General features: G+C 68.0%; 52 protein-coding genes (1 of these 52 running past the window's edge). 29 read left to right on the plus strand and 23 right to left on the minus strand.

What is annotated here, in order from left to right; genetic code table 11:
• Nucleotides 1–107: 107 nt before the first annotated feature.
• Nucleotides 108–1,574 carry a type VII secretion integral membrane protein EccD gene (gene eccD, locus ATM97_RS10120; protein WP_218717709.1) on the minus strand — a complete coding sequence of 489 codons (1,467 nt, stop codon included), beginning with the start codon at nt 1,572–1,574 and terminating at the stop codon, nt 108–110.
• Between the two features lie 185 nt (nt 1,575–1,759).
• Here eccD and eccCa point away from each other — a divergent pair, with 185 nt between their 5' ends.
• The 4 genes from eccCa (at nt 1,760) to ATM97_RS10140 (ending at nt 8,039) form a co-directional block, all read left to right on the plus strand.
• Nucleotides 1,760–5,794, plus strand: coding sequence for a type VII secretion protein EccCa (eccCa, locus tag ATM97_RS10125; protein WP_218717710.1), 4,035 nt, complete (start codon nt 1,760–1,762; stop codon nt 5,792–5,794).
• Complete coding sequence (locus ATM97_RS10130) at nt 5,776–7,248, plus strand: type VII secretion-associated protein (protein WP_218717711.1); 1,473 nt, start codon at nt 5,776–5,778, stop codon at nt 7,246–7,248. The genes eccCa and ATM97_RS10130 overlap by 19 nt, the downstream gene beginning before the upstream one ends.
• Nucleotides 7,249–7,372: 124 nt before the next feature.
• A complete protein-coding gene (locus tag ATM97_RS10135; protein ID WP_218717712.1) occupies nt 7,373–7,699 on the plus strand; it encodes a WXG100 family type VII secretion target in 327 nt (108 codons plus the stop codon).
• Nucleotides 7,700–7,733: 34 nt separating this feature from the next.
• Nucleotides 7,734–8,039 carry a WXG100 family type VII secretion target gene (locus tag ATM97_RS10140; RefSeq protein WP_218717713.1) on the plus strand — a complete coding sequence of 102 codons (306 nt, stop codon included), beginning with the start codon at nt 7,734–7,736 and terminating at the stop codon, nt 8,037–8,039.
• A gap of 64 nt (nt 8,040–8,103) precedes the next feature.
• Here ATM97_RS10140 and ATM97_RS10145 read toward each other — a convergent pair whose 3' ends face one another.
• From ATM97_RS10145 to ATM97_RS10190, 10 genes are all read right to left on the minus strand, one after another.
• Nucleotides 8,104–9,294: a hypothetical protein gene (locus ATM97_RS10145; RefSeq protein ID WP_218717714.1), complete on the minus strand. Its 1,191-nt coding sequence runs from the start codon at nt 9,292–9,294 to the stop codon at nt 8,104–8,106.
• Entirely contained in the window at nt 9,291–9,914 is a 624-nt protein-coding gene (locus tag ATM97_RS10150) for a hypothetical protein (protein WP_218717715.1), read from the minus strand. Before ATM97_RS10150 ends, ATM97_RS10145 begins: the two co-directional genes overlap by 4 nt.
• A gap of 609 nt (nt 9,915–10,523) precedes the next feature.
• Nucleotides 10,524–12,113 carry a serine/threonine-protein kinase gene (locus ATM97_RS10155; RefSeq protein WP_218717716.1) on the minus strand — a complete coding sequence of 530 codons (1,590 nt, stop codon included), beginning with the start codon at nt 12,111–12,113 and terminating at the stop codon, nt 10,524–10,526.
• A 92-nt stretch (nt 12,114–12,205) separates the two neighbouring features.
• Complete coding sequence (locus ATM97_RS10160) at nt 12,206–13,420, minus strand: hypothetical protein (RefSeq protein ID WP_218717717.1); 1,215 nt, start codon at nt 13,418–13,420, stop codon at nt 12,206–12,208.
• A gap of 3 nt (nt 13,421–13,423) precedes the next feature.
• Nucleotides 13,424–14,647: a hypothetical protein gene (locus ATM97_RS10165; RefSeq protein WP_218717718.1), complete on the minus strand. Its 1,224-nt coding sequence runs from the start codon at nt 14,645–14,647 to the stop codon at nt 13,424–13,426.
• 11 nt (nt 14,648–14,658) lie between these two features.
• Nucleotides 14,659–15,831 carry a hypothetical protein gene (locus ATM97_RS10170; RefSeq protein ID WP_308248436.1) on the minus strand — a complete coding sequence of 391 codons (1,173 nt, stop codon included), beginning with the start codon at nt 15,829–15,831 and terminating at the stop codon, nt 14,659–14,661.
• 226 nt (nt 15,832–16,057) lie between these two features.
• On the minus strand, nt 16,058–17,593 hold the full coding sequence (locus tag ATM97_RS10175; protein ID WP_218717720.1) for a serine/threonine-protein kinase: 1,536 nt from the start codon (nt 17,591–17,593) through the stop codon (nt 16,058–16,060).
• An 82-nt stretch (nt 17,594–17,675) separates the two neighbouring features.
• Nucleotides 17,676–18,917 (minus strand): hypothetical protein, encoded by a 1,242-nt coding sequence (locus ATM97_RS10180; RefSeq protein WP_218717721.1) that lies wholly within the window; start codon nt 18,915–18,917, stop codon nt 17,676–17,678.
• Entirely contained in the window at nt 18,914–20,128 is a 1,215-nt protein-coding gene (locus ATM97_RS10185; protein WP_218717722.1) for a hypothetical protein, read from the minus strand. Before ATM97_RS10185 ends, ATM97_RS10180 begins: the two co-directional genes overlap by 4 nt.
• A gap of 78 nt (nt 20,129–20,206) precedes the next feature.
• Nucleotides 20,207–21,412, minus strand: a complete 1,206-nt coding sequence (locus tag ATM97_RS10190) for a hypothetical protein (protein ID WP_218717723.1) — start codon at nt 21,410–21,412, stop codon at nt 20,207–20,209.
• 166 nt (nt 21,413–21,578) lie between these two features.
• Here ATM97_RS10190 and ATM97_RS10195 point away from each other — a divergent pair, with 166 nt between their 5' ends.
• Entirely contained in the window at nt 21,579–22,871 is a 1,293-nt protein-coding gene (locus tag ATM97_RS10195; RefSeq protein WP_255587503.1) for an FHA domain-containing protein, read from the plus strand.
• A 327-nt stretch (nt 22,872–23,198) separates the two neighbouring features.
• Here ATM97_RS10195 and ATM97_RS10200 read toward each other — a convergent pair whose 3' ends face one another.
• Nucleotides 23,199–24,644, minus strand: a complete 1,446-nt coding sequence (locus ATM97_RS10200) for a metallopeptidase (RefSeq protein WP_218717725.1) — start codon at nt 24,642–24,644, stop codon at nt 23,199–23,201.
• A 107-nt stretch (nt 24,645–24,751) separates the two neighbouring features.
• Here ATM97_RS10200 and ATM97_RS10205 point away from each other — a divergent pair, with 107 nt between their 5' ends.
• The 6 genes from ATM97_RS10205 (at nt 24,752) to ATM97_RS10230 (ending at nt 31,973) form a co-directional block, all read left to right on the plus strand.
• Entirely contained in the window at nt 24,752–27,274 is a 2,523-nt protein-coding gene (locus ATM97_RS10205) for an FHA domain-containing protein (protein ID WP_218717726.1), read from the plus strand.
• Between the two features lie 226 nt (nt 27,275–27,500).
• On the plus strand, nt 27,501–28,835 hold the full coding sequence (locus ATM97_RS10210; protein WP_308248437.1) for a hypothetical protein: 1,335 nt from the start codon (nt 27,501–27,503) through the stop codon (nt 28,833–28,835).
• A gap of 177 nt (nt 28,836–29,012) precedes the next feature.
• Complete coding sequence (rplM, locus tag ATM97_RS10215) at nt 29,013–29,456, plus strand: 50S ribosomal protein L13 (RefSeq protein ID WP_022567307.1); 444 nt, start codon at nt 29,013–29,015, stop codon at nt 29,454–29,456.
• Complete coding sequence (gene rpsI / locus ATM97_RS10220) at nt 29,453–29,968, plus strand: 30S ribosomal protein S9 (RefSeq protein ID WP_308248438.1); 516 nt, start codon at nt 29,453–29,455, stop codon at nt 29,966–29,968. Before rplM ends, rpsI begins: the two co-directional genes overlap by 4 nt.
• Before the next feature lie 164 nt (nt 29,969–30,132).
• A complete protein-coding gene (gene glmM / locus ATM97_RS10225) occupies nt 30,133–31,470 on the plus strand; it encodes a phosphoglucosamine mutase (protein ID WP_218717727.1) in 1,338 nt (445 codons plus the stop codon).
• A 131-nt stretch (nt 31,471–31,601) separates the two neighbouring features.
• On the plus strand, nt 31,602–31,973 hold the full coding sequence (locus ATM97_RS10230) for a hypothetical protein (RefSeq protein WP_218717728.1): 372 nt from the start codon (nt 31,602–31,604) through the stop codon (nt 31,971–31,973).
• Here the strand turns inward: ATM97_RS10230 and ATM97_RS10235 are convergent, their stop codons facing one another.
• The gene (locus tag ATM97_RS10235; protein WP_218717729.1) at nt 31,974–32,405 is read right to left on the minus strand and encodes a hypothetical protein; all 432 of its coding nucleotides are present in this window, start codon (nt 32,403–32,405) and stop codon (nt 31,974–31,976) included.
• 8 nt (nt 32,406–32,413) lie between these two features.
• On the minus strand, nt 32,414–34,054 hold the full coding sequence (locus ATM97_RS10240) for an ABC-F family ATP-binding cassette domain-containing protein (protein WP_218717730.1): 1,641 nt from the start codon (nt 34,052–34,054) through the stop codon (nt 32,414–32,416).
• Between the two features lie 146 nt (nt 34,055–34,200).
• On the opposite strand from ATM97_RS10240, the gene ATM97_RS10245 reads away from it, so the two are divergent.
• From ATM97_RS10245 to ATM97_RS10270, 6 genes are all read left to right on the plus strand, one after another.
• On the plus strand, nt 34,201–34,392 hold the full coding sequence (locus tag ATM97_RS10245; protein WP_218717731.1) for a PspC domain-containing protein: 192 nt from the start codon (nt 34,201–34,203) through the stop codon (nt 34,390–34,392).
• A gap of 94 nt (nt 34,393–34,486) precedes the next feature.
• Nucleotides 34,487–34,795, plus strand: coding sequence for a DUF6802 family protein (locus tag ATM97_RS10250; RefSeq protein ID WP_218717732.1), 309 nt, complete (start codon nt 34,487–34,489; stop codon nt 34,793–34,795).
• A gap of 98 nt (nt 34,796–34,893) precedes the next feature.
• The gene (locus tag ATM97_RS10255; RefSeq protein ID WP_218717733.1) at nt 34,894–35,226 is read left to right on the plus strand and encodes a hypothetical protein; all 333 of its coding nucleotides are present in this window, start codon (nt 34,894–34,896) and stop codon (nt 35,224–35,226) included.
• A 27-nt stretch (nt 35,227–35,253) separates the two neighbouring features.
• The gene (locus tag ATM97_RS10260) at nt 35,254–36,957 is read left to right on the plus strand and encodes a hypothetical protein (RefSeq protein WP_218717734.1); all 1,704 of its coding nucleotides are present in this window, start codon (nt 35,254–35,256) and stop codon (nt 36,955–36,957) included.
• A gap of 50 nt (nt 36,958–37,007) precedes the next feature.
• Nucleotides 37,008–37,436 carry a hypothetical protein gene (locus ATM97_RS10265; protein ID WP_218717735.1) on the plus strand — a complete coding sequence of 143 codons (429 nt, stop codon included), beginning with the start codon at nt 37,008–37,010 and terminating at the stop codon, nt 37,434–37,436.
• Nucleotides 37,437–37,624: 188 nt separating this feature from the next.
• Nucleotides 37,625–37,963, plus strand: a complete 339-nt coding sequence (locus ATM97_RS10270; protein WP_218717736.1) for a hypothetical protein — start codon at nt 37,625–37,627, stop codon at nt 37,961–37,963.
• A gap of 68 nt (nt 37,964–38,031) precedes the next feature.
• Here ATM97_RS10270 and ATM97_RS10275 read toward each other — a convergent pair whose 3' ends face one another.
• The 6 genes from ATM97_RS10275 to ATM97_RS10300 form a co-directional block, all read right to left on the minus strand.
• The gene (locus ATM97_RS10275) at nt 38,032–39,732 is read right to left on the minus strand and encodes a serine/threonine-protein kinase (protein ID WP_308248439.1); all 1,701 of its coding nucleotides are present in this window, start codon (nt 39,730–39,732) and stop codon (nt 38,032–38,034) included.
• Nucleotides 39,733–39,801: 69 nt separating this feature from the next.
• A complete protein-coding gene (locus ATM97_RS10280; protein WP_218717737.1) occupies nt 39,802–41,715 on the minus strand; it encodes a hypothetical protein in 1,914 nt (637 codons plus the stop codon).
• 3 nt (nt 41,716–41,718) lie between these two features.
• The gene (locus ATM97_RS10285; RefSeq protein ID WP_218717738.1) at nt 41,719–42,057 is read right to left on the minus strand and encodes a hypothetical protein; all 339 of its coding nucleotides are present in this window, start codon (nt 42,055–42,057) and stop codon (nt 41,719–41,721) included.
• Nucleotides 42,058–42,077: 20 nt separating this feature from the next.
• On the minus strand, nt 42,078–42,419 hold the full coding sequence (locus ATM97_RS10290; protein WP_218717739.1) for a hypothetical protein: 342 nt from the start codon (nt 42,417–42,419) through the stop codon (nt 42,078–42,080).
• Nucleotides 42,416–42,994: a DUF3558 domain-containing protein gene (locus ATM97_RS10295; protein ID WP_218717740.1), complete on the minus strand. Its 579-nt coding sequence runs from the start codon at nt 42,992–42,994 to the stop codon at nt 42,416–42,418. The genes ATM97_RS10290 and ATM97_RS10295 overlap by 4 nt, the downstream gene beginning before the upstream one ends.
• Nucleotides 42,995–43,178: 184 nt before the next feature.
• Complete coding sequence (locus ATM97_RS10300; RefSeq protein WP_218717741.1) at nt 43,179–43,628, minus strand: hypothetical protein; 450 nt, start codon at nt 43,626–43,628, stop codon at nt 43,179–43,181.
• 72 nt (nt 43,629–43,700) lie between these two features.
• Between ATM97_RS10300 and ATM97_RS10305 the strand changes: the two genes are divergently transcribed.
• The 3 genes from ATM97_RS10305 to ATM97_RS10315 are packed head-to-tail and all read left to right on the plus strand — an operon-like array spanning nt 43,701 to nt 45,504.
• A complete protein-coding gene (locus ATM97_RS10305) occupies nt 43,701–44,276 on the plus strand; it encodes a YbaB/EbfC family nucleoid-associated protein (RefSeq protein WP_218717742.1) in 576 nt (191 codons plus the stop codon).
• Entirely contained in the window at nt 44,264–44,623 is a 360-nt protein-coding gene (locus ATM97_RS10310) for a hypothetical protein (RefSeq protein ID WP_218717743.1), read from the plus strand. The genes ATM97_RS10305 and ATM97_RS10310 overlap by 13 nt, the downstream gene beginning before the upstream one ends.
• Before the next feature lie 2 nt (nt 44,624–44,625).
• A complete protein-coding gene (locus tag ATM97_RS10315) occupies nt 44,626–45,504 on the plus strand; it encodes a hypothetical protein (protein ID WP_218717744.1) in 879 nt (292 codons plus the stop codon).
• Between the two features lie 47 nt (nt 45,505–45,551).
• On the opposite strand, the gene ATM97_RS10320 is transcribed toward ATM97_RS10315, so the two are convergent.
• Nucleotides 45,552–46,409, minus strand: coding sequence for an alpha/beta hydrolase (locus tag ATM97_RS10320; RefSeq protein WP_218717745.1), 858 nt, complete (start codon nt 46,407–46,409; stop codon nt 45,552–45,554).
• 36 nt (nt 46,410–46,445) lie between these two features.
• Between ATM97_RS10320 and glmS the strand changes: the two genes are divergently transcribed.
• Nucleotides 46,446–48,326, plus strand: a complete 1,881-nt coding sequence (glmS, locus tag ATM97_RS10325; RefSeq protein WP_218717746.1) for a glutamine--fructose-6-phosphate transaminase (isomerizing) — start codon at nt 46,446–46,448, stop codon at nt 48,324–48,326.
• Nucleotides 48,327–48,580: 254 nt separating this feature from the next.
• Here the strand turns inward: glmS and ATM97_RS10330 are convergent, their stop codons facing one another.
• Complete coding sequence (locus ATM97_RS10330) at nt 48,581–49,006, minus strand: cupredoxin family copper-binding protein (RefSeq protein ID WP_218717747.1); 426 nt, start codon at nt 49,004–49,006, stop codon at nt 48,581–48,583.
• A 69-nt stretch (nt 49,007–49,075) separates the two neighbouring features.
• Between ATM97_RS10330 and ATM97_RS10335 the strand changes: the two genes are divergently transcribed.
• The 7 genes from ATM97_RS10335 to tsaD all read left to right on the plus strand — a co-directional run bounded on the left by ATM97_RS10335 (nt 49,076) and on the right by tsaD (nt 55,639).
• The gene (locus tag ATM97_RS10335) at nt 49,076–50,515 is read left to right on the plus strand and encodes an NAD(P)H-hydrate dehydratase (protein ID WP_218717748.1); all 1,440 of its coding nucleotides are present in this window, start codon (nt 49,076–49,078) and stop codon (nt 50,513–50,515) included.
• A 135-nt stretch (nt 50,516–50,650) separates the two neighbouring features.
• Nucleotides 50,651–51,787 (plus strand): alanine racemase, encoded by a 1,137-nt coding sequence (gene alr / locus ATM97_RS10340; protein ID WP_218717759.1) that lies wholly within the window; start codon nt 50,651–50,653, stop codon nt 51,785–51,787.
• Nucleotides 51,784–52,860, plus strand: coding sequence for an alpha/beta fold hydrolase (locus ATM97_RS10345; RefSeq protein ID WP_218717749.1), 1,077 nt, complete (start codon nt 51,784–51,786; stop codon nt 52,858–52,860). The genes alr and ATM97_RS10345 overlap by 4 nt, the downstream gene beginning before the upstream one ends.
• Entirely contained in the window at nt 52,853–53,308 is a 456-nt protein-coding gene (gene tsaE, locus ATM97_RS10350; RefSeq protein ID WP_218717750.1) for a tRNA (adenosine(37)-N6)-threonylcarbamoyltransferase complex ATPase subunit type 1 TsaE, read from the plus strand. The genes ATM97_RS10345 and tsaE overlap by 8 nt, the downstream gene beginning before the upstream one ends.
• A gap of 65 nt (nt 53,309–53,373) precedes the next feature.
• Nucleotides 53,374–54,072: a tRNA (adenosine(37)-N6)-threonylcarbamoyltransferase complex dimerization subunit type 1 TsaB gene (tsaB, locus tag ATM97_RS10355; protein WP_218717751.1), complete on the plus strand. Its 699-nt coding sequence runs from the start codon at nt 53,374–53,376 to the stop codon at nt 54,070–54,072.
• Nucleotides 54,073–54,101: 29 nt separating this feature from the next.
• Complete coding sequence (gene rimI / locus ATM97_RS10360; RefSeq protein ID WP_218717760.1) at nt 54,102–54,596, plus strand: ribosomal protein S18-alanine N-acetyltransferase; 495 nt, start codon at nt 54,102–54,104, stop codon at nt 54,594–54,596.
• Entirely contained in the window at nt 54,593–55,639 is a 1,047-nt protein-coding gene (tsaD, locus tag ATM97_RS10365) for a tRNA (adenosine(37)-N6)-threonylcarbamoyltransferase complex transferase subunit TsaD (RefSeq protein ID WP_218717752.1), read from the plus strand. Before rimI ends, tsaD begins: the two co-directional genes overlap by 4 nt.
• Here the strand turns inward: tsaD and ATM97_RS10370 are convergent.
• Nucleotides 55,636–57,141: an Hsp70 family protein gene (locus ATM97_RS10370; protein ID WP_218717753.1), complete on the minus strand. Its 1,506-nt coding sequence runs from the start codon at nt 57,139–57,141 to the stop codon at nt 55,636–55,638. The two genes, tsaD and ATM97_RS10370, sit on opposite strands and share 4 nt — an antisense overlap.
• A gap of 362 nt (nt 57,142–57,503) precedes the next feature.
• Here ATM97_RS10370 and groES point away from each other — a divergent pair, with 362 nt between their 5' ends.
• Nucleotides 57,504–57,671, plus strand: the 5' portion of a protein-coding gene (groES, locus tag ATM97_RS10375) for a co-chaperone GroES (protein WP_110037083.1). The gene runs 132 nt beyond the window's last position; 168 of the gene's 300 nt are visible here — the first part of the coding sequence; the start codon lies at nt 57,504–57,506; the stop codon falls past the right edge of the window.

The following is a 57,671-nucleotide window of genomic DNA, read 5'->3' on the forward strand; positions in this document are numbered from 1 at the left end:
GGGATCGGCGGCGGGCGGCCGGTCGGCCGAGGCGGGCGCCGCGCCCAACCCGAACGACGCGCCCACACCGAGCGCCACGGCCGCCGCCGCGACGCGCAGGCTCGCGTTCACAGCCCGCGAACGAGGGAGTAGAGCTCGGCGACCCAGAACACCAGCGGCAGCACCGCGGCGACGAACGCGTACTCGAGCAGTTCGACCGCCCGGCGCATCGGCGGCGTCGCCGACTGGTTCGGCACGATCAGGCCGATCACCAGCGCGGCGATCAGGATCGCCAGCGCGGCGCCGAAAACCACCAGCGGCTGGCGCATTTCGAGCGCGACGCCGATCAGCATGATCAGCACGATCGACGCGCCACCGGCGATCAACACGATCGCCTGCTCGGCGCCGGCATAGGTGCGGCTGCGGAACATCAACACCGCGGCGCACACCAGCGCGAGCGCGATGCCGGGCCAGTACGGGTCGTCGGCGGTCGCGTCGATCGCCAGCAGCGCGCCGACGACGGTGACCAGCGTGGTCGCGGTGACCAGACCGGCGAGGTAGTTGCGGGCCCGCTCCGACCGGGCGCGCAACGCGTCCAGGGTGGGCAGCGCGCGATGGTCGTCCGGGTCGTCCTCGGTCGGATCGATCGGGGTGCCGGGGGAGGGGACCGGCGGCAGCGGCAGCTTCGCCAGCAGCATCGACACCCGCGGCGACAGCGAGAGCCCGAGGAGTCCGACCGCGGCGACGACCGCGCCGATGGCCTTGACCGGCTGGTCGGTGAGCAGCCCGACCAGCGCCGCCGGGATGACGAACACCGAGATCGCGGCCGCGCCGATGAACAGCGCGAGGCCGACCCCGGTGACGCGCCAAGCCAGCACGGCGGTCGCGCCGAACAGGGTGGCGCCGAGCAGCAGATGCGCCCAACCGTAGTGATCGGGCACCACCAGCATTCCGCCGGTGAACGCGGTCGGCAGCGCGCAGCCGCCCAGGACCAGCGCGGCCGAGGTGTCGCCGTACATGCGGCTGAGCACCGTGCCCGCGACCACGCACAGGATCGCGACCAGCAGCGCGAGCGAGCCGGTCACCCAGAACGGCAGCGCGTCCGGGGCGGCCAGCAAACCGAAGCAGCCGACCAGCATGGTGACCGCGGCGAGTACCGAACCGGTGATCCGCGCCGTCTTCGGGGTCCAGCTGCGGTAGTGGTCGGCGTCGGCGATCGCGACATTGTACATGATGTCGTCGAACAGCGGCGTCGGCGCGGTGTGCGAGGCACTCTCCAGCATGAGGAGCTCGCCGTCGCGCACCCCGTGCTCGCCGAGACTGAGCGAATTCGAGAACGGCGGATGACCGATGCGCGCGAGCACCCATTCGGCAGGCTCGTAGCGCTCACCGTCGTTGTCGAAATCGTTGGAACGGCTGTGCTGGGCGACCATGTCGACCACGCTCGGGATGACGAGCGCGACCGGTACGTCGACCGGAATCGCCATATCGACCTGCGTGTGCTTGGCCAGAATCGTCACCCGGGCCAGATCCGGTGCGCGAACAATGCCGCGCGCGGAATCCTCCTCGAGATGATCGAGTCGCGCGTGCGTCAAAACTCCCCCAACTCCGTCTCTACCTCGTGTTTCCGCTCGACCCCTCGGGCGATCGACAGTTTGCGGAACTCACCGTTCGGACAGCAGAATGCCTGACGAACCATACGACATGTCGGCCGCGACCTCTACACTGAGCCCGTCGCGAGGGAAGACAGCGAATAGTCAAGCAGGGGGAGTCTTCGACCATGAGCACAGTACGGTTCCAGCGCCGTGCCCGGCGCGAGATGCCGCGCACGCCGGGCGGCGAGGTCACCCTGCAGCCACCGCCCGAGATCCCCCGGATCACGCCGGGAAACCTGCTGATGAAGATGATGCCCGTCGTCATGGTCGTGGGCATGGTCGGCATGATGGCGCTGATGTTCACCCAGGGCAGCGGCATGCTGTCCAACCCGATGTCGATGATGTTCCCGCTGATGATGATCATGTCGATGGTCACCATGTTCGGCCAGGGCAGCGGCAAGGGCGCCAAGGCCGCCGAGGCCAACGAAGATCGCAAGGACTACCTGCGCTACCTCGACCAGGTCCGCAAGGACGTCGACGAGACCGCCAAGCAGCAGCGCGCCGCCGTCGAGTGGAGCCACCCCGAGCCCGGCCTGATCTGGATGCTCGCCGGCACCAGCCGCATGTGGGAGCGCCGCTCCGGCGACAAGGACTTCTGCCACGCCCGCATCGGCCTGGGCGGTCAGCGCCTGGCCACCCGCCTGGTCGCCCCGGAGACCGGCCCGGTCGAGGAGCTCGAACCGATCGCCGCGGTGTCCCTGCGCCGCTTCGTCCGCGCCCACTCCACCGTCCCCGACCTGCCCACCGCGATCGCGGTGAAGGGTTTCGGCACCATCGCCCTCGACGGTGACCGCGCCCAGGCCCGCGACATGACTCGCGCGATGTTGTTGCAGCTGTGCATGTTCCAGGCTCCCGACCAGGTGCTCGTCGCCGTGGTCTGCGGTCCTGACACCGCGCGCGAGTGGGAGTGGACCAAATGGCTCCCGCACACCCAGCACCCCGAGGTCTCCGACGGCATCGGCACCCAGCGCATGTTCTACGGCTCCATCCGCGAAGCCCTCAGCAGCCTGCACCCGCTGCTCGGCAACCGTGTGCGTTACTCGCGTAACCAGCCGAACAACCCGAACCTGGTGCACGTGGTGATCGTCGTCGACGGCGGCCTGCTCGAGGCCGAGGACGACCAGCTGCGCGAATCCGGCTTCGAGGGCGTCACCATCATCGACCTGTGCAATTACGCACCCCGCCTTGCCGTTTCGCGCGGCATCAAGATGGTCGTCGAAGACGGCGAATGCCTCGGCCGCGGCGCCACCGGCAACCAGGAACGCTTCGCCACCATCGACCGGGTCAGCGCCGAACAGGCCCAGCAGGCCGCCCGCCGCCTGGCTCCTTACCGCGCCGCCACCCAGCGCAGCAGCGACGTCGAGACCGACGAGTCCGAGACCATCTCGACCTGGTCGCAGCTGATGAACCTGGGCGACATCGGCAACTTCAACCCGGCCAGCGCCTGGCGCCCGCGGTACGGACGTGAGCGTCTGCGCGTGCCGTTCGGCCTCGGCGCCGACGGTGCTCCGGTCGAGCTCGACATCAAGGAAGCCGCCGAGAACGGCATGGGCCCGCACGGCCTGTGCATCGGCGCCACCGGTTCCGGTAAGTCCGAGTTCCTGCGCACCCTCGTGCTCAGCCTGCTCGCCACCCACTCGCCCGACCAGCTCAACCTGGTCCTGGTCGACTTCAAGGGTGGCGCCACCTTCCTCGGCCTCGACGGCGTCCCCCACGTCGCCGCCGTCATCACCAACCTCGAAGACGAGGCCGACCTCGTCGACCGTATGAAGGACGCCCTGGCGGGCGAGATGAACCGCCGCCAGGAGGTCCTGCGCCAGGCGGGCAACTTCGCCAACGTCTCCGAATACGAGAAGGCCCGCGCCGCCGGCGCCGACCTCGACCCGCTGCCCGCCCTGTTCGTCGTGCTCGACGAGTTCTCCGAACTCCTCACCCAGCACCCGGACTTCGCCGAGCTGTTCGTGATGATCGGCCGCCTCGGCCGCTCGCTGCACGTCCACCTCCTGCTCGCCTCGCAGCGACTGGAAGAGGGCAAGCTCAAGGGCCTCGAGTCCCACCTGTCCTACCGCATTGGCCTGAAGACGTTCTCCGCCAACGAGTCCCGCCAGGTCCTCGGTGTCCCCGACGCCTACAACCTGCCCAACTCGCCCGGTGGCGGCTACCTCAAGGCCGACTCCGGCGAGATCCAGCGCTTCCAGGCCTCCTACGTCTCCGGCCCCTACGTCGGCGGCGGCTCACAGCGCGAGGTCACCAGCGCGGGCATCGTCGGCGGCGAAATCGACGTCAACGCACGCCCGTTCAGCGCCAATCACGTCGCCTTCCGCACCTCCGACCGCGTGCCGGTGGCCCCGGAGTCGACCTTCGAGCCCGAGCCCACCGGCGACGACGGCGATCAGATGTCGAACCTGAACATGCTGGTCTCCCGCATCACCGGCCACGGCCGCCCCGCCCATGAGATCTGGCTGCCGCCGCTGGACGAGGCGCCGACCCTGGATCAGCTGAACCCGCGCTCGATCATCACCGGCGAGTACTCGCCGATCGCCACCCTGCGCGCCGCCATCGGCATCGTCGACCGTCCGTACGACCAGCGTCGCGACCCGATGATGCTGGATCTGTCGGGCGCCCGCGGCCACGTGGCCATCGTCGGTGGCCCGCAGTCGGGTAAGTCGACGGCCCTGCGTTCGCTGGTCATGTCGATGTCGATGACCCACACCGCCGAGCAGGTGCAGTTCTACTGCCTCGACTTCGGTGGTGGCACGCTGTCCAGCCTCGAGGGACTCCCGCACGTCGGCTCCGTGGCCAACCGCCTGGACCCGGACAAGGTGCGCCGCACCGTCGCCGAGATGAGCACCTTGGTCCGGCAGCGCGAGCAGCGCTTCCACCAGCTGGGCATCGAGTCCATGGTCGAATACCGCCGTCTGCGCGCGATGGACCCCAACAGCAGCCCCGCCGCGGCCGGCGCACACGCCGACCCCTACGGTGACGCGTTCCTGGTCATCGACGGCTTCGGCACGATCCGCCAGGACTACGAGGCCCTCGAACAGCAGATCACCAACCTCGCCCTGCAAGGCCTCTCCTACGGCGTGCACGTCGTCATCGGCTTGTCCCGGTGGATGGAAGCGCGACCGGCCCTCAAGGACCAGATCGCCACCCGCATCGAGCTGCGCCTGGGTGACCCGATGGACTCCGACATCGGCCGCAAGTTCGCCTCGCTCGTGCCGCAGGGTCGTCCGGGCCGCGGTATCACCCCGGACGCACTGCACATGCTGATGGCCCTGCCCCGCGTCGACGGCAGCTCCGACCCGCTCGACCTGAGCGCCGGCGTCGCCCACGCGGTCGAACTGATCGCCCAGCGCACTCCCGGCCGCCCGGCCCCCGGCACGCGCACGCTGCCGGACCTGCTGGACCGGACCGAGCTGCTGCGCGGCATGCGCAACTGGCCCGCGGAAGTCGACCGGTCGCGTCCGAACATGCTGGTGCCGATCGGTGTCAACGAGTCCGAACTGGCGCCGGTCATGCTGAATCTGGCCGATACGCCGCACTTCCTGGTCTTCGGTGACAGTGAATGCGGTAAGACCGCGTTGCTGCGGGGAATCGTCCAGGGTCTCGTCGAGTCGAACGAACCGTCGCAGGCCAAGATCATCCTCGGCGACTACCGGCGCACCCTGCTGGGCACCATCGAGACCAATCACCTGGCCGGCTACGCGCCCTCGGCGGAGGTGCTCACGCCGTTCGTCCAGCAGGTCGTCGGGATTCTCAAGTCCCGGATGCCGGGCGCCAACATCACCCAGCAGGAGCTGCGAGCGCGGTCGTGGTGGACCGGTCCCGAGCTCTACTTGATCATCGACGACTACGACCTGGTGGTCACCCCGTCGGGTAACCCGCTCTCGCCCCTGGTCGAATTCATCCCGCACGCCAAGGACATCGGCTTCCACCTGATCATCGCCCGCCGCTCCGGTGGCGCGTCGCGCGCGCTGTACGAGCCCGTGGTGTCGCGCATGCGCGACGTCGGTTGCATCGGCCTCGTGATGAGCGGCAGCCGGGACGAAGGCCAGCTCTTCGGCACCGTGCGCGCCAGCGCGATGCCTCCGGGGCGAGGAACCCTCGTGACCAGGAACGCGATCGATCTGGTGCAGTTGGCATGGGCACCGGCCTTGTGACCGACATCGACGTCGTGGTCGGTGATGCGCGCGTCCTGGCGCGCACCTCGGCCCGGCACGTGGATGTCGTTCCGACGGTGATGCCGGTGCCGAACGGCATCCTGGTCGGCGCGCCGACCGGCCCGTCGCAACCGGCGGTCTCGGCGCTGTCGCTGGCCGACTCGGCCTGGATCGGCTATGAGCCGCACCCGCTTTCGATCACCGCGGCCACCGACGCGGTGGTCGACGATGTCCTCGCGGGGGTGGCGCCGACTCCGCCCGGCGCGAGTATCGGTGTCGCACACCCCAGTTCGTGGTCGACAGCGCGCCGCTCGATCCTGGCCCGCTCATTCGCCAGGTACTCGGGTGCGGTCACGTTGGAACCGATCGCCGCCCGCGTCGCCCGGCTGCGCCAGACACTGGCGACCACCGAGTTCGTCGTTGTCGTCGAAATCGACCCGCTGGCCGTCACGGTGAGCGCGGTCGACCGTTCCCGGGACCAGGTCTCGGTCGCGGCCTGCGAGCACGAACCCACCCTGGGCGCGGGTGACTGGAACGACGACGACATCGATCGCCTGGCGGCCATGATCCGCGAGGTCGCCGACGGCTCCCGCCCGACATCGGTACTGGTCGTCGGCCCGGCTGACGACCACCTGCTGGAGCGCTTGCGCGAGTTCGCCGCCGAAACCTGGACCACCCAGCCGACCCCGCTGGTCCAGCCAGTGGCCTTCACCGCCCTGCTACTGCCGCAATCCGGACTCACCGACGACCGGGCACGCCCGATCCCGGCGCAGAACGCGGAATGGGTGGGCACCCTCCGCGAACGCGCCGCAGCCACCGCGCCCGAGCCACGCCACGGCACCGCCAAAATCATTGCCGCGGCGGCGATATCACTGGTGGTCGTCACCGCGGGCATCGTCGCGGTCGTGGCGACCCGCGACAGCGACGCCGACGCGGCCACGGCCACGGCCACCCAGAACACGCCGACAACGGTGTCCACCGCACCGGAGCCCCTGTCTCCGAAGCCATCGACCACCCAACCGGCCGCGACGCCCGCCCAGCACACGATGGGCCGCGTCACCTTCAACATCCCGTCCGGCTGGCGCCTCGCCACCGGCTCACCGGCGGACCGAGCCGCGCTCGTTCCGCAGACAGCCACCCCCGGCCGAATTACTGTGACGTACAACACTGTCGCGGAGCAGGCTGGATATGATGAAGTGCTTAGGGACATCACCGCGCGGATCTCGCGCGCCGAGCCCGGGCGGTTCGGTACGCCGGAACGCGATGTGGTGTTCGCCGGGCGCCGGGGGATCGGCTACCAAGAGCTTCCTGGCGACGGTTCCGTCGTCAGGTGGTACGTCCTTCTCGACCATGGCGTCCAGACCAACGTCGGCTGCCAGCACGGCTCGGGAGGATGGGGGACTGTCAGTACTGCGTGCGAGGAAGTGATGCGATCAGTGTCGATCTCGCCGTAGGTTTCGGAAATTTCTCCGAAAGATGATGGAACCGAACGCACCGTCGGTGCGTCGAACCTAAGTAGAAGGGCTCAGATCGCCAGCAGGGGGGTCTGGTCCACCTTGACCACGAAGGAGCCAGAAGATGGGTTTTAACGCAACTCCTGCGGAGATCCAGGCGTTCTCCACGAAGATGAAGGACAAGCACGACGCCATCGAGGGCATGATCCGCAACGCGGAAGGTCACGCCAGCGATGTCAACAACCCGGCCTTCCAGGGTGCGGCGGGCAAGGCCTTCCAGTCGACGATGGGTGACTACCTCACGTCCGCTCGTCGGTTGAACGAGGCGCTGTACCAGGCTTCGGACACCGTCTCCACGATCGCCAGCACGATCTCGGACGAGGAAGTGGACAACGCGCAGCAGATCCTCGCGGAGACTGCGGCGGACACTCCCACCCTCAACATGCGCTGACTCCCACGACACTGACCTTTCGAAAGGACCAACAATGACTGACATCGGTGCAATCCGGTATGACTTCGCGGCCATCAACGATGCGGGTTCCGGTCTGCAGTCGCAGGCGCAGCAGATCACCACTGCTCTGCAGGACTACGAGAACGAGTTCCAGCGCTTCATCGAGGAAAACTGGTCCGAGGGTGAGGGCTCGACCGCGTTCACGATCATGCAGACCAAGTGGGCTCAGCAGTCCACTGATCTGAACGCGAAGCTGCAGGCCATCGGCACGAAGACGCTGTCCGGCTCCGAGAACATGAAGGCCACCGACGCGCGACTGGCGAACATGCTCCTGGGCTGAGCCTGAATCAACACACCGCGAGCGGGTTCGGAGGCTTCTCCGGACCCGCTCGCAGCGCTTATCGTCATTTGGCGCCGACGAGCAGCTTGTACTGGGCTGCAGTTCGCTGATACGTGTCTTGAAGGTTCGCACCGCCAATTCTGGCGACATACCGTCCAACGACTATTCTGCAACTCGGCGGGGTGTTTTTAGTGATCTTGGCATTGGGGTCCACCGCATAGCATTGCGCTGTCGGGAGATTCGGGGGCGGATCCGCCGCCAGCAGCCCGGAATCGTCCTTGTTCTTCTTGTCGAAGGCATTGGAAAGTCTGGCTGCGGCAGCCTCATCGCGAGTTCGGTACACGAACGCGCCGCCACGGCTGACGATGTAGTCGACCCCGGCATCGGTGTAGGCGGGGCCATAGGTGAATGGTTCCTTCGCCATCGATATCGCCGCACGAATCGGATAGACGGCTGTCCGACTGTTGGGTTCGCTGTCGGGCAGTGTCCGGCTCAGCATGCCATCGATGTCGAGCGGCAGATTTCGCACCTCGGCAAGGGGAGTTCGCTTGTAGGACTTGAGACGGTCTACTTGGGCGTCCAAGAAGCGTTTTGCAATTGCAGCGCTATCCACAGGATCGAACGGCCGGCTGACTGGGTCTGCGACCTGAATATAGAGCAGCATGTCTTCGTGGGGAAGCCAGGCGCGCACCGTCGCGGTGTGAAAAGGTTCGAGCGGTGTCGTTTTGGAGATCGCGTCGGGATGGCCATCGATCTGGATCGGTATGCCTGGTGAACCTGCAGTCAATTTCTGGGCTGCCAGCCGGGCAAGCTCAGGCGTCTCGAAGCGAAGCGTATACGTCTCGATGCCTCGACCGAGGTCTGGCAGTGCTCGCCGGTATCCGAGTACGTACCATCCGGCAACCAGTCCGGGTACTTCCTTGGTGAATTGTCGGCTGCCGATGCCACTGTCGGAAAATTCGGGTGGAGTCTCGCTCGTGACGAATTGCTTGCGATTATCGAATGATCCGTATCCGAACCGGGGGTCGTATTCGAAGGGTATCGGTGTGTTGGTTGCGATATTCAGGGCTTCGCGAAGTTCTCCCGACGTTGGGGTCCTCAACGTTTCGACGTCTACCGGCGTGGTCGGGTAGTTCCCTGAGTCGAGCTTGCTCGGATCGACCGAATCCGCGGTGCTCGTTTCGGTTCCTCCGCATGAGCACAGCAGAATGAGGGCGGCGGCGGAGGCGATGGCGGGCCGGATTCGCATGGTCACCCACACTTCTTGAGAATTGCATATTGGGCGGAGGCTCGTTCCTGCAGCGCTCGGTCAACTGATCCCCAGGAGAACATGTCGGTGGTCACGACCGCGACGTATCTGTCGAACACGACCGCGCACATGGCATCGAAGTTCCTGTTCGGATCGGCTTCGTCGAGCTTCAGGCATTGAGCATCGAGAAGTCCGAAGGGGGGATCCAGCACCGTGTCGTTCTTCCCCGGCTTTGCCAGGAATGTTTGCAGCAGGAAGGCGGACGAAAGGTCACGCGCTCGATACACGGTACTCGCGCGGCGACCAACGAGGTCGACACCGGCCTCTTCGAACTTCTTTTTGGCTTCGACCGGGTTGCGTTCGTAATGCAGAATACCCATCGGGTCGAACGTCCCATGGTCTTCACGGAGTGACCGAGGATCGCGGTCGTCGCGGATCATCGATCGGCGGACGATATTCTCCGCATCGAGCGGCTCATTGAGTACTTCGTCCAGCGCTGTGGGCGACTGGCGACCGAGTAGGTCGGTCTGTAATTGGAAAGTCTTCTCTGCTGCCTTCAGCAGTTCGGTTATGTCGGCTTTCGAAGCTCGCGCACTGACCATGATCACGTAGGGTCCGTGCGGCATCCAGGAAACAATCGAGGTGTCCTCCGGTGACGAGGAGAGGCTCGTTGGGTAGCTGGAAATTCCCGCAGTCGGGCGACCACCGTGCTCTACGCTGATGCTATGGAGCTCGGACGCAGCTCGTGCGCTGTCGGACCCGGTCGCGAACCGCATGACCGCTATTTCTAGTTCCTTGGGACTTCGCACGCTGGAATTCGTCCGACGCGACGATACCCCGGTAACAAAGCTCATGTTGTCTTTGATAACGCGTTGGTGCTCGGTTCTGATACTGCTGGCCGCTGGGATTCCGGTCTCGTCTATGAATATTCTAGTGCGATCGAGTGACGTCAATTCGACGTCTACGTCGAAAGGGTGTGCGAGGTATCCGAGGAGTTTCGTACCTTCGATCTGTCGAATGGTTTCCGACCCTACTGCGTAGGGGTCGACCTCGTAGGGTGAAGGGTCTGTCTGGAATGGTCCAGTCCGGAGTGAACTGAGTTCGACATCCGTATGTCCGGGCTGTGCGGTTCCGGTAACGGTTGATCCGCAACCGGCGGACAGTATAAGTACCCCCGCGACAGCGGCAACCTTTAGAGAATATCTAAATCGTAGCGCGTCGGCCAAGTCTGCCCCCTATTTGATCGCCTTAGAAATGGCGGGCACCATCTTGTCGATGAGGATCTGCTGCGACTGGTCGCTCCAGACCTGGAATGCCTGGACGGTCGATGGATCATCGATGACGACGACCTTGCCGTTTCCGCTAGTCAATGCGTACGGCAGCCCGCGGAACCCGCCGTTACCCGCCTGGCTGTCGGTGCGGAGAACGATGACGACATCGGTGTTGTTCTTGATGCTGTAATCCCCGACAGACAGTGCGCGGGGTGATTTTTCGTCGCCCACGGCTTTGTACTCCGGGTTGTAGTCGAAGTCCAAGTCGCGCAGGAATTTCCACTGGTCACTGGGGTTGAGAACCACGGACAGGGTTGAGTTGCCGTAGTTGTAAGCGGTGACGGACTTTCCGCTGAACTCTGGATGTTGAGAACGTACTTGGGCCATGGGGTCACCCCCACCGGCCGATCCACTGTCGGGCCTGGTCAGCACGAAAACGCCGGTGCCGACCAAGGCCGCGACCACAACCGCGATCAGGCTGGTCAGCAGTACTTTTCGGCCCCGGTTGGAGCGGTGGGGAGTGGGGTTTCGGGCGGTGAGGATGTCGCTTTCGGAGACGCTGCCCGTCGGGGGTGCGTAGCCGACGACAGCGCGGCTGGGATCGGTGCCCCATTGCGGGGATACGACATCGGTGGCGGCGGTGACCGGGCCGTTGATCGGCATGCGTGGGGCAGTGTTGAACCCCTGGGACGCCGGCGCCTGCATCGGCGCGCCGAACAGGGCGTTGTGCGCGTCTTGGATGAATTCGCGGCAGGTGTTGTAGCGGTGGGCCGGGTCTTTCGCCATGACCTTGGCGATGACGTGGTCGATCGCGGGTGGGAGGTCGGGGCGGACGGCGGTGACTCGGGGTGGAGGCTCGTGGAGGTGGCCCATCATGACCATGGCCGGGACCGTGGCGGGGTAGGGGTTCTGGCCGGTGAGCAGTTTGTAGAGGGAGCAGCCGAGGCTGTAGATGTCGGCGCGGTGGTCGAGCTTGGTGCCCATCAGCTGCTCGGGGGGAGCGTAGGCGACGGTGGCCATGAAATTGCCGGTGGCGGTGAGGTCCTGGCCGTCGTCGGCGGATTTGGCGACGCCGAAGTCGGTGAGCAGGACGCGTTCCTCGTCGCCGTCCTCGGCCGCGGCGATCATGAAGTTGGCGGGCTTGATGTCGCGGTGTAGGAGGCCGCGGCGGTGCGCGTAGTCGAGGCCCTTGCCGACCTCGCCGATGATGCGCAGCGCTCGGTGCGGGGGCATCGCGCTCGGGCCCTTGGCCACCTCGGCGGAGGCATCGGTGCCGTCGACGTACTGCATGGCGATCCACAGCTGGCCGTCCTCGTCGCCGCGGTTGTAGACGGCGACGATGTTCGGATGGTCCAGGCCTGCGGCGAGATTGGCTTCCCGTTCGAACCGGCCCCGGAATTCGGGGTCGGTGGACAGGTCGCCGCTGAGGACCTTGAGGGCGTCGCGGCGGGGGAGGCTGGGGTTCTGGGCGAGGTAGACGGTGCCCATGCCTCCGGCGCCGAGGACCTTGATCACTCGGTAGCCACCCACAATTGCGCCGGGCCGCAAGGCCATTCGCGTCTCCTCAATCCTTCGCGCGCCCCGCAGTGCACGTTCCAACAGGGCAATCTAGCAGGTGCTGTCGCACCCCACAGTGCTCGTGCGTGTCAGCTGAATCCGACCAGCAGCTTGTACTGTGCGGCGGCCCGCTGGTAAACATCCTGCAGGTTGGTGCCGGATACGCCGAACACATATCGACCGATCACACCGTGACACGTCGGGGGTGCGTCGGACGCGTACTTCACTTCGGGTTTCGCATTGAAGCAATGGACGACCGGAAGATTCGGCGGCCCGGCGACCTTCATGTAATCGGTATCGCTGGTCGTTTCGTTGTCCAGCGCCGCGCGGAAGCGGCCTGCCGCGGCCTCGTCGCGCGTGCGGTACACAGATCCGGTGTCGAATGCCACGAGGTCGACCCCGGCGTCGGTGTAGGCGGGCACCATGATCGCGGGATGCTCCTCGAGATGCAGAACAGCCTGGAGCGGATAGGCCGCGGAGCTGCTGGTTCCCTTCTTCGGGCGCTTCGCCGCCTCGGTCGGCAGCACATGACCCAAAAGGCCCTCGGTGTCGAGCGGCAGCTTATCGATCTCGTTCAGCGGCGTCGGGGTGTACGTGCGGAGCAGCTCGAGCTGCTTGTCGAAATATTTGCGCACGACTTCGGCGTCTGCGGCCGGGTCGTAGGGGAGACCGATCGGATCGGTGACGTCGATGGACAGCAGCATGTCGCCGCGGACCAGCCAGGCGCGCAGGTGCTGCAGCCGCAGCGGGTCGGTTTTGACCTCCAACTTGGCCAGGCTGTCGGGGTAGCTCGGAATCTGATAGGCCGAGCTCGGCGTGCGGTTCGACAGTTCGGTCGCCGCGAATTTCGCCTGATCCGGCGTCGAGAAGCGCAGGGTGATCGTCGAGACTTCACGGCCGGCGTAGAGCTGGTCCCGGCGATTCGCGGAACTGTCCCATCCGGCGACGACACCCGGAACGACGGCATTGAAATCGGTGGATTCGATTCCCGAGCCGCTGAAGTACGGCGGGTCGACCGCGGTGATGTGCCGACCGCCGCTGAATCCGGTCGCGAAGATGAAGCGCGGATCGAATTGGGAGGCGATCGGAGTCGCGGCGCCGATGCGGATCGCCTCGCGCAGGGCACCCGAGGTCGGTACCCGACTGGGCTCCAGGTCGACCGCTGTCGTCGGGTAGTTGCCGGAATCCAGTTTGGTGACGTCGACGGCCGGTGCCGACGGTGTGGCGGCGTCGGAGCCGCCGCACGCGGCCAGTGCGAATCCCAGGGTCAGCAAAGCGCTGCTCAGGCGAAGTTTTCGCGTCATCGTCTACTCGCTCTTCTTCAGGATCGCGTACTGCGCGGCGGTCCGTTCCTGCAGTGTCGCGTCGACCTGCAGTGCCGCACGTGACGATGTCGCCAGTGACATGACCACGGCGACGTAGCGTCCGTAGACGACTACACAGATCCCGTTGTAGCCACGGTTCGGGTCCGCTTCCTCCAGCCGGAGGCATTGGGCGTCGGCGATACCGGGCGGTGGATCGAGCGCACTGTCGCTCTTGCCCGGCTTGGCGAGGACGGTCTGGAGTGCGAACGCGGCCTCGACATCGCGGGTCCGGTACACGGTGCTGAAACGCCGACCGACCAGGTCGACGCCGGCCTTCTCGAATGCCGCGCGGGCTTCGGCCGGGTTCCGTTCGAAGTGCAGGATCCCCGACGGCTCGAAGGTGCCGAAGTCCTCTTCGTGGTAGCTCATGCCGTACGGGTCGCCCGCCGGTGACTTGCCGGTCGCCCGGCGCATGATGCCGTCGGGATCCAGCGGCAGGTCGAGCAGATCGTCGGGGGCGATCACCCGGTACTTGTCGAGGGCGGGAATCTGCAGGTCGAGGGCCTTCTTGATCTTGGTGGCCAAGCCGGCCGGATCGGAGGTCTCCTGCGACATGCTGACGGCGATCACGAACGGACCGTGCGCCTGGAAAGCGCTGACCGCGCTGCCGTCCTTGCTCGATGCGTTCGCCTCGGCGTAGCCGGGGATCGTCACCGGCTGGCGGGGATTTTCGCCGGTGGTGCTCACCTGGTACATCGCGGCGGCGGCGTTCTTGCTGTCCTGCGCGGTGGCGAAGTGCAGCACGCTCAGGTGCATTCCCTTGGAATCGCGCACGCTGCCGTTCGTGCGTGCCCCGGTGACGCCGGCGATGAAGTTGTTGTCGGCCACCGCGGCCTTGAACTGTTCGGGCAGGCCGTCGTCTTTCGACATGTCCGTGCCGTCGGCGAACACTCTGGTCGTGTCCCGCTTGGTCAGTTCTGGGTCGACATCGATCGGCTGGATCAGAACGTTGAGCAGTCGTCGCCCCTCGATCAACCGGACCGATTTCGCCGTGTCGGAGTACTTCAGCTCGAAGGTGGTCGGCTCGGTGACGGTCGCGCCGGTCTTGAGCGTCGCCAGGTCGACCGGTGTCATGCCGGGCTTGGCCTGGCCGGAAATCGGTGCCGCGCATCCTGATCCGACGACCAGGACGGTGAGCAGCCCGGCCAGCCGCAAGGTGTTGTTCATCTCGGGCATCCTCATCGGCGGGTGAGCAGAACGTATTGGGCGGCGACCTGCTGATGGAGGTCCTGCAGGTTCCCGTCGCGGATCTGCGCGGCGTAGCGGTCGACCTGCAGGTAGCAGATGTAGTCGGAGGTCTTCACCTCACCCTGGGACTCGTAGGTGTTGGCCCGGCACGCGACCGCGTCGGCCAGCTTGTCCGGCGCCGAAGCCTCCTTCGAGTCCGCTTCCGGCTTCTTCCACTCGTCGACGAGGGCCTTCGCGCCCGCCGTCGTGGTGGACCGGAAGACGACCGAGTCGCCGAAGGTGATCAAGTCGACGCCGTTCTTGGTGAAAGTGTTCAGCAGATCGGCGTCCGGATCGGCGAACAGGCTCAGTGCCCCACGGCCGGTGAAGTATCCGTCGGGCTGCGCGCGGACCGGTGCCGACGGATCCGAGGGCAAGGTCCGCCCGAGCAGCCCGGTCGGATCGAGCGGGACGCGTTCGAGCTGGTCCGACGGGGTCGGCACGAATTTGTCCAGGAGTGGGATCTGCACCGCGAGCGCTCGTTCGACCTGCGCGGTCAGCGAGGCCAGATCGGGTGCCTTGGTCTCGTCATCGATCTTCATGAAGATCACGTAGCGGTCGTGGACCGTCCAGGAACCGATCGAAGAGACCGACGGCCGCCAGTGCGCGTAGGTCTTCGGGTACTTGGTGATCGACACGGATTCGTTGTCGGCGTTGAAGGTGAAGTCGTCGTGCTCGAGGGTCGGACCGACGGTCTCCGCGGTCTTGGCATCGGGGAAGATCAGGACCGAGAGGTTGAGGCTGCGCCGCGGCTCGCCCCCGCTGGGACCGGTCGCCCAGGTGTTCAGCCAGCCGGCGACCAGATCCTCGGCGACCTCGTCGAAGGTGTCGTTGATGATGAGCTTGCCCAGGCCCTTGCGATTCAGCACGATCTGCGTGGGATGGACCAGCGATTCCCGGCGATTGTCGTAGACATAGGCGGGGTCGATCTCGAAGGGGACGGCCACGTGGTCCGCGAGCCGCTGCGCCTCCCACGCCCGCCCCTGGTTCAGGCTCTTGGCGTTGCCGACCGTGCGCGGCTGGGTCTGGTAATTGCCGAAATTCAGGTTCGACGAGTCCGGCTCGGTGCGCGTCGCGCTTCCCGATACCTGCGAGCCGCAACCGATCACGGCGGCGGAAACCACGACGGCGACTGCCGCCTGAACCGCTACGCGCGCCATCGTTGCACCACGGTTGAGCAGCACGCTCTCCCCCTCCAACTGACTAACTGATCCGATCGTGGGCCGACTCGGTCCGAGTCACAGGCCCACCCTTCCCCGGTGATCTGGCTCGCGGGCATAGTAGCGCACCCGCTTGCTCCGAGCTCGCGCTCCAGCAGCGGAGGGCGCCGACGCCGACCGGTCGGGCGGGCTACTTGATCCGGCTCTCGAGGATCGGGACCAGTCGCGACAGCAGGGTCTGTTCCGAGCTCGACGTCCAGGAGCGCATCGCGGTGACGCTGATCGGGTCGTCGATCGGGATGACGGTGGCGCGGGAGCCGGTGATCTGGAAGGGCAGGCCGAGGAGGCCGCCGCCGCCGGCCTTCGCGTCGCTGCGGACGGCGAGGATGTAGCTGTCCTCGGGGACGTCGAGGCGGTCGGAGGAGTTGGCGACCGGGCGGGGCGAGGGCTCCTCGCCGGTCTTGGTGTAGTTGAAGTTGTAGACGAAACCGAGGTCTTCGAGGAATTTGGTCTGCAGGGTGCCGCCCAGATAGGTGGCGACCTTGTTGTCGGCGTCGACGTCGACCATCAGGACGGTCTTGCCGGTGAAGGCCGGATTGTCCTTGCGGGCCTGCTCGATCGGGCTCAGCGCGGCGGTCGAGACGGCGGTGGTGCCCGACCCGCCGGTAGCCGGGGTGTCACCGGCCGACGCCCAGATGCCGATGCCCGCGGCCACCGCGACGACGGCGACCAGGGCGCCGAGGGCGAGGACCAGGCGGTTCTTCGAATTCTTCGGTGGGTCAGCGTGATTCGTCGCGCCGATCGCGGTCACGGCGGTGGGGGACCACTGGGTGTGGGTCTGGATCGGGTGCGTCGCCGACGTGTGGTGGCCGGGGGGAGTCGAGCCGGGGACGAGGGCGGCGGTCGCGGCGGTGGTGAAGTCGCGGCAGGTCGAGAACCGTTCGTTCGGGTTCTTGGCCATGGCGCGCGCGAAGACGTGGTCGATCGCGGGCGGCAGGCCGGGGCGCACGGCGGTCGCGCGGGGCGGCGGTTCGTGCAGGTGGCCCATCATCACCAGGGCGGGCTGGGTCGCGGGATACGGGTTCTGGCCGGTGAGGAGTTTGAAGAAGGCGCAGGCCAGGCTGTAGACGTCGGCGCGGTGATCGAGGTGACCGCCCGACAGCTGTTCCGGCGGGGCGTAGGCGATGGTGGCCAGGAAGCTGCCGGTCTGGGTGAGCTCGGAGGCGTCGTCGGTCGACTTGGCCACGCCGAAGTCGGTGAGCAGCACTCGCTCGTCGTCGCCGTAGGTGTCCGAGAGCAGGAAGTTCGCGGGTTTGACGTCGCGATGCAGCAGGCCGCGGTGGTGTGCGAAATCGAGGCCCTTGCCGACCTCGGTGGTGATGCGCAGGGCGCGCAGCGGGGTCATCGCGTGCGGGTCGCGGGCGAGTTCGGCGGCGGCGTCGGTGCCGTCGACGTACTGCATGGCGATCCACAGTTGGCCGTTCTCCTCGCCGCGGTTGTAGACCGAGACGATATTCGGGTGGTCCAGGCCGGCGGCGAGATTGGCTTCGCGTTCGAAGCGGGCGCGGAACTCGGGGTCGCGGCTGAGTTCGGGGCTGAGGATCTTGAGCGCGTCGGTGCGCGGCAGGCTCGGATGCGCGGCCAGATAGACCGAACCCATGCCGCCCGCGCCCAGCTTGCGGATGATGCGGTAGCCACCGACGATGGTGCCCGGGCTCATCGTCATCTCTTTCGGTCTCCTGACTCGTTCGGTGTGCCGCGCTCCGGCGGGAGCATACTGGCCACCCCCTTGCCGCGCAGTGCTCAGCTCAACGGCTGTTGGCGAAGACGGCGTACTGTGCGGCGGCGCGTTGCTGAGCGTCGAGGAGCTGTTCGCTGCTGACGATCCCGACGTACTGCTTGTAGGCGAGGATGCAGCTGAAGCGCTTCTTCGCGGCCAGCTGCTTGTTCTCCACACAGGCCGCCTCGGTGAGGTTCGGCGGGGGCGCGACGTCGGTCGCGGTGGGCCAGAGGAACAGCTTCTCGACGACCGCGCGGCGGGCCGACTCGGCGTCGGGAGTGCGGATCCCGATCGAGCCCCACGAGATGGCGACCTGCTGGGCGTTCATCTTCGTGAGTTGCTGCCCGAGGTACTCGCGGTGGTCGGGGAGCGGGCCACCGGAGTAGTGCTGGATGCCGTGCGCGCCGGTGACCAGGTAGTTCGAGCCCTCGGGGCTGGTCAGGCCCTCGGGGTTGAGGGTCCGCATCAGGAGGTGATCGGGGTCCCAGGGCAGGGTCATCAGCTGTTCGTCGGTCAGCGGTGTGATCGCGGCCAGCGACTCGATCTGCTTGGTCAGCGCCGACTCGGCGAGGGCGGTGAGCGCGGGCAGGTCGGGCCTGGCCACCGACAGCAGGAAGGCGATCACATACGGACCGTGCGGCAACAGCACCCGGACGAACGGCGCGTCCGGACGCCACTGGGCGTGGGCGGCAGGGTATTTCGGCAGCGACACCGGCTGGTTGCGGCCCTCCTGCGCGGCGAAGTCGGCGTCGTGGAATTCCCTAGCCGCCGCCGTGGCGCGCTCGGCGTCGGGGAATTGCAGGATCATCGTGGTTGCGGTGAACCAGTTGTTGTCCTTCTTGGTCGGCCAGGTACCGCTGGTGCTGACGCTGAGATCCTTCGACGCGCCGCTGGAATGGAAGCCGTAGAGCATCTTGTGCTTCTGCGCGATGGCCGACATCGCGGTCTCGTTGCCGAGTTCCGACGGCATCAGCCGGGCATTGTTGGCGTCGGCACGGTTGCCGTAGATCATCTGCGGATCGATGTCGTAGGCGCTGATCGCGTAGTCGGCGATCCGCATGGCGGCCAGCTTGTACATCTCGTAGAAGGCCGGAACGGGGTCGTCGTCGTGGGCATTGGGCGGTTCGGTGGGATACGCGCCGACATCGAGTGAGCGGACATCGATCTCGCCCGGCACGCCGGTGCCGGACACCGTGGCGCCGCAGGCCGTGAGGACGGCGGTCAGCAGGGCGGCGATCAGTACCGTCGGGGTGCGCTTCGGGATGCTCATCGGGCATTCACCAGCAGGGCGTACTGGGCGGAGATGCGCTGCTGGGCATCGAGGAGCTGGTTCGACCAGACGTAGGCGGCGTAGCGGTCGTAGGACACCGCGCAGTAGAAACGGACGGCGAGCTTCTCCCGGCCGATGTATTCCTTGCACTTGGCGCTCGGCAGATTCTTGGGTGGGTCCGCGGCGGTGAACTTGCGGGTCAGGCCGCCGAGTTCGTCGCGCACCGCCTGCGCGCCGGCGATGTCACGCGCGCGGTAGACGTCGGAGCCGTCGTTGGCGAACAGGTCGACGCCGTTGTCGGCGATCATCTTCGTCGTACTCTCCGGGTCGGAGGAGAAGTGCCGCGCGGTGCGGCCCGCGTACACCCCTGGCGGGTTGATCCACGAATCCTCGCGCGGCCGTGGGGCGGTGCGGCCGAGCATGTTCTCGCGGTCACGCGGCAGCGTCATCAGTTTGTCGACGGGGGTGGGGGTGAATTTCGCGACCGAGGGCACGATGGTGTCGAGGCTCTTGCGGGTCAGGTCGAGCAGAGCCTGTTTGTCCACCTTTTCCAGATAGATCTTCAGGTAGTCGTAGAGCCACGTGTAGATCACGAGATGGCCGGTGGCGAACCAGGATCCGATCGATTGCTGGTCGGGCTGCCAATGCGCTTTCGCGGCGGGATAGCCGGGAATCTCGAGCGGCTGGTTGTTCGGCGCGTAGCCGAAATCGAGTCGTTCCAGGGCGGTCGCCGCGGCGGCGGCTTTCTGCTCGTCGGGGAAGATCATCACGGCATTGACCATGTCGATGCCTTTGTTGTCGGGCGCGGTCTGCGCCGAACTCACGAAACCGCCGATGAAATCCGGCGCGATCTCGCCGAATCGATCGACCGCCATGATCTTGCCGAGCGAGGCCTCGGCGTCGATGAACACCGTGGCGATCGACGGATTGGTGTGGATGAAGCGCGCGTCGACGTCGGCGGGCGTGGGAACGTGGTCGCCGAGCCGCTCGGCTTCGATGAATCGCGCCTGGTCCTGGTTCGCGACCGTGCCGACCTGGCGTGGCTGCGTCGCGTAGGCGCCGACATCGAGGGTGGCGATATCCACCGGACTCTCGCTCGCGCCGGACGGTTCGTCGCCGGTGCCGCATGCCACGACGACACCTGCCAGCACGGTGGCCGCCAGCGCGGCGCACGCGGTCCTGGCTGATCTCGTGGCTCGCAACACGATCATTCCTCCCCGAAACGATGGTCGGCGGAATACTACGTCACCGAATTCGGGGATGGGTGGGGCCGTGGTGCGGCTACGGACTCACAAACTATTCGCGAGCAGGGCGTACTGGGCGGAGATCTTCTGGCGGACGTCGGGTTCCTGGTCGGAACTGACGATGCCGAGATAGCGCTTGTACGGGACGTAGCAGCGGTATTTGTACTCTTCCTCGGCGTCGCCCTGGTTGTTGAGTTGCAGGCATTTGGCGCCGGGGATGTCGGTAGGGGCGGGCAGGGTGTCGTAGTGGCCCGCGCTGTCGATGAGGCCGGTCATCAGGGCCTTGGCGGCGGCCAGGTCGCGCACGCGGGTGATGGAGCCGCCGTCGACCAGGGCGACGGCCTCGGCGCCGGTGGACTCGACCAGGCGCTGGCGGGTGGTCTGGTCGTCGGCGTTGTTGACCAGGTGGGCAGGGTTGTAGACGGCGAAGGAGTGTTGGTCGGGGTGCTCGCCGGACCGGTCCTCGACCACGGCGCGGGCCAGGAGGCGCTCCGGGTCGATCGGCAGATCGCCGAGTTTGTCGAAGGGGGTGGGGGTGAAGGTGGCGAGCTGGGTGAGTTCGGCGGCGAGAGTCTTGTCGACCCAGGCGGTGAGGTCGGCGGCGTCGGCGCGCGGGCGCTGGATGAACAGCGAGATCACGAACTCCTTGTGCGCCAGGAACGCGCCGATGGTCGGCACGTTCGGGCGCCAATGAACGTAGGCCTCGGGGTATTTGGTCGAGGGGAGCTTGCGGTTGTCCGGTGACACCGCCAGGTCGACGTCCTCGAGTTCGCGGGCGGCGAGGGTCGCCGCGGTGGCATCCGGGAAACGGAAGACAGCGGTGGTCACAGCGGTCGCGTCGGCCGCGGGGCGCTTCTGGCCCGACGGATCGGGCTTGTCGGAGCCAAGAGCGGCGTAGCCGGTGACGAATTTACGGTTCTCCAGAACAGGTTTGGAGACATTGGCGACGAAGTCGAGCGCACGCTCCACATCGGGGACCACGGTGCCGCCGCGGCCGTGGGACAGCGACGGATCGATCCGCACGGCGGGGATGACGGCCGCCGACATGCGGGTGCCCTCGACGAGCGCGCCCCGGCTGCCCGCGGTGTCGTCGTAGCTGTGGTGATCGGTGGCGTAGGTGCCCGTCTCCAGGCCGCGCACGTCGGGTTCGGCGGCGACCGGGGTTCCGGTGACCGCGCAGCCGGTGAGGGCGGCGGCGATCATGGCACCACAGAGTGCGGACGCGATACGGATCTTCGTCGAATAGATCATCGGTGCCCCTTGATGTTCCTCCCGCGGTCCCTTGAAGTTACCGGACCAACGCCGCCCAGGGGGACCTATGTGGGCGGGTTTGCCATAGTCTGGAGGGCATGGCGACGACCCTGCTGCGCAGTTCCGGTAGAGGCCGATACCTGTGAGGGATCGGCAGGTCGAAGTCGTGCTCGGAAGTCACGCGGTCGCGCGCGTCGCGGGCGCGGTGATCGTGGTCGCTCATCGCGGGCACGGCAGGCTCACTCCCGACGACACCGCGGCGGTCGCGCTGGAATCGCTGGCCGAGCTCGTGCGCGCCGCCGCCGAGGAAGCGCCGGGCGGACCGGGGTCGGTGGTCGCGCGGGAGGCGACGCGCTGGCTGATGAAGTACGCCGAGCAGATCTCGCCGGGCACGCCGATCGATTTCGGGGTGCTCTCGAGCGCCGACAACGGCGGGGTCGCGATCTTCCTGCACGGCGCGGTGACGGCGGTGCTCGCCGGGGACGGCGCCGCGGAGTACTACCGGGGCAGCGACGCCGCGTTCACCGTCGACCGGGTGGCCTCCGAGCCGGCCACCGCGGTCGCGCTGTTCGTCGACGACGCCAAGGGCCGCATTCCCGATCTGCCGCCGGAGCGCGGTGTCGGGTGGCTGGTGGAGGGGATCGCGCAGGCGGGCGGCGCCGTGGTGTGGTCCAACGGGACCCGCTCCCGGGTCCGCACCGCCGAACCGGCGGCGGGCACGCGCAGGCCACCGCCGCCCACCGCCCGCATCGATCGGGAACCACATCCGGCGCAGGCGGATTCGCGTCCGGCCGAGCCGCCCGCCACCGGGATGCAGCCGGCGACGTCGCTGATGGACGCGGCCACCGGTGCCACCGGACCGGCGCACGCGGCCGTCGACCCGCACAACGCCGAGACCAGGAACGCGGGCACCAACCCCGCGCCTGAACCCGACCCCGACCTGCAGCGCCGCCTCGAGGCGACGGCCAGGTCGACGGTGCTCACGGTCAAGGTGATGGGATTCAAGTGCGCGCGTGCGCATCCCAGTGATCCGCGCTCGGCGTTCTGCACGGTCTGCGGCATGCCGGTCGACCAGACCCAGGCGCTCAGCGAGGTGGTGCGTCCGCCGCTGGGCATGCTCGTCCTCGACGACGGCATGACCTACCTGCTCGCCGCCGACGCGGTGATCGGCCGCGACCCGGAGAACTCCGAAGCCGCCCAGCGCGGGCTCATCCCGCTGCGCGTCGACGACACCTCCGGCGGGATGTCCCGCGCGCACGCCGAAGTGCACCTGGTGAGTTGGGACGTCCAGCTCGTCGACCGCGGTTCGACCAACGGCACCCGTACCCGCCTGCCCGGCTACCGCGACTGGATCCGGCTCACCCCGAACCAGCCGATGGTGCTGATCCCGGGCACCGAGGTGATGATCGGCAACCGTGTCCTGCGCTTCGAGCCGGCCGCACCACCCCCGTTCGGCTGACAGAGCCGCACACCACCACGCCCGACCCCACGGAGGGGCGGGTCAGCCGGCGCCCTGAACCCAGCCACCGCGCCCGACCTCTAGGGAGGGGCGGGTCAGCCGGCGCCCTGAACCCAGCCACCAGGCCCGGCCTCTAGGGAGGGGCGGGTCAGCCGTTGAACCCAGCCACCGCGCCCGACCTCTAGGGAGGGCAGGCAGGCGAAGCCTGCCGTCGCGGCCGTCCCGTCGGTCAGGTGCCGTGGCGTCCGCGACGAAGGAGCAAGCCACGGCACCTGACCGACGGGACCGGAGGGGCCGCGACCTCGAGCGCGCCAGCGCTCCAACACTTCAGCTGTACCGCGACAAGCAGGTGGTCTCGCCGTTGAGCACGCCCGCCCGGAAGGCGTCGACGCGGGAGAAGCCGCTGGGGACGGTGTTGCCCTCGGTGTCGCTGGCGGCCAGGCCGTCGGTGAGCAGGCCGGAGACGGCCTCGTCGAGGTCGCCGGCCGAGAGCTGGATATCGCCCTGGCTGACCGGGCGGCCGGGCTGGGCCAGCTTGCCGGTGACGACACCGGACAGGCAGGCCGCGCGCAGACCGGTCTTCGCGCCCGTCAGCGCCTGGCCGTGACTGCGCTGCACGGCGAGGGTGTAGCGGGAGATGAACACGACATAGCCGTTGTAGTCGCCGCTGACCTTGACCGGGAGCGGGCCGTCGTCGTCGGTGTCGACCGAGCCGCGCTGCGCCAGCGCGGGCACGTCGGTGGCGATGACGTTCCTGGCCGGGCAGTAGGTGACCGGTTCGGTGGCGGTGCCGTCCTTGCAGTCGATCCTGGCGCCGGAGTATTCGTAGGTCGGAACGTCCTCGACCGGCAGGATCGACTGCAGCGCCTTGCTCAGCTCGACCAGGTTCTCCTTGGAGATCGGGTACTCGCCGCGGCCCTGGTCGCCGGAGAAGCTCTGCGGCAGGTTGCCGCGGCGCTGGTCGATCTCCTCGTCGTCGATGCCCTTGCAGCCGCGCGGGCCGTCGGTGAAGCCGATCTGCACCGCGGTGACACGCTCGAAGGCCGAGCCGTGCACGCTCTCGGGGTCGTCGGGGTCGGAGTCGCGGATCGAAACCGTCGCGGCCAGGACGGAATTCAGGCCGTCGGAGGTGTTGATCGTGAAGTGCTTGGACTTGCCCTCGGCGACGTGGCGCATGAACGCGCCGGCGAAGCAGTCGGCCTGCTGTTCCTTGACCAGGACCGGGGTCTTCTTGGTGACCAGCTTGGCCATGGTCTGGATGGCGTGACCGTACTCGTGGGCCAGCACCATGACCACCGACATCTTCCCGAAGGTCTCGCTCATGGTGGGCAGCAGCATCGCGCGGTCCCAGCCGATGGAGTTGTCGCTGCGGCAGTAGGCGGCGTTGACCAGGTGGTAGGTGGTCTCCTTGCAGAATTCGATCGCCTGGTTGCGCGAGGCCCTGGCGTTCCAGGACACCAGCTTCTCGACCGGCTCGAAGGTCTCGCCGCGGAACTCGACGCCGAAGGCGTCCTTCCAATACGACTGGATGTCGTCGATCGCGTTGAGTGCCAGCGCGTCGACCTCGCCGCCGTCGCCGTTGGACGCGGTCAGCGCCGAATCCGGCACGTTCGGCCGCGGGCCGTTCGGGCCGCCGGTGGTCGGCAGCCCGGCCACCTGGAACGGGTCGTCGTAGATCGAGACCCCGTGGCCGTCGATCGCCCGCGTGCAGCCCGCACTCAGCAACGCGCATAGCACGGCGGTGATCGCAATGAGCACTTGGGGTTTCGGCATCAGTCCCCCTGGTCGGCCGGATACTTGTGCAGGTCGATCGCCGGATCGGGACTGAAGCCGTCTCGGGGGCACCGCCGATGTCCGGGCGATGGCATAGTATCCGCTCCATGTCTTCACCGGGGGCGCAGACCATCACCGTGCGCCATGATGGAACCGAACGAGTCTTCGAAGCGAGCCAGCAGATCACCATGGGCCGGGCGCCCGAAGTGACGCTGTTCGTGGACAGTCCGCTGGTCTCGCGCGTGCACGCCACTCTGCGTTTCCAGAACGGCGCGTGGGTGCTCGCCGACAACGGCAGCACCAATGGCGTTTTCGTCGACGCGCGCAGGCTGAGTCAGCCTGTGTCGATCGATCGGCCCACACAGGTGCGTCTGGGGGACGCTATCAGTGGGCCGTTGCTGCATCTGGTGCCCGCGGCGCCATCGTCGCGGCATGCCGCGACGATGCTCGCACCGCCGTCCCAGCCGCAGCAACAGCAACGTCCGCCGCAACGTCCGCAGCAGCAGCCCTACCAACCGCCGTCCAGACCGGCGCCGCAGCAGCCGCAGTACGTGCCGACCTCGCAGCTGCCGTCCCAGCCGATGGCGCCGCAGGACAACATCAACATGACCCGCCGCGCCGACTCCTCGATGCTGCCGCCGGTGCGCAAGTCGGCCTCCACCGAGCCGGTGGCGCGCGGCGATCGCATTCCGCCCGGCGGCCTGAGCATCGGCCGAACCTCCGACAATCAGATCGTCGTCAACGATCCGCTGGCCTCGCGCAAGCACGCGCGCCTGGTGTCCTCGAACGAGGGCCTGGTCATCGAGGACCTCGGGTCGGCCAACGGCACCTTCGTCAACGGTCACCGTCAGCAGCGCACGGTGCTGCGCGAGCGCGACATCGTCACCATCGGCAATATCGACTTCGTCGTCACCCAGGGCGCGCTGGCGCATCGGCAGAAGCCGGTCGCCGAGCTCGGCCTGACGGTGCACGGGGTCGGTTTCACCGTCGAGGGCAACAAGCAACTGCTCGTCGACGTCAACATGCAGGCCGGTCGTGGCACGCTGACCGCGCTGATCGGCCCCTCGGGCGCGGGCAAGTCGACGCTGTCGAAGCTGATCGCGGGCAGCACCCAGCCCTCCGGCGGTGTGGTCACCTTCGAGGGCCGCAACCTGCACGCCGAGTACGAGGCGCTGCGCTCCCGTATCGGCATGGTCCCGCAGGACGACGTGTTGCACCGTCAGCTCACCGTCCGCCAGGCCCTCGGCTTCGCCGCCGAACTGCGGCTGCCGCCCGATACCACCAAGGCCGACCGCCAGCAGGTGATCGACGGCGTCCTGCAGGAGCTCTCGCTCACCCAGCACGCCGACACCCGCGTCGACCGGCTCTCCGGCGGTCAGCGCAAGCGCGCGTCGGTGGCGATGGAGCTGCTGACCGGTCCGTCGCTGCTGATCCTCGACGAGCCGACCTCGGGCCTGGACCCGGCGCTGGACCGGCAGGTCATGCAGATGCTGCGCGAACTGGCCGACGCCGGTCGCGTGGTGATCGTGGTGACCCACTCGGTCGCCTGCCTGGACATGTGCGACCAGGTGGTGCTGCTCGCGCCGGGCGGCAAGACCGCCTTCGCCGGGCACCCCGGTGGCGTCGGCGCCGCGCTCGGCACGACCGACTGGGCCGAGATCTTCGCCAAGGTCGCGGCCAACCCGGACCAGGCCTTCGCGGCCTATCGCTCCAGGCAGGCCTACGTGCCACCGCCGCCGCCACCGGCGCCGCTGAACCGCGGCAACGCGGGCGCGCCACCGCAGTCGAGCGGGATGCGCCAGTTCAGCACGCTGGCGCGCAGGCAGTTGCGATTGATCTTCGCCGACCGGGGCTATCTGATCTTCCTGGTGGTGCTGCCGTTCATCCTGGGCGCGTTGTCGCTGGTGGTGCCTGGTAGCGACGGCTTCACCGAGGGGCCGCTGATCGCCCAGCCGGACGGATCGTTCGCGCGATCCAGCGGTGGCGAGGCGCAGCAGCTGCTGGTCGTGCTGATCCTCGGCGCGTGCTTCATGGGCGCCACGCTGACCGTGCGCGACCTGGTCGGTGAGCGGTCGATCTTCTATCGCGAGCGCGCGGTCGGCCTGCTGCCGTCGGCGTATCTGATGGCCAAGATCGTGGTGTTCAGCGTGACCGCGTTCCTGCAGTCGGCGGTGCTGGTCGGCATCACCTTCCTCGGCAAGAAGGCGCCGCCGGAGGGCGCGCTGATCCCGAACGGCAGCGTCGAGCTGTACTTCGACATCGCGATGACCGCGGTCTGCTGTGTGGTGTTCGGTCTGCTGATGTCGAGCCTGGCCAAGTCCAACGAGCAGGTCATGCCGATGCTCGTGGTGATGATCATGGTGCAGCTGGTGATGGCGGGCGGCCTGATCCCGGTGACCGACCGGGTCGGCCTCGAGCAGGTGTCGTACCTGTTCCCGTCGCGCTGGGGTTACGCCGCGGGCGCGGCGACCGTCGACCTGCGCGAGCTGGTCATCGGTGCGCAGGAGGATCCGCTCTGGGAACACAAGCCGGGGATCTGGATCCTCGACATCGTGCTGTTGATCGTGATCACCTCGATTCTGGCGGTCATCACCTGGAGCCGGCTACGCCTGAAGAAGTCGCAGGCATGAGCGGTCAGCGCCCGGAGGCGGCAGCTCGCGTCACCACGGAGGGCGCCCGAGCATGCCTGAGCGGGCACCGCATGAGCGGTCAGCGCCCGGAGGCGGCAGCTCGCGTCACCACGGAGGGCGCCCGAGCATGCCTGAGCGGGCACCGCATGAGCGGGGATCGCAAGGTCAGGGCCATATCGGCGGGCATGCTGCGCGTGTCGCCCGCCGACCGGGCACACTTGAGCCTGTGACCGTTCGAGTTGGGGCCCTGCATCTGGGGTGGGATGTGGTGTCCGTTGCCGCGGGCGGCGGTGAGACTCCGATCCGCCCGGTTCAGGTGGAGGGCACCTACACCCCACCCGCCTATCTGCTCGCCGACGCCGCGGGCAGGCTGCACACCGCAGGTGTCGACCGGCAGCGACCGGATCTCGGCATGGCGATCGCCGACGTGCGCGACATCCTCGGGCACCCGCAGATCGTCATCGCCGGCGCCACCTGGCCCGCCGAGCTGGTGTTCCGGGCCCGGCTCTACAACCCGCTGGCCGCGGTCGGCAAGTACCTGCGCGGCAAGCCGCAGCTGGTCGCGCTGCCGCATCCGGACAGCTGGCCCGAGGAGAAGGTCGACACCTATGCCGCGCTCGTCGAGCAACTCGACGTGGTGGTCGAGCCGCTGCCGGAGAGCGTCGCGCTGTCGGGCTACGTGCGCGCGCTCGGGCTGGTCTCGCCGCCCAGCGAACGGCACCGGCACGGCATCGGCGCGACCGGCGTGTACTCCGACGGCCGCACGCTGCTGGTCGTCGCGGTGCACGGCGACGACGAGCAGCCGACCGAATCGGTCGAGGTCGCGGTGACCGCGGAGGCGCTGCGCGATGCCCGCTCGGCCGACAATGTGGTGATCGAGGCGATGGCGGCGGCCCGCTCGATCGGCGCCGACACCTCGACGGTGCTGCTGGCGGGCAATGTCTGCTTCAACGACGCGCTGCGGCTGGCCTTCCAGAACCACCTCGGCCAGCGCCTGCACGTGGCCGATCACCCGATGCACGCGCTGGTTCTCGGTGCCGCGCATCTGCTGGTCACCGAGCCGGACCTGGACGAAGACGACTATCCCGAGACGCAGCACCCCGGCCAGGGGTATGCCGCGCAGGTCGGCTGGGGCGCCCCGGCGCCGCAGACCGGTCAGCCGCCGAGCCCCGCGGGCATCGTCGCCGGACCGCCCGCGCAGGCGAGCGGATCGCCGCGGCACGCGCTGGCCGAGCCCGACGACGACGATCGCCGCGGCAAGCTGATGGGCAAGGTGAAGAAGGGCTTCTTCGGGGCACCGGCGGTGCTCGGCATGGTCGCACTGGCGGCGACGGGCCTGCACGCGAATGCCGCCGGTCCCGCGGTCGCGGCCGAGGGGGAGCGGGTGACCTGCGCGTTCACCCCCTACGCGAACACGGTCCCGCCGGAGGGCATCGCGAGCGCGCGCGGCGGCGGCCTGATCGAGGACAACGCCTGCGTCACCCCGGGCATCGATACACTGCGCTACCTGATCCCCGGGCCCGCGGGCGCGACCGACCCCGGCCCGCCGGTGGTGATCTAGCCGCTCGCCCGATTGTGGTGGCGTGATGCGTAGCTGGTATCGTGGCTCGCTGGCGTGTGGAACGCCGAACCGTTCGCGGATCGGCGTCTCCTCGAAGTCCCGGGTCTCCACCGGCCGCCGGGACGCTCTCGAACCACACCCGTGGCCGGCAACACCGACGACAGACAGGGAACGACTGTGCCTACGTACAGCCCCAAGGCGGGTGACGTGACCCGTAAGTGGTACGTCATCGACGCCACTGACGTAGTCCTCGGCCGTCTTGCCGTGCAGGCCGCTGGCCTGCTGCGCGGCAAGGGCAAGCCGACCTACGCCCCGCACGTCGATGGTGGCGACTTCGTCATCATCATCAACGCGGACAAGGTTGCCATCTCCGGCAACAAGAAGCAGGACAAGCTCATCCACCACCACAGCGGACACCCGGGCGGCCTCAAGTCGCGCACTGTCGGCGAGGTGTTGGCGACCCGTCCCGATCGTCTCGTGGAGAAGGCCGTCAAGGGCATGATCCCGAAGAACAAGCTGGGTAACGCGATCGCGGGCAAGCTGAAGGTCTACGCAGGCCCGAACCACCCCCACGCCGCGCAGCAGCCGGTTCCGTTCGAGATCAAGCAGGTGGCCCAGTGACCGCTCCTGAAGAGTTCAACGAAGAGTACGACGTGGTCGACGAGACCGTGGTCGAGGTTGTCGAAGACGGCGAAGGCTACGAAGCCGAGTACGTCGAAGAGGCCACCTACGCCCCGATCGTGATCGATCGCCCGGTGCAGACCGTCGGCCGCCGTAAGGAAGCCGTCGTTCGCGTGCGCCTGGTTCCCGGCTCGGGCAACTTCGTGCTCAACGGCCGCACCATCGAGGACTACTTCCCGAACAAGGTGCACCAGCAGCTCGTGAAGTCCCCGCTGGTCACCGTCGAGCGTGTCGAGAGCTTCGACATCTTCGCTCGCCTGGTCGGTGGCGGCCCGTCGGGTCAGGCAGGCGCTCTGCGTCTGGCCATCGCCCGCGCGCTGATCGAGGTCACCCCTGAGGATCGCCCCGCGCTCAAGCGTGCCGGCTTCCTGACTCGTGACCCGCGTGCCACCGAGCGTAAGAAGTACGGTCTGAAGAAGGCCCGTAAGGCGCCTCAGTACTCGAAGCGCTGATTTACGCACTGCCGGCCACCGTCCCGCGCATACGCTAGGTATGCTGCCCGCGAGAGCGGGGAGGGGCTCGGTCGGTGGAGCACGTGTGCGAGAGCAGGCTTCCAGCACGGCTGGTCGCCTGCTCTCGTGCTGTATTCGGGGACCTACTACCAGTAGAGGGTTTTATGGGACGGCTGTTCGGCACAGACGGTGTTCGCGGGCTCGCCAACGAGTCACTGAGCCCGGAACTGGCGATGCGCGTCGCGGGTGCGGCCGCGCAGGTGCTCTCGCGCGGCAAGAAGCGCGCGGTCGCGGTGCTCGGCCGGGATCCGCGGGCCAGCGGCGAGATGCTCGAGGCCGCGGTGACCGCGGGCCTGACCTCCGTCGGTGTCGATGTCCTCTCGGTGGGCGTGCTGCCCACCCCGGCCGTGGCGTACCTGACCGGCCTCTACGACGCGTGCTTCGGCGTGATGATCTCCGCCTCGCACAATCCCATGCCCGACAACGGCATCAAGATCTTCGCGGCGGGCGGGCACAAGCTCGACGACGCCGTGGAACAGCGGATCGAAGCGCTGATCACCGAGGGTGTCACGGTGCGTCCGACCGGTGCGGGCATCGGCCGCGTGCGCGGCGACTACACCGTCGAGGGCACCCACGAACGCTATGTCGAGCACCTGCTCGAGTCCACCGGCCAGGACCTGTCCGGCCTGACCGTCGTCGTCGACTGCGCGCACGGCGCGGCCTCGGAGGTGGCGCCGCAGGTGTACCGGGAGGCGGGCGCGACGGTGATCGCGATCAACGCCGAACCCGACGGCCTCAACATCAACGACGGCTGCGGCTCGACCCACCTGGACGCGGTTCGCGCCGCCGTCCTCGCCCACGGCGCCGACCTGGGCATCGCCCTCGACGGCGACGCCGACCGGTGCCTGGCGGTGGACGCCGCGGGCGAGATCGTCGACGGTGACGCGATCATGGCCGTGCTGGCGCTGGCGATGCGGGAGTCGGGCGAGCTCGTCGCCGACACCCTGGTCGCGACCGTGATGAGCAACCTCGGCCTGCACATCGCCATGCGCGCCGCCGGGATCACCGTGCTCACGGCCGCCGTCGGCGACCGCTACGTGCTCGAAGAGCTGCGTCGCGGCGGGTTCAGCCTCGGTGGCGAGCAGTCCGGGCACGTCGTGTTCCCGCGCTACGGCACCACCGGTGACGGCGTGCTCACCGGCCTGCGGCTGATGGCGCGGATGGCCCAGACCGGGCGTCCGCTGAGCGAGCTGGCCGCGGTGATGAGCACCGTGCCGCAGGTGCTGGTGAACGTGCCGGTCAGCGACAAGGCCGCGGTCGCCGCCGCTCCCGAGGTGCGGGACGCGGTCGCCGAGGCCGAGCGGATTCTCGGCGAGTCCGGCCGGGTGCTGTTGCGGCCCAGCGGAACCGAGCAGCTGGTGCGGGTGATGGTCGAGGCCACCGACCCGGCGCAGGCGCGTCAGCTCGCCGACGATCTGGCCAAACGGGTCGCGGCAGTCTGACTCCACCTGGCGGGTCGCGCCCGGCCCATCTACTATCGGCATACGCCGTAGGACCTGTGTGCCGGTGGCGCGTGTGCTGCTCGGCGCACCGGATAGTTTGGCGCGCAGCACGATTCGAAGGGGGCCGATTCATGCCGCCGCTGTCTGCCCGGAACTACCGCGACGAGGACCGCTACCCGGTCGACTACGGCGAGCCCGATCCCTACCACCGCTGCGGTGGCGCGTGCGGCCGGCCGGGGTGCCGGGATGTGCCGCAGGGGTATTCGCACACCGTCCCGATCCGCGACGAGGGCTACGGTCAGCCGGTCGAGCACTACGAGCCGGTCGGTGAACCGTCGCGCGGGTATTCCTTCCCCGTGCCACGGGTGCCGCGCTCCCGGTCGTTCATCGTCGTCGTGGCGATTCTGTTCGTGACCGGTCTCGCCGGACTGATCGGCGCGAAACTCGGGTCCGACATCGACCTGTTCGGTGCCGCGGAAGCGGCCGTGGTGCAGTCGTTCTGATCAGAACTGGCCGACGGCGAATCCGCTGAACAGCACCAGGAACCCGACGATCTCGCCCACCATCAGCCCGTACATCGACAGCCGCAGTTCGGCGGGGATCCGCCCGGCGAACTGGTTGGTCGTGTCGCGCCGCCACCCGTGCAGCGCGTAACTGGCGATCGCACCGGCGAAGAACGCGAGAATCACCAGGTCCGCACTCAGGTTGACCACCGTCGGCCACGCGCTGAGCTCGGTGAACACCGCGAGCAGCACGCCTGCGAAGGAATACAACAGCGCCGCGCGATGCGCAATGTCGACGTAGACGTGCGCCGCGCCCGCGGCCGAGGTACGGATGCCGTGGTACTTCCACACCCCGAGCAGCAGGGCGCTCAGGAAGATCAGCCCGGTGACGAGCAGCGTGACGCGGGTGTCGATCCCCAGTGCGATGTCCATGGCACGTCCTAACCCTCGGTGAGCGACCCGCTCGTCATGTGCCAACGGCGGGTCGCACGAACAGAATCCAGCATCCGGCGATCATGCGTCACCAGAATCAGCGTGCCGGTGAAGGATTCGACGGCCTGCTCGAGCTGTTCGATGGCGGGCAGGTCGAGGTGGTTGGTCGGCTCGTCCAGGACCAGCAGGTTCACGCCGCGCGCCTGCAGCAGCGCCAGCGCGGCGCGGGTGCGCTCGCCGGGCGACAGGGTGTCGCAGGCCCTGGTCACGTGTGGACCGCGCAGGCCGAATTTCGCCAGCAGCGTGCGCACGTCGGCATCTGGCCACTCGGGCATCGCGGCGCTGAAGGTGTCGGCCAGGGCGTCGGGTCCGCGGAACAGCCCGCGAGCCTGATCGACCTCGCCGATCAGCACACCGGAACCCAGTGCGGCCGAACCGGAATCGGGCGCGATCTTACCCAGCAGCAAACCGAGCAGGGTGGACTTGCCCGAACCGTTGGCGCCGGTCAGCACGATCCGGTCGGCCCAGTCGATCTGTGTGGTGATCGGCCCGAGGACGAAATCGCCGCGCCGCACGACGGCGTTCGCCGCGGTCGCCACCACCGCGCCGCTGCGGGGCGCGGTCGCGATCTCCATCCGCAGCTCCCACTCCTTGCGCGGCTCCTCGACCACGTCCAGCCGCTCGATCCGGCGCTGGGTCTGCCGGGCCTTGGCGGCCTGCTTCTCGGTGGACTCGGCGCGGGTCTTGCGCCCCATCTTGTCCGAGTCGTTCTTGCCCTTGCGCCGCGCATTGCGCACGCCGTGCTCGAGCCAGTTGCGCTGCATCTGCGCCCGCGCCTCCAAACCAGCCTTGGTGTCGGCGAATTCGTCGTAGGCCTCGCGGGCGTGTTTGCGGGCGATCTCCCGCTCGGCCAGGTACGCCTCGTACCCGCCGTCGTAGAGCCCGACCTGCTGCTGGGCCAGATCCAGCTCCAACACCCGATTCACGGTGCGCGCCAAGAACTCCCGATCATGGCTGATCACCATCAAGGGCACCCGGACACCTGTGACGAAGCGCTCCAGCCGGTCCAGGCCGTCGAGGTCCAGATCGTTGGTCGGCTCGTCGAGCAGCAGAATGTCGAAGCGCGACAACAACACCGAAGCCAGCCCCGCGCGGGCGGCCTGACCGCCGGACAGTCCCGTCATCGGGGTATCCAGGCCGCTGACCAGTCCGTGGGTGAGCCCGAGATCGGCGGCCACCTCCTCGGCGCGCTGGTCCAGATCCGCGCCGCCGAGTGCCAGCCAGTGCTCGAGAGCGGGCGAATAATCGTCGTCCCCGCCGTCACCGAGCCGTTCCGCCGCGGCGTCCATCACCTGCTGCGCGTGCGCGACCCCGGTCCGGCGGGCCAGGAACTCGAGGACCGTCTCGCCCTCGATCCGCTCCGGCTCCTGCGTCAGATACCCGACCGTCGCGTCCGGCGGGCTGAGCGTGATGCTGCCCTCGCCGGCCACCCCGTCGGCCAGCATCCGCAGCAGCGTCGACTTGCCCGCGCCGTTGACCCCGACCAGCCCGATCACATCGCCGGGCGCGAGGGTGAAATCGAGGTCGGCGAACAGCGTCCGCTCGGCGTGGCCGGCGGACAGACCGGTGGCTTGCAATGTCGTGCTCACCGCCTAAGTCTGCCCGCCTCGGGGTCGGACCCTGAGATCGGGCCCGCCGGAAATCAGGGTGCGGATGGGTCTGCCGACCGATGCGGGCCGGGGTCCTGGCTCGGCACAGTGGAGTCATCACCACTTCCCGAGGAAGGCAACACACAATGACTGCCCCCGCCCGCCGCTTCACCCGTTCGACCAGCGACACATGGATCGCAGGCGTCTGCGGTGGCATCGCCGAGTACTTCGGCTGGAACGCCAACGTCGTCCGTCTGGTCTTCGTCGTCTCCTGCCTGCTGCCCGGCCCCCAGTTCCTCCTCTACCTGGTCCTGTGGCTGATCATGCCCAAGAAGTAAGGCCCGACCGCTCCGGCAACCGCTCGCGGATGACAGGATGGTGGCAACCCCGCCGCGCCGTCATCCGCGAGTTTTCCGTTTGAGGAGGAGTCCCATGGTCACCTCGGGCGACATCCCCGGCCTCGGCCTACCCGACATCGACGCCCATTCCCCCCTGGGCGGCCTCGGCCCGGTCGAGCTCCACACCCCGTCCCAAGACCTGGACGGCGACGGAGTAGTCGACTCCCTGACCGACGCCACCCCCCACGACACCACCATCTGGTCCGACTACGACCACGACGGTTTCGCCGATCACGTGACGGTGGTCGAGGCGGATGGGGATTACGCGGCGTGGGAGTACCACCGACATCCCGACGGGACATCGGAGTGGCGCAGGACCGACCAGGGGAACCTGGGGAAGTGAGTGAACTCGGCCCGCCGGTGAGGGAACCGGTGGGCCGGTTCGCGCGTCGAAATAGGTAGTGCGCCGCCGTGGCGCAGTCGGCACTGTGGAGGTGGGGGATGAGCACAACCGTCTCGAACGGGATCGTGGTGAATCAGGCCGCGGTCAGGCAATCGGTCGATGATCTGAAGACCACTGTCGGTGAGTTGCGCAAAGCCGCGACGAATATCAATGCGTGGGGGTCCGGTGTAGAGGCAGGGCGTGCCTATGCCGACCGCGGTCAGAAGATCGCCACCGGGTTCGATCGAATCAGCGGCTGGCTGAACCGATGGACCACCGCCACCGACTACACCGCGGGAGCGATCGGTACCGCGACCATCGAACTGGTCGGGGTCGACAACTCCAACGCCCAGGACCAGAAGAAGATCGCCGCTCAGGCCGCCGGGCAATGAGCGTGCTCACAGGGGAGGTGATCAATCATGGCTGACACCGTCGACGGGGTACTCGATGATGGCGCTGCCAAGGGCCTGGGGTTTTTCACAGATTTGACACCGAGGTATCTGCGAGCATTTCCCGCGGCGGAGACGATGACTCTGTCGTCGATCTACGCGGCATACGACGCAGAACGCGGCCTCAACCTTCAGACATTGGCGGCAACAGCGGCTGGCCTCCAGATGGCGCTGACCACCGCGAAGTCTCAGTCCGACAAACAACGCCAGGTCAGCCAGGTGCTGCCCGTGTCGTGGCAGGGGGAGGCGGGGACCCGCGGTATCCAAGTCGTTGCGAGTCTGGCGAGTCATTCGGAGACGGACTGTACGGCCGTGCAGAAGGTCCTCGATGCCTTGAACACGGCGAGCACGACGATCCTGCAGACTGTGAAGGACAAGGTCAAGGCTATCGACGAACTGTTGGTGGACGGCAAGGTCACGGTCGCGAATCTGACGCCGACCGATATCGACCAGGTGATCACCGGCAAGGAAACGGGGGAGATCGAGAAGGAAGTCTGGGAGAAGATGATTCCTGGCGCGATCTTCCCGAAGAAGTACCCCGAGCAGATCAAGACCGAGTGCGAGCGATGGCTGAATCAGACGTTCGTGTTCAAATACGAGCAAAGCGTGACCGCATTCAACTCGGCCTGCTCGATTGCGCGCACGGCGATCGAGGGCAAATACGACCTTATCGTCACCGCGCTCAACGCAGTCGAGGAAAAGTCGTACGACGGCGCGAAGTCCGTCGCTGCCACCACGACAGAGGAGCAGAAGACCCCTCCGGCCGGCACACAGGTGAAGGCCAACGGCGATCAAACCACGGCCGCAGGCACCCAAACGACGACGAATGGCAACCAGTCGACCTCGGCCGGGAATCAAACTACGGCGGCGGGTACCCAGACCTCGAACGGTGACACGTCGACGACCACCGGCTCGACGACGAAGACAACGACCGGAGCGAAGACTACCGACGATTCCAGCACCACCACCGACGACGATTCGGATACCAGTGACGCGCTGAGTACCCTCACCTCGACGATCAGCGAACTCGGCACCACCCTCTCGGAAGCGCTGACCGGCGATCTCGGTGACACGCTCACCTCGGCGGTCGAATCGGTTGGTACCTCGATCAGCGACGGCATCGAGCAGTTGACCGAGCAGGCGAGCAGCTTGCTGTCCGGCGAGACGGAGGCTTCGTTCCAACTCGGCGATACCGAGGTGAGCATCGAGGCCAGCGAGAACGGGCTGTCGTTGACGACGACCGATGCCAACGGTGGCTCGACGCAGTACACGTTGACGTTGGACGAGAACGGGATTCCGGTGCTGACGCAGGATTCCACGTCCGTCGATGGCGCAACGACCGGGCAGGCGGACGACACCACGGGCGTACTGGGCTCGGGCACACCGCAATCCGGTAGCGGCCAGGGTGAAGCCGGGCTCGCCGAGGCGGGTACCGGAGGCCGTGGTGGCGCGGATGCGACCACATCCGAGACTCCCGATCTGACGAACGCCCCGGTCACCAGCGAGATCGGTTCGGGCGAACAGTCTTCGGGTTCCGTCGCTGGTGGTGTGCCCGTCGGTCCCCGGTCGACCAAGCAGGAGACCGACGGTGAGCATGTGCCGAGCGTCGAGGATCACCCAGTGAGCGACCCGGGCGACAGCGGCGCGGTTCTCGCCGAGGCAGGGCCGCTGTGACCGCGGTGAGCGCTGCCGGTTCGCCATCGATTCCGGGAGAATGATCGACTGTGGACTACGCGGCAGAGATCGAGCAGATCGCGGCGGAGGCGCGTCGGCGTTCGTCGATCTTGATGGACGAGATCGACGAGATCAACCGTCAGACCTCGCTCCGTGCAGAACAGTTCGCGGTCGACGCCGCCCAGCGGCTACGCGAGCTGGCCGATGCGGAGCCGGAAGCGGAGGCTGCGGAATCCGCTGAACCGCAACCGGTCCAGCCCGAACCGGTGTACGAGCCTGCCCGCGCTGCCGCACCCCCGGTGCCCGCGACCTTCGTCCCCGACCCGTCGATGACTCCCGAGCAGCAGCGGCAGGCCGAGATCCGGGCAGCGGTCGCGCGGGCTCGGGCAGCGCGGGAAGCTCGGTCGACGGTGGCGCCGTCCGACGGCGACTACGATTCCGAATCCGAGTACTACCGTCGCTCTACTTGGCTGGACTGACGAGGTCTGATCGGACAACCTAGGCGCATTCGGGGTGCGCCGAAGACCGGGAGGAATCCGGGTCAGGCCGCACAGAACCCGATATCGGCAGGAAAAATGTACGGATCTGTACGGTTTTCGGTAGCTTTGCCTGCGTCATCGTCCATCCGGACGAGTACCCCGAGACCGACCGTCGGCGCGGTCGCGCGATGAATGAAGCCATCCGCCTGCTGACATCGGCGGCGACACCCGACCCCGAGTTCGGCGACGACCTCGAGGCCGTGCGTAGCACGGAACTGCGGTCCCGACGTGAGGCGTTCGTGGAAATGGCGACCGCCGCGTTTCCGCCACAGCCGTTCGACATGCTCGCGGCCCGAATTCGTGCGGGTGTGTGGGCCGATCTAGCGCGGCGGGGCCAGGAGAACGGTGCCCATGACGTCCTGGTCGCCGCTACCGCGATGAGCATCGGCTGGCAAGTCGCTACGGCGAACGTCCGCCACTTCGAACGCATTCCAGGACTCGAGGTTCGAGCGGTCCGTTTCAGCTGAAGACGCGACCGAGTCGATCGCGTGGAGATCGGTTCCGGCCAACCGGACCGGATTGCGCAGTGCGCGGTTCAGTCTGCGTTGCGCCGGGTCGTCAGGCGAATCGCGAGAGCCACGAAGACGACGGCCACCGAGAGGGCACTCCACATCAGCAGCGACGGCTCGTTCTGCGTGTACATGATCGGAACGGCGGCGGTGAGTGCCGCGGATCCGCCGGCCAGTGTCCAGGTGACCGGTGCTTGCTGCGGGCCGGTGCGGAGTGCGGGGGGTTGCGCGATCAGCAGGATCAGCGCCAGCAGCGCGAGTGGTGGGATCGTGAGTTGCAGGAGGTAGAGGTTCGGCCAGAGGCTCCACCACCCCTGATCCATCGTGAGATAGATCAGCTCGATGGCGCCGACCAGCGTGACGGGGACGGCGGCGAGAACCGCGGCCACGCCCGCATCGAGGGGCTTCGGTGCCCGCGTGCTGAAGATGACCGCCAGGGCGCTGCCCATTGTCGCGGCGGCTGATATCACTACGGCGGCGCTCACCGCGGCCCTCGGGAAGGAACCTTGTCCCAGTGCCAGGGCCAGCGGGCTGCCGATCGCGCAGATCGTGAGGCCGACGGCGAGTGCTGTTCGAGATCCGAGGAGATGGCCCCATCTGGCCGCCGACACCAACGGGACCAGCACGGCCAGCGCAAGGGCAGGCCCCACCATGACCTCCGGGTACCACCTCAACCAGTAGGCCAGTCCGCGGGTGCTGAGCGCGAGAGCGAAGAACGCGCACCACAGCGTCAGCAACAGGGGACTTCGGCCCATCGGGCCCGGGTGCCGCGGTGGCACGCGCGCGGGTATCGCGGGCGGAGGAAAGTTGTGCGGCGGCGCGGCGATGGGCCGGGCATTCGCTGGTAGCGGTGGTCTCCCAGCGGGGGCGGCCAAGCCCGCCGGTGCGGCGGCGTGGTTGCCCACCGCACGAGCGGCTGCCAGGGCGAACTCCGTGCAGGAAGCGAACCGGTGATTCGGATCCTTCGCCAATGCGCGTTGGATAACCAAGTCGAGCTCGGGCGCCGATCCCGGTCGTCGTTCGGACACCCGAGGTGCCGGCGCGGCCAGGTGGGCGCCGATCACCGCGGCCGGGTTCGTGGCGGTGAAAGGGGGCGTGCCGGTGAGGAAGGTGAATAGTGTGCAGGCCAGAGAATACTGGTCGCTGCGGTGATCCAGTACTCGGCCGGAAAGCTGTTCAGGAGACGCGTAGGCCAGCGTGGCGGTGAATGTGCCGGTCTGGGTAACGCCGCTGACATCGTCGCGGAGCCGCGCGATGCCGAAGTCCGCGAGGAGCACCCGTTCGGGTAGGTGCGGATCAGGACTGGACAGCAGGATGTTGGCGGGCTTCACGTCGCGATGCAGGATGCCGCGACCGTGGGCGAAGTCCAGCGCCGCGGCGATTTCGATGATGATGCGGATCGCCCGCGCCGGATCGACGCTGCCGAGGGTGCCGCCATCGCATCCGGGAACGTATTGCATGGCGATCCACAGATTCGGCCCTTCGATGCCGCGATCCTGCACGGCCACGATGTTCGGGTGATCGAGTCGTGCCACCAGATCGGCTTCACGTTCGAATCGCTGCCGAATCTCATTGTCGCCCAGTAGATCTGCGTTGAGAATCTTGAGAGCTACCTGGCGCGGCAGTCGCGGATGCCGGGCGAGATACACCGTACCCATTCCGCCTCTGCCCAGGATCCGTTCAATCCCATAGCCGGCGAAGGTCTCCGAAATCCCCCTGGTGTCCACAGTTGTTCCTGTCTTTCTGGCGTCGCGAGGTTCGGCGGATGCGTCCGGTGATCGGTTCCTCCGGGTGACTTACAGTGGGCCGGCCTCCGCCAGTTGTGCACCCGAATCGCCGGCCTGGGTATCGGGGACCGTAGGTGGTGGTTCGGCGGCGGGCTCGTCCTCGGCGGTCCAGGCCGGGGCGCCGTGGTAGCTACCCGGGTTGTGTTCGGCTTCCTGGCCTTTGGCGTTGAGCGAGCCGGTCGGATTCGGCGTCGCGCCGGAGGATGTCCCGGCGTCTTCGAGGCCCGCGGGGCCTTGGCCGGAGGATGCCGAGGGCTCGCCGGTGCCGACAGAGCCCGTCGAGGCGGTGTCGCTCACCACGGGGATGCCGTTCTCGTTCAGGGTGAGGCCGTATTGATGGGAGGTGCCGGTGGAGTCGGTTGTGGTGAGTTGAAGCTGTCCATCCGTGCCGGTGGCCAAACTCAAAGTGGTTCCCGCAATATTGAATTCGGTCGAACCGGTGCTGCTGAACAGAGTGCTCAACTGCTCGATGCCGCTGGTGATCGATGTGCCGAGCGAGCTGAGGCCGGTGCCGATCGATTCGGCGATGGACTCGGCAGAGGTCGATGATCCCGAGGTCAGGCTCGACAGTTCGCTGACCACGGAACTCAATGTCGACAGTCCACTCGAGACCGTGGAGAGCAGGCTGCTCAGGTCCGTGGTCGAGCTGTCATCGTCATCTGTCGATGTCGGGTTCGTGATTCCGGCGGTGGTTGTCTTCGTCTCGTCCGTTGTCGTGCCGGTGGTGTCTCCGGTTGTCGTGCCGCCGGCGCCGGTCGAGGTGTCGGTTGTGGTGCCCGCCGGGTTGGTCGCCGGTGATGTGCCCGGTGACTGGGGATTCGGTTGCTCGGTGGTCGGAGCTGGTGGCGTGGACAGATGCTCGACATTGTTCAGTGCGTCGGTGACGACCTTCAGATATGCCTTGACCGCCGTGTCTGTTTCGGTGCACAGATTCGTGTAGGCCCTGAAGTATCCCTCGGCGCTCTCGCGAAAGTGTTTGCGCCATTGGTCGCAGAGTGCCTGGGCTTGATCATCGAAATAGGTGGGGTCCATCCCGGCTCTGTAGTCCGTGAGAACATCTGTGGTTCTGGCGACCCCGAACACGCCACGGTCCATCAGTTCCTCGACACGAAATCGGACCTTATCGCCGATTCCTCGTCGTTCGGCATAGTTGAGGATCAACGACACATCATCGTCGCCTGACGACGCGTCGTCGCCGCCTTTGTCGTTGAAGGTTAGGCCGCCCCAACTTCCATTGGTCATGTCGACGCCATTGATTTTGGTGACTTCGTAGAGCTTGCCGAAGGCGTTGGCCTTTCGCTGTAGGCAGCTCTTGATCCCGTCGACGGCGGCTTCGAGAACAGTGGGCAGCTGGCCGATTTCCGTGGCTGCTTCGTCGGACCAGGAGTTCAGGTTGCTCAGCTTGACCTTCGCCGCGCTACCACTCGTGCCTTGCCATGCGCCGTCGAGGACCCGCACGGCCTGCTCCTGATCACTCTGCGCGGTCTCGATCTTGGGCATCGCGGCTGAAATGCGGCGAGCGGCTCCGACGAGATTGTTCAGCTTCATGTCCGCTTGCTTGAAGTACGCCTTGGCCATTGCGTCTTCGGAGTCCAGCGAGATGCCGGTGGCCGCGGGGGCCCCGGAGAGCTCGTACCGTTCCTGTACCAGATAGAACCACTTCAGGAACGGTTTGTAGACGTCACCGCCCATGCTTCCGTTCGAGGCCCAAGGTGTCGACCCGTACGACAGGATCTGGCCTGCGTCGAATGCCGTGTTGTACGTGCCGGAGTCGGCCGAGATCGTCTCGTCGACTTCGACGTCGCCTGCGGCATGATCGCCGTAGCCCGCCCACACGGCGGACCTGTCGGTTCCGGCCCCGTTGACGGTGACCCACGCGCCCGCATTGCCCGCACCCAAGCTGAGCTTGGAATCGTCCGACATGGCCTACTTCCCCCCGATGGTCAGATCGCCCTTGGTGTCGACCGAGACCGTATTGATCGCGGCGGAGAACTGCGCGTCGGTGTACTGCACGCTGTCGGCGCTATTGGTCAGCGCGTCGCCGAATGCGGTGCAGGCGCTCGACCAGTTCTTCACCGCGGTGGTGGTGTGCTCGAAGCCAGTGACGATAGCCGCCGCTTCGGCGGCGTACTCGGCGCCCAGGTCGTTCTTGTCGAACATGTTTCCCCAGGACCCGGCGACCGCCGACAGTTCTTGCGCGGCGCCACGCAGCTTGGCGCTCTGTGCGCGGACAGTGTCCGCGTTCATGTTCAACCAGTCACTCACCGGAAATCCCCTCCATACCGCTACACCAGCCACGAGTCACGGCCGAACCCATTGGCTCGTGCGTCGTCGACGTCGGTCCAATCCGACGGCTGCACATAGACTTCCCGGCTGTGGGCCGGTGATGCCGCTTGCTGTGCTCGCATTCGGTACTCGTACATCAGTCGGTCGCGTTCCTCGCGGGCTTCTCGCGCCGCGCGTTCCTCCGGCGTCTCGGCGCCGAACCCCATCGCGGCGACTCGCTCGCCGATCTGCTGGGTCGCCTCGTCGGCTTCGCGCTCGACCTGTTCGACCCGGCTTTCGACCTGATGGGTGGCGGCGATGTGGTCGTTGGTGATGCTGTCGATTCTGGCGAGCCAGTTCATCGCGGACCACCGCCCCATGGTGTCGACATGGCATGTTCCTCTTGTTCGTGCAGCCGGGTGAGGGCTCGATCGATCCAGTTCGTGAAGAGCGTGGTCAGGTCGGCGGCGCCGGCCGGACTCAGCCGTACGTGCTCGCGGTTGCGCTGCATGAGATAGCGACCGTCGTCGGTGAAATCGAACCAGCGTGCGCTGGACCGGGGTTCGGGGCGATCGGTGATCGGGCCGGTGCGCAGTTGTGCCCAGGCGGAACCTTCGCGGGGGAAGGTGATCGCCGCGCGGCCCGCGATCGTGGACTGCTCGCCTGGAGTCCACTGAGTACGTGGACTCTCACGGATGCTCTGCCCGGTGATGGTGGTCGCCGTGATACTCGCCGCGAATCCGTCACTTTGTGTCCACCTGCAGCCCAGCCACTTGCGAGAGCTACCCGGAGTATTCCAGTTGTTGTCCTCGCTCCCAGTCGATGTCGGAGCCGCGGTCGCCTGGTCATCCGGGCTGTCGGATCCACGCCCGCTCACCGCCAGCATCCCCGCGACAGCCAAGCCTGCGACCAGCGTCGTTCTCCGACTCGCCTGCACAGGTTTCTCCTACCGATTCCGGCACCCCGGGACTCCCCGCCCGATGAGCAACGACCTTACCGGACCGTCCAGGCGGCACGAGGCTGCTCATTCGACGCCGAACCGCAGTTCCGGTAGATCATCGCGACGGATCCGTTCCTATGGGGATTGGACGCGGCACCGGCCCTGTCGGTTCCCTGTTCCGTCAACGAGTGTCGCGGCGACGTACCTGCACGACTCGTGGGGTGGCGGAGTCGTCGCGACCAGACCGGGGGTTCCAGATGTGGCGCGCGAGATCTGGGATCGTCGGTCGGCCTCCGTCGCTCGGGCGAATCTTGACCAGCCCGAAGATCAGGTCACCGACACTCGCGCGTGCCCATCGCGGTAGCAGTACCGAGTTGACGATGATGACTGTCGCGACAGGCAGGACCACGACCGCCAGCAAGAGGCCCTCCGGGCTCTCGGGAAGTGCGATCAGGGACAGGCACGAGCCGAAGAACGTTGCCAGCCACAAGCATCCGTCCACCGTGCTCGCCAGGGAAGCGCGCATCGAACGAGGCGAGGGGTACCTCGGATCTCCCGGCGCACCATGATATTTCGCGACCTGCCGCTGCGTGGTATCGGCGGTGCGGTGCTCGGTCTCACCCGTGTTCATCGCGCCATTCTCGCACGGGTAGGGTCGCGCTCACCGGGTGGCGGGATTCAGGGTATGGGGAGGAAAATTCTCGTGGAGAACAGGCTGGACGAGTCGATCGATCACGCACGCCGTTTCGCCGAACAGCTCGAGAATACGGCGAAGAGGTATGACGAGCTGCAACGCTCGATGGTCGCGCTGGCCGTTACCGCGAGATCGACGGACGGCAGCGTCGAAGTGACCGTGGACAGCAACGGGGTGCCCAGCGCGATCACCCTGGCCGAATCCACTCGGGGAAGGGATCCCGTGGTGGTGTCGGCCGCCATCATGGAATGTATGCGGAGTGCGCAGGCGAAACTTCGCCGGCAGGTCACGAATCTCGTGAGCGACGTGGTCGGGAACGATGCGCCTGCTGTCGACATGATCAGTCGATACGAGCAACGGTTCCCTGATCCGGAGCCGATCGGTACGGCGGAACAGGACCTCGAGGCGCCGAATTCCTTTGCACCGGAACATGCCTCGCGGCCACCAGCCGGGGAAATCGCCTATCCGCCGCCGCCGAGTCCCGCGCAGCCGTGGAGCCGAAAGCCGAACCGCGAAACGGTCGTCGCGCCGGATGAGCCCGACGAGGACGAGCGGTACTACAGCCGGAAGTCGTGGCTGGTCTGATCATGGGGAGTCCTGCTGATTTTTCGATTGATCCGGATGAAGTCCGCGCGCATGCGACCAAGATGACGAACCTGATGTCGAAGATGACCGCGGCTTTGGAAGCCGCCACCTATCTCGGCTCCGCCGATGACGGGTTCGGTGAGATACCTCGACCGTTCGTCGAATGGATATACGACGACGATCACGAGACGGCGATCGCCGCGATTCGGAAGTTGGCCGAATCGGTGTCGGTACTGCCCGGCAAGCTCGAGACTGTGGCGTCGGCGGTCGAAGACGTGGACGGAAAGTTCCGTGCGAGCTTGGATGGACTGAAAGCTGGGATCGCTGCATCGAACGGGGGTCGGTAGCAGTGGTCGGTTTCGATGACCCGAAGGCGCCTGAGAACGGGCTGCTCGCGAGTGGCGTGGACTCCAACCAGGCGTATTACCAGGAGGATGTGTCACTTCTTTCCAACGTCGGTCTCAACGGTGACCAGAAGACAGGCACCCCTGGGATTTTGAAGGGCACGATCGCCGGCGACGCGTGGGATGTGTACGGCAACTTCGCGTCGGGGCAAGTCGACGCCGCCATGCTCGGCATGCTCGGATTGGCGGGCAGTGTCATGGAAGTCGCCTACAAGGTGTTGGATCCGTTTGCCTTCATCGGTAGCCAGGTCGCGAAATGGATACTCGACCACGTGGAGTTCATGCGGAAGGGCTTGGACGAGTTGGCCGGCAACCCGGACATCGTCGAGGCATATGGAAAGTCTTGGACGAAGATCTCCACCGAATTGACGGCCGTTGCCGCCGACTGGAAGTCCAGCGTAGAGCAGGATATCGACGATTGGCAGGGTGCTTCCGGTCAGCAGTATCGGGTCAGTGCCTCCAGTCTCATCGATCAAATCGATGCCGCTAGTGGCATCGCGGCCACGATGGGCAAGTCGATGGAGTCGGTGTCGAAGGCAGTCGACGCTGTTCGCACTCTGGTCCGCGACCTGCTCGCCAACTTGGTCGGCGCGGCGATCGGCTGGACGATCGAACTCATAGCGACGAGCGGTGCGGCGGCCGCGCACGTGATTCCCGCCGCACTGCGCCGAATAGCCCGGGACAGTCTTTCCTACGCAGACATGCTGAACGATCTGAAGAAGATCTTCACCGACATCAAGACTCTGATGGAGCCGATCGGCAAGGTCGGCGCGATCCTGACCGGTGGTTCCGGTCTCAATCAGGAGCAGCCGCAGTCCGCGTGATGTCGCACGACTCGAAGGTCGTCCGGTCGGATTCCCGCTGAGCTGGACTACTTCCGGATCAGCTTGGCGACTGTGCCGAGGGAGAGTTTGGGGGCTTCCTCCTCGACCACCGCGGTCGGGTCGACGACCTTGGTGTGGGGGAGGGCGGCTTCGGGGTCGGCGAAGGGGGCGTAGGTCTTGTCGCCGAGGAGGGTGGACAGGAGGTAGCCGGTGAGGAGGGCTCGGGTGGTCTTCTCGGTCTTGTGTTCGTAGCGGCCCGCGCCGAGGGCGGCGAAGAGGCGGCGGCCCTCGATGATGCCGTTGTGGGAGGCGCCGTCGATGGTGCGCAGGAGGGAGGGGCCGGCCCAGGCGGTGGCGAGAGCGCGGGCGTTGGAGTTGACCGAGTCGAGGTCGGTGGCGCCGGCCAGGATCAGGCCGGGCGTGTCGATATCGGGGGCGATGTTCTCCGCGGCCGGGGAGGTGGGGGCGGGGAACAGGGCGGCGACGGCGGCGACGCGGCGCTGGGCGGCCGCGATGACGGCCGCGCCAGCGCCCATGCCGTGGCCCGCCAAGGCGAGGCGGTCGGGGTGGACGCTGATGGTGCCGTCACCGAGGCGCACCTTGCTGACGATGTCGAGCGTGGTGAGCAGGTCGGTGCCGAGGTCCAGGTGTGACGGGATCGGGCCGCGTTCGGTGTCGGGCGCGGCGACGACGAAGCCCCACGAGGCGACGTGCTCGAGCAGGCTCTTGTAGTTCTCGGCGCTGGTCAGCCAGCCGTGCGCGAACGCGACGGCGGGCAGGCTCAGCCCGGATTCGGGGGTGTACACCACACCCGGCTGGCCCGCGATGCCCAGATTTCCGCGCAACACCCGGTGGGGGCCACGCGCGGACAGGGTGCTCAGGAGCGACTTCACAGACACCGACACGGCGAGAAGGGTATCCGATCAGTAGGGTGGGGGACCATGTGCGGAATCGTGGGCTACGTCGGGTACCGGGACGCGCTCGGCGTTGTCGTCGACGCGTTGCGACGCATGGAGTATCGCGGATACGACTCCGCGGGCGTCGCGATTCTCGACGGAAACGGGTCGATCGCGGTCGAACGCAAGGCGGGCAAGCTGGCCAATCTGGAGGCCGAGCTGGCCGAAGCCGGGGCCGAGCGGTTCGCGGGCACCAGCGGCATGGGCCACACCCGGTGGGCGACGCACGGCGCGCCGACCGACCGCAACGCGCATCCGCACCGGGACGCCTCCGGCAAGCTCGCCGTGGTCCACAACGGCATCATCGAGAACTTCGCACCGCTGCGCCGCGAGTTGGAGAACGCGGGCATCGAGCTGCTCAGCGACACCGACACCGAGGTCGCGGTGCACCTGGTGGCGCGCGCCTACGCCGAGGGCCCCACCGCGGGCGATTTCACCGCGAGCGCGCTGGCCGTCCTGCAGCGCCTCGAGGGCGCGTTCACGCTGGTCTTCACCCATGCCGATCACCCGGGCACGATTGTTGCCGCCCGGCAGTCGACGCCGCTGGTCGTCGGGGTCGGGCAGGGCGAGATGTTCATCGCCTCCGATGTCACCGCGTTCATCGAGCACACCCGCGAGGCGGTCGAGCTCGGGCAGAACCAGGCCGTGGTGATCACCGCCGACAGCTACACCGTCACCGACTTCGCCGGCAACACCGAGGGCGTGACGACCAGGCCGTTCACCATCGACTGGGATCTGGCCGCCGCCGAGAAGGGCGGCCACGACTACTTCATGCTCAAGGAGATCGAGGAGCAGCCGACCGCGGTCGCCGACACCCTGATCGGGCATTTCGTCGTCGACGAGAACGGCGGCCGGATCGTCTTGGACGAGCAGCGCCTCGCCGATCAGGAACTGCGTGAGTTCGACAAGGTGTTCGTCGTCGCGTGTGGCAGCTCCTACCACGCGGGCCTGCTGGCCAAGTACGCGATCGAGCACTGGACCCGGGTGCCGGTGGAGGTCGAGCTGGCCAGTGAGTTCCGCTATCGCGACCCGGTCCTGGACCGGTCGACGCTGGTGGTGGCGATCTCGCAGTCCGGCGAGACGGCCGACACGCTCGAGGCGGTGCGCCACGCCAAGGAGCAGAAGGCGCGCGTGCTCGCCATCTGCAACACCAACGGCGCGCAGATCCCGCGCGAGTCGGACGCGGTGATCTACACCAGGACCGGGCCGGAGATCGGTGTCGCCTCGACCAAGGCGTTCCTGGCGCAGGTGGCGGCCAACTACCTGGTCGGCCTGGCCCTGGCGCAGGCCCGTGGCGTGAAGTACCCCGACGAGGTCGCTCGCGAGTTCGCCGAGCTCGAGGCCATGCCGAAGCTGATCGCGCGGGTGCTCGAGACCGGTGCGCAGGTGCGGGCCATCGCGCGCGAACTGGCGCACGTGCCGACGGTGCTGTTCCTCGGCCGCCACGTCGGGTACCCGGTGGCGCTGGAGGGCGCGCTCAAGCTCAAGGAACTCGCGTACATGCACGCCGAGGGCTTCGCCGCCGGTGAGCTCAAGCACGGACCGATCGCGCTGATCGAGGACGGTCTGCCGGTCATCGTGGTGATGCCCTCGCCCAAGGGGCGCCCGGTGCTGCACTCGAAGCTGCTGAGCAATATCCGTGAGATCCAGGCGCGCGGCGCCCGGACCATCGTGATCGCCGAGGAGGGCGACGACACGGTGCGGCCGTTCGCCGACGACCTGATCGAGATCCCGGCCGCGCCGACGCTGTACCAGCCGCTGCTGTCGACGGTGCCGCTGCAGATCTTCGCCGCCGAGGTGGCGCAGGCGCGTGGCTACGACGTGGACAAGCCGCGCAACCTGGCCAAGTCGGTCACCGTCGAATAGATCGACTCCGCCCAACTCCGTCCCCGCCCGCCCCGACCTCGGGGAAGGGCAGGCCGGCGAAGTCGACCTGAGCGCACCAGCGCTCCGACAACTCGGCCCCGCACGCCCGACCCTTGGGGAGGGCAGGCCGACGCAGTCGGCCGTCGGCGGCCGTCCCGCCGGTCAGGCGCCGTGGCGCAAGCGACGAAGGAGCAAGCCACGGCGCCTGACCGGCGGGATACAAGGGGCCGCCGACCTCGAGCGCGCCAGCGCTCCTAAGACACCGTGATGGTCCCGCGCATGTCCGGGTGCAGACTGCACAGGTAGCGGTAGGTGCCGGGCTGGGTGAAGGTGTAGGACCATTCGCCCTTGTCGATGATCGGGCTGTTGATGCCCATCGCCTTGTCGCCGATGCCCTGCACGTTGTGCGGGGCCTTGTCGGAGAACTTCCAGGTGACGGTCTCGCCGACCTTGATGGTGGCGTCGGCGGGGGAGTACTTCATCCCGGAGACGTCGACCGTGAGGTTGGTCGGCTTGTGCTCGGTCTGGGTGGTCGTGGTGGTGACCGGACGCGGCTTGCGGGTAGTGGTGGAGGCGGCGTTCCCGGAGTCGCCGGAACAACCGGCGATCAACAGGGTGGCGGCCACGACGAATCCGGCGACAACCCGGGTGGATGCGGCGCGGTGACGAACCATCGACATGGGTCTGGAGCGTAGTCTGCGAACGATCGCGGACCTGTCGTGGGCCGCGCGGGCGGCCGGGAGGCGACGATGACGGATCGGCGTGGCTACTTCACCGCCGACCAGGTCAGGGCGGCCGAGGCGGAGCTGTTCACCCGCGTGCCCGCGGGGATGCCGATGCGCCGGGCCGCGTACGGGCTGGCCAACGTGGTGGCCGATGAATTGCGTTCCTGGACCGGCGGTGTCGCGGGCCGGGCGGTGGGGCTGCTGGTCGGGTCGGGCGACAACGGTGGCGACGCGCTGTGGGCGGGGTCGATGCTGGCGCGCCGCGGGGTGGCGGTGCGCGCGGTGCTGCTGAGTCCCGAACGCGCGCATCCGGCGGGGTTGGCGGCGCTGCGGAAGGCGGGCGGGCGGGTGGTCGACCGGCTCGACGCGGTGGATCTGGTGATCGACGGGATCGTGGGGATCTCCGGTCGGGGACCGTTGCGCCCGGCGGCCGCGGAACTGGTGGCGGCCGTGGACGTTCCGATCGTCGCGGTCGATCTGCCCAGCGGCGTTGACGTGGACACCGGCGCGGTGGACGGTCCCGCGGTCCGCGCCGAGGTGACGGTGGCGTTCGGGGCCTACAAGCCGGTGCACGCGCTGGCCGCGCCGTATTGCGGACGAATCGTGCTGGTGCCGATCGGTTTGCGGCTGCCCGAACCCGACCTCGCCCAGCTCGCGGCCGCGGCGATCGGAGCGGACTGGCCGATCCCCGGCGCGACGGACGACAAGTACAGCCAGGGCGTGGTGGGGGTGTGCGCGGGCAGCGCGAAGTATCCGGGAGCCGGGGTGCTGAGCACCGGCGCGGCGGTGGCGGCGACCTCGGGCCTGGTGCGCTACGTCGGCGACGACACCGAGGTGCTGGAGAAGTTCCCCGAAGTCATTGCCAGCCACACGATCTCGGGCACGGGGCGGGTCCAGGCGTGGGTGTTCGGTCCCGGCGCGGGGACCGACCTCGCGGCCAGGGACCGGCTCGCGCAGGTGCTGGCCACCGAGCTGCCGGTGCTCGTCGACGCCGACGGGCTCACCCTGCTCGCCGCCGAACCCGCCCTGGTGCGGGGCCGCACCGCACCGACGGTGCTGACGCCGCACGCGGGTGAGTTCGCCCGGCTCACCGGTGCCGAACCCGGTCCGGATCGGGTGGAGGCGGTGCGCGCGCTCGCCGACGAGTGGCAGGTGACCGTGCTGCTGAAGGGCCGCGCGACGATCATCGCGACGCCGGGGGAGCCGACGCTGGTCAGCGATGCCGGTGGTTCGTGGGCCGCGACGGCGGGCTCGGGTGACGTGCTGTCCGGACTGCTCGGCGCGCTGTTGGCGGCGGGTCGCCCGCCCGCGTGGTCGGCCGCGGCCGCCGCTCGCGTGCACGCCTTGGCCGCCAACCTCGCCGCATACGACGGCGAGCCGGCGGCCGCGCCGATCTCCGCCTCGCCGCTGTTGCGGCACATCCGCCCGGCTATCCGCGTGCTGCGGGAACTCGCGGGCGAATGACCACACGACCCAGGCGAGAATTCCGAGACGACCGCGAACCTGCCCCCTCGCGTGTGGACGGGGAGTGCGCGTGGTCGGCCGCCGCGGGGTGAGGTAGGCAGCCCAGCTGCCACGAATCCGGCGGGTCCTGGCAGGATCGAAGCCGTGAATGCGCAAGTGGAGACTGTCATCGACCTGGATGCCATCGCCCACAACGTGCGTGTGCTGCGCGAGTTCGCGCAGGGCGCCGGGGTGATGGCGGTGGTCAAGGCCGACGGCTACAACCACGGCGCGGTCGAGGTCGGCCGCACGGCGCTGGCGGCGGGAGCCACCGAGCTGGGGGTCACGACCGTCGCCGAGGCGCTGGCCCTGCGCGCCGCCGGGATCACCGCGCCGATCCTGTGCTGGCTCAACACCATCGATGCCGATTTCGGCGCCGCGATCGCGGCCGATGTCGAGATCGGGGTGTCCTCGCTCACGCAGTTGCGGGCCGTCGAGCGGGCCGCGCGCGCGAGCGGCCGGACCGCCACCGTGACGCTCAAGGTCGACACCGGCTTGAACCGCAACGGGGTCTCGGTCGCCGAGTATCCGCAGGTTCTGCGGGCACTGCGCGTCCTCGTCGACGAGCAGGTCGTTCGGTTCCGGGCGATCTTCTCCCACCTCGCGCACTCCGACGAACCGGAGCATCCGATGCTCGACCGGCAGCGGGAACGCTTCGTGGAGGCGATCGCGCAGGCCAAGGAGCAGGGGCTGGAACCCGAGCAGGTGCACCTGGCCAACTCCGCGGCCACGCTGACCCGCCCCGACCTGCACTTCGACGTGGTGCGCCCGGGCATCGCGGTGTACGGGCTGTCGCCGATCCCGGAGCTCGGCGACTTCGGGCTGCGGCCCGCGATGACGTTGCAAGCCGAGGTCACCCTGGTGAAGCGGGTGGCCGCGGGGGAGGGCGTGTCCTACGGGCACCGCTGGATCGCGCCGCGCGACACGACGGTCGCGCTGGTGCCCGCCGGGTACGCCGACGGTGTATTCCGCTCGCTGAGTGGGCGTTTCGAGGTGTGGCTGGGCGGGTCCCGGCACCGTAATGTCGGGCGGGTGTGCATGGACCAGTTCATGGTCGACCTCGGCGACAACCCGGGCGGCGTGCGGGAGGGTGATCGGGCGGTGCTCTTCGGCGGCGGCGCCGGGCATCCGCACGCGCTCGACTGGGCCAGGCTGCTCGACACCATCGACTACGAGGTGGTCTGCTCGCCGCGCGGCCGGGCCGTGCGCCGCTACGTGGGGACCGGCCGATGACGCGGGGCAGGGTGATCCTGCGCGGCGGCCTGGCGACCGCGAGCCTGCTCGGCGCGCTCGCCGTCGCGCACACGCTGCGCCGGATCGGCGCGCGCGTGCTGTGGCCCGCCGAACGCGACGAGTACCGCGACGAGAACTTCGCCCTGATCGACGAGGACGAGCCGGGGTCGGTGATCGCCGACGACGGTGTGTCGCTGGCCACCCGCACCTACGGTGACGAGTCCGCCGAGGTGACCGTCGTGTTCGTGCACGGCTTCTGCAACAGCATGGAGTCCTTCCACTTCCAGCGCCGCGATCTCGCGCGCGCCTGGGGTCCGCGGGTCCGGATGGTCTTCTTCGACCAGCGCGGGCACGGCCGCTCCGGCACGCCGAGCACCGAGAGCTGCACCGTCGCCCAGCTCGGCCACGATGTCGCCGCCGTGCTGCGCGAGTGCGCGCCGACCGGGCCGGTGGTGCTGGTGGGCCATTCGCTCGGCGGGATGGCCGTGCTCGCGGCCGCGGCGCAGTTTCCCGAACTCTTCGCGGCGCGGGTGCGCGCGGTCGGCCTGTTCTGCACCGCCGCCGCCGAGGTGACCGCGACCGGGCTGCCGCAGCTGCTGCGGCATCCGGCCATCGACGGATTCCGGATGGCGGTGCGTACCGCGCCCGCCGTCGTCCAGGTGAGCCGGACCGCGAGCAAGCAGCTGGTGACGCCGATCCTGCACGTCAGCTCGTTCCACGGTCCGGTGAGCCCGACGCTGTCGCGATTCACCACGATGATGATCGACCGCACCCCGGTCGCGACCATCGAGAAGTTCCTGAAAGCGATTGAGTTGCACGATGAGTCGGCGGCGCTGCCGGTGCTGGCCGAGATGCCGGTGCTGGTCCTGGGCGGCGCGCACGACATGGTGATCCCGTTCCGCAATTCGCGCGCGCTGGCCGCGGCGCTGCCCGGCAGCGAGCTGGTGCGGGTGCGCGAGGCCGCGCACATGCCGCACCTGCAGTACCCCGAGGTGACGCTGGACGCGCTCGATCGGCTGCTGGCCGCCGCCGGCTTCGGCGACGCGCGGAGTGGGGAGGCCGTCGGTGGCTGAGCCACAGCAGCGTGTCCTCGCCACGGTCGAGGACACCGAGGCGTTCGGCCGGGAGCTGGCCGCGACCCTGCGCGCCGGCGACCTGGTGGTGCTCGACGGTCCGCTCGGCGCCGGAAAAACGGCGCTGACCAGGGGAATCGCGGCGGGTCTCGGCGTGGCTGGCCGGGTCAGCTCGCCGACCTTCATCATCGCGCGGGCGCACAAGGCGGGGCAGCGGCCCGACGGCACGCCCGGCGTCGCGCTGGTGCACGTGGACGCCTACCGCCTCGCGGGCGACCTGGACGAACTCGACGCTCTCGACCTCGACACCGACTTACATCACGCCGTCGTGGTGGTGGAGTGGGGCAAGGGTGTCGTCGAACACCTCACCGAGCGGCATCTGCGGGTGCAACTCGCCCGGGAACCGGAATCCGATGTGCGCACGGCCATCTGGGAGTGGATCGAATAACCCGTGGATCGGCGGGCACCGGTGCGCGCCGGGCGCGGAAACCACCCGGTATTGTTGAGACAATCATGCTCGTACTAGCAGTCGACACCGCGACACCCGCCGTTACAGCGGGATTGGTGCATCTGTCACCTGCCGCCGACGCGGACGCCCGGCCCGCCGTGGCGACGCTCGCTGCCCGCGTGAAGGTCGACGCCCGCGCCCACGCCGAAGTGCTCACCCCGCAGATCCTGGAATGCCTCACCGAGGCCGGGGTGCGCCGCGACGAGCTCGACGCGCTCGTCGTCGGGATCGGGCCGGGCCCGTTCACCGGGCTGCGCGTCGGGATGGCCACCGCCGCCGCCTTCGGTGACGCGCTGGGGCTGCCCGTGTACGGGGTGTGCAGCCTCGATGCCATCGCCGCCGAGGCCGAGGCCACGGGCGAGCAGCGCGACATCGGCGAACTGCTGGTGGTGACCGACGCGCGCAGGCGCGAGGTCTACTGGGCCCGCTACCTGAACGGGACGCGCAGCGCCGGACCCGAGGTGTGCAAGCCCGCCGAGGTCCCGCTCGGCGACGCCGCCGCGATCGCGGGCTCGGCCGCCCACGTCGACTACTTCGATCTGCCGGTGCTGCCGAGCGAGACGCCCTCGCCCGCCGGGCTGGTGACCGTCGCCGCGGCCGAGCTGCTGGCCGGTACCGCGCCCGAGCCGCTGGTCCCGCTGTACCTGCGCAGGCCCGACGCCGTGGAGAACAGCTTCCGCACCCTCGACCGGACCGGGGCGTGAGCGCCGTGTCCGACTACCGGATCGCACCGATGACGGTGCACGACATCGACCGCTGCGTCGAGCTCGAGCACCTGCTGTTCCCCGAGGACGACCCCTGGCAGGCGGTGTCGTTCCGGTCCGAGCTGGCCGGCGCGCACAACCGCTACATCACCGCCCGCGACGCGAACGGCGCGATGGTCGGGTACGCGGGCATCGCGCTGCTCGGCGACGCCGCGCATCCCGAAGCCGAGGTGCACACCATCGGCGTCGATCCGGACTGTCATCGCGGCGGCATCGGCACGCTGCTGCTGGAGGCGTTGCTGGCCACCGCCGCCGAACGTGGCGGCCCGGTGTTCCTCGAGGTCCGCACCGACAACGCGCCCGCGATCGCGCTCTACGCCAAGCACGGTTTCCACATCATCGGGCTGCGCAAGAACTACTACCACCCCAGCGGCGCCGACGCGTACACGATGCGCAGGCCCGAACTCACCGTGGCGGCCGACGAATGGGCCGCGCGCGGCAGGCAGGACGAGGTGCTGTCGTGATCGTCATGGGCATCGAAAGCTCGTGCGACGAAACGGGTGTCGGCATCGTCCGGCGCCACCCGGATGGTTCGCTGGAACTGCTCGCCGACGAGGTGGCCTCCAGCGTCGACCAGCACGCGCGCTTCGGCGGCGTGGTCCCCGAGATCGCCTCGCGCGCGCATCTCGAGGCGATCGTGCCCGCCATGCGCCGGGCGCTGGCCGCCGCGGGCATCAGCAAGCCCGACGCGCTCGCCGTTACCATCGGGCCCGGCCTCGCCGGTGCGCTGCTGGTCGGCGTCGCCGCGGCCAAGGCCTACGCGGCCGCCTGGGACGTACCGTTCTACGCGCTCAACCACCTCGGCGGGCACGTCGCGGTGGACACTCTCGAGCACGGTCCGCTGCCGCCCGCAGTGGCGCTGCTCGTCTCCGGCGGGCACACGCACCTGCTGCAGGTCACCGACCTGGGCTCGCCGATCACCGAACTCGGCAGCACGGTCGACGACGCCGCGGGTGAGGCCTTCGACAAGGTCGCCCGCCTGCTCGGCCTCGGCTACCCGGGCGGTCCCTACCTCGACGCGGCGGCCAAGGACGGCGACCCGCGCGCGATCGCGTTCCCGCGCGGCATGACCGGTCCGCGCGATGCCCGCTACGACTTCTCCTTCTCCGGCCTCAAGACCGCGGTAGCCCGCTATGTCGAGGCCGCGCAGCGCCAGGGCATCGGCCCCGACCAGCTGCCGATCCCGGATATCGCCGCGTCCTTCCAGGAGGCGGTGGCCGATGTGCTGACGATGAAGGCCGTGCGCGCCGCGACCGATGTCGGCGTGGATACGATCGTGCTCGGCGGCGGTGCCACCGCGAATTCGCGGATTCGTTCGCTGGCCGAGGAACGCTGCGCGGCAGCGGGATTGACCCTGCGGGTGCCCAAGCCTCGGCTGTGCACCGACAACGGGGTGATGATCGCGGCGCTCGGTGCGCACGTGATCGCGGCGGGCGCGCAGCCCGCGGAATTGACGGTCGCCACCGATCCGGGTCTGCCGGTGTCGGTGAGCGCTCTGCGCGGCTAGTCGATCAGCTGCAGTGGCGCGCTCTCCGGGGTACTCGCGGCGGGCGGCACCGGGAGCAGGCCCTGGGCGGGCCGCTGGGACGGTGAGGTGTTCGGCGTCGACGGTCGCTGCTGCTGGCCACCCGAGGACCCACTGTCGATCGGGCCGAGCGGCGACTCCGGGTAGGGGATCTGCGGCAGATTCGGATCCGGGCGCAGCGTGGGCGCCGTCGTCGACGACGGCGGCGCCATCTGGCTCGGGGGCGACGACGGCGGCGTGGTCGACGGCGTGGTCGGGGCCGGGGTCGTCGTGACTTCGGTGGTGGGCGGCGCGTTGGTGACGCCGGTGCGGTCGGTGCTCTCGCGATTCTGGGGTGTCGGTGCCTGCTGCGGCACCACGGGTAACGGCGGTTGCCGCACGGTGCTGCTGGTTCCCGCGGGGGTGACATCGGCGGGGTCGGGCGAGACCGCCTGCACGCCGTAGCCGATCACCAGGCCGACCACGACGACCGCGCCGGCCAGCGTCCCGGCGACCTTGGCGAAGGTGCCGCTCGGGGCGTCGCCCAGCGCGGCCACCTGGAGGGCCGAGGGTGCCGCCGCGTCGGCGACGAGCGCGGCGCCCTTGGCGATCACGGCCTCCGGATCGGGCACGGTGAGGACCGGGACGTCCAGCCTGCCGTGCAGCGTCTCCACGACGGCGGGGATGTTGGCGCAGCCGCCGATCACCGCGACCGCCTCGGGGTACTTCGGCGCGCGGGTGAAGACCGAACCGGTGAACAGCGCGATATTGCGCAGCAGCCCACCGATGAGCTCCTCGAAATCGGAGCGGGTGAGCTTGAGCGGCTGCCCGGCGACGTGGTCGATGGTGACCGCGGGCGCGATCGACAGGTGCTCCTTGGCCGCCCGGCCCCGGTTGGTCAGGGTGCCGCGGTTGGGCCTGGTGCCCCGGCGGGCGTAGTGCAGGTCGACGAGGTGGTGGTAGATCAGCTCGTCGATGGCGTTGCCGCTGAGCGTGGGCGTGCGTTCGGTGTGCAGGATCGTGCCGTCGGCGTAGTCGACGACGGTGACGGTGAGTCCGGTGGCGCCGAGGTCGACCACGGCGACGGTGGCGTAGCGGCCGAGCAGGCCGGTGTCGCGTAAGTAGGTCATCGCCGCGGTGCCCTCGGGCACCAGCCGCAGATCCCGGTGCCGGGTGGTGGCGGCCCGGATGGCCTGGGCCTGCTCCTTGTTCCGGTAGGCGACGGCGACGCTGGTCGGTGGGCGCGATCGGGCCGACTCGGCCCTGCGGTGCGCGCCGGTGGAATAACGCCCGAGCGGTTCGCCCGCCATGGCGGCGCCCTGGGTGACGGGCAGCTGGGTGGTCATCAGCTCGATCGAGGACGACACGAGATCGCCGAGATCGGAATGGGCCGCGTCGGCGGAGACGACGCGGTAATCGAAGCTCTGCTCACCGGCCGGACCGGTGGCGACCAGCGCTGAGCACACCACCTCGTTACCTGCGGAGATGCCGAGGGATGTTCGCATGTTCACCTCCCTTCGAGCGGATGGTTCTGTGATGCCGACCATCTCGAATGGAACGCTATACATATCCTTTCACAGCCTGTTATGCGAACGTTACAGATTGTGGCAAGCGATGTGAAGATCACTGGCCAGTGTGGGCGTGTCGAAAATGCGACATTGGCAGAACCCGGCCTTGAGCGCTGGCACTCTCACGTATAGAGTGCTAGTCGGCACTGTGTAGCTGTGCTTGTGCCAGTCGACTACTGGGCTTCGGGTCCCGGCACCCGCGACGACGGGGCTGACGCGCAGGGTCGCATGCAGACCGAAACCCGGTCCGGGGCAACAGTTCCGGACGACCGAATTCCCCTGAAAGTGGAGGGCTCAACGTGGCGAGCGTGAACATCAAGCCGCTCGAGGACAAGATCCTCGTCCAGGCCAACGAGGCCGAGACGACGACGGCCTCCGGCCTGGTCATCCCGGACACGGCCAAGGAGAAGCCGCAGGAGGGCACCGTCATCGCCGTCGGCGAGGGCCGGATCACCGACAAGGGTGAC

This window comes from Nocardia sp. MH4 (genome assembly GCF_019266065.1).
In the GTDB taxonomy this organism is placed as follows: domain Bacteria; phylum Actinomycetota; class Actinomycetes; order Mycobacteriales; family Mycobacteriaceae; genus Nocardia; species Nocardia canadensis.

Bases quoted from the DNA above. Each gene is read 5' to 3' on its own strand.
- eccCa (WP_218717710.1), top strand. From the start codon at position 1,760: ATGAGCACAGTACGGTTCCAGCGCCGTGCCCGGCGCGAGATGCCGCGC.
- ATM97_RS10130 (WP_218717711.1), top strand. From the start codon at position 5,776: ATGGGCACCGGCCTTGTGACCGACATCGACGTCGTGGTCGGTGATGCG.
- ATM97_RS10135 (WP_218717712.1), top strand. From the start codon at position 7,373: ATGGGTTTTAACGCAACTCCTGCGGAGATCCAGGCGTTCTCCACGAAG.
- ATM97_RS10140 (WP_218717713.1), top strand. From the start codon at position 7,734: ATGACTGACATCGGTGCAATCCGGTATGACTTCGCGGCCATCAACGAT.
- ATM97_RS10150 (WP_218717715.1), bottom strand. From the start codon at position 9,914: ATGCCGCACGGACCCTACGTGATCATGGTCAGTGCGCGAGCTTCGAAA.
- ATM97_RS10155 (WP_218717716.1), bottom strand. From the start codon at position 12,113: ATGGCCTTGCGGCCCGGCGCAATTGTGGGTGGCTACCGAGTGATCAAG.
- ATM97_RS10160 (WP_218717717.1), bottom strand. From the start codon at position 13,420: ATGACGCGAAAACTTCGCCTGAGCAGCGCTTTGCTGACCCTGGGATTC.
- ATM97_RS10165 (WP_218717718.1), bottom strand. From the start codon at position 14,647: ATGAACAACACCTTGCGGCTGGCCGGGCTGCTCACCGTCCTGGTCGTC.
- ATM97_RS10175 (WP_218717720.1), bottom strand. From the start codon at position 17,593: ATGACGATGAGCCCGGGCACCATCGTCGGTGGCTACCGCATCATCCGC.
- ATM97_RS10180 (WP_218717721.1), bottom strand. From the start codon at position 18,917: ATGAGCATCCCGAAGCGCACCCCGACGGTACTGATCGCCGCCCTGCTG.
- ATM97_RS10185 (WP_218717722.1), bottom strand. From the start codon at position 20,128: ATGATCGTGTTGCGAGCCACGAGATCAGCCAGGACCGCGTGCGCCGCG.
- ATM97_RS10190 (WP_218717723.1), bottom strand. From the start codon at position 21,412: ATGATCTATTCGACGAAGATCCGTATCGCGTCCGCACTCTGTGGTGCC.
- ATM97_RS10200 (WP_218717725.1), bottom strand. From the start codon at position 24,644: ATGCCGAAACCCCAAGTGCTCATTGCGATCACCGCCGTGCTATGCGCG.
- ATM97_RS10205 (WP_218717726.1), top strand. From the start codon at position 24,752: ATGTCTTCACCGGGGGCGCAGACCATCACCGTGCGCCATGATGGAACC.
- glmM (WP_218717727.1), top strand. From the start codon at position 30,133: ATGGGACGGCTGTTCGGCACAGACGGTGTTCGCGGGCTCGCCAACGAG.
- ATM97_RS10230 (WP_218717728.1), top strand. From the start codon at position 31,602: ATGCCGCCGCTGTCTGCCCGGAACTACCGCGACGAGGACCGCTACCCG.
- ATM97_RS10235 (WP_218717729.1), bottom strand. From the start codon at position 32,405: ATGGACATCGCACTGGGGATCGACACCCGCGTCACGCTGCTCGTCACC.
- ATM97_RS10245 (WP_218717731.1), top strand. From the start codon at position 34,201: ATGACTGCCCCCGCCCGCCGCTTCACCCGTTCGACCAGCGACACATGG.
- ATM97_RS10250 (WP_218717732.1), top strand. From the start codon at position 34,487: ATGGTCACCTCGGGCGACATCCCCGGCCTCGGCCTACCCGACATCGAC.
- ATM97_RS10255 (WP_218717733.1), top strand. From the start codon at position 34,894: ATGAGCACAACCGTCTCGAACGGGATCGTGGTGAATCAGGCCGCGGTC.
- ATM97_RS10260 (WP_218717734.1), top strand. From the start codon at position 35,254: ATGGCTGACACCGTCGACGGGGTACTCGATGATGGCGCTGCCAAGGGC.
- ATM97_RS10270 (WP_218717736.1), top strand. From the start codon at position 37,625: ATGAATGAAGCCATCCGCCTGCTGACATCGGCGGCGACACCCGACCCC.
- ATM97_RS10280 (WP_218717737.1), bottom strand. From the start codon at position 41,715: ATGTCGGACGATTCCAAGCTCAGCTTGGGTGCGGGCAATGCGGGCGCG.
- ATM97_RS10290 (WP_218717739.1), bottom strand. From the start codon at position 42,419: ATGAACTGGCTCGCCAGAATCGACAGCATCACCAACGACCACATCGCC.
- ATM97_RS10300 (WP_218717741.1), bottom strand. From the start codon at position 43,628: ATGAACACGGGTGAGACCGAGCACCGCACCGCCGATACCACGCAGCGG.
- glmS (WP_218717746.1), top strand. From the start codon at position 46,446: ATGTGCGGAATCGTGGGCTACGTCGGGTACCGGGACGCGCTCGGCGTT.
- ATM97_RS10330 (WP_218717747.1), bottom strand. From the start codon at position 49,006: ATGTCGATGGTTCGTCACCGCGCCGCATCCACCCGGGTTGTCGCCGGA.
- ATM97_RS10335 (WP_218717748.1), top strand. From the start codon at position 49,076: ATGACGGATCGGCGTGGCTACTTCACCGCCGACCAGGTCAGGGCGGCC.
- ATM97_RS10345 (WP_218717749.1), top strand. From the start codon at position 51,784: ATGACGCGGGGCAGGGTGATCCTGCGCGGCGGCCTGGCGACCGCGAGC.
- tsaB (WP_218717751.1), top strand. From the start codon at position 53,374: ATGCTCGTACTAGCAGTCGACACCGCGACACCCGCCGTTACAGCGGGA.
- rimI (WP_218717760.1), top strand. From the start codon at position 54,102: ATGACGGTGCACGACATCGACCGCTGCGTCGAGCTCGAGCACCTGCTG.
- ATM97_RS10370 (WP_218717753.1), bottom strand. From the start codon at position 57,141: ATGCGAACATCCCTCGGCATCTCCGCAGGTAACGAGGTGGTGTGCTCA.